The organism is Lysobacter enzymogenes, from assembly GCF_017355525.1.
In the GTDB taxonomy this organism is placed as follows: Bacteria; Pseudomonadota; Gammaproteobacteria; order Xanthomonadales; family Xanthomonadaceae; genus Lysobacter; species Lysobacter enzymogenes_C.
Window position 1 is genome coordinate 2804158 of sequence record NZ_CP067395.1, and the last position, 56341, is coordinate 2860498.

Here is a 56341-nt window from a genome sequence, read left to right on the forward strand (position 1 = left end):
ATTCGCCTGGAACGCCTACTGCGACTGGTTCGTCGAACTGGCCAAGCCGGCCTTGCAGGGCGAGGACCGCACCGCCGCCGACAGCACCCGCCACACCTTGCTGTACGTGCTCGAACGCCTGCTGGCGCTGCTGCATCCGCTGATTCCGTTCGTGACCGACGAGCTGTGGCAGCAGATCGCGCCGAAGCTCGGCGTGGCCGAAACCACGGTGATGCTGCGGCCGTATCCGCGCGCCGGCGAAGCGCAGGGCGATTTCGCCCAGGCCGAGGGCGACGTGGAATGGCTCAAGGCGATGGTCTCGGCGCTGCGCAAGGTGCGCAGCGAGCTCAACGTCAAGCCGGCCGATCAGGTCTCGTTGCTGCTGGCCAAGGGCGACGGCAGCGACCGCGAGCGCGCCGCGCGCTTCGACGCGCAGCTGCGGTTCCTGGTCAAGCTCGACCGGATCGAGTTCATCGACGACGCGGCCTCGGCGCCGCCGGCCGCGCCGGCGGTGGTCGGCGAGCTGACCCTGCTGGTGCCGCTGCCGGCGGACAAGCTCGACGCCGAGCGCGTGCGCCTGGACAAGGCGATCAAGAACGTCGAAGGCGAGCTGGCCAAGTCCAAGGCCAAGCTGGCCGGCGACACCTTCGTGCAGAACGCGCCGCCGGCGGTGGTCGAGCAGGAGCGCAAGCGCCTGGTCGACTGGGCCGCGATGCTCGAGGAGCTCAAGGCCCAGCGCGCCAAGCTGGACTGAGCGGCGACGGGACCGATCGCGCCGCGAACTGCGGCGCGCGCGGGCCAAGCGGCTCTTGCGGCGCAGGAAAACGGCGGCCTAGTCTGGGTCGCCGTTTTCGTTTGGGGATCCGCATGCGCCCTGCCCCGCTGTTGTGCGCCGGCCTGCTGGCGGCGTTCGCTTTCGCCGCGCCCGCCGTGGCTGCGTCCGCTTCTGCCGAGCCGGCTTCTGGCGAGCCGGCTTCCGCCGAGCTTGTCCCCGCCGGGCCGGCTTCTGCCAAGTCCGCCTCTGCTAGGTCTTCTCCCGCCGAGGCCGCTCCTGCCGCAAAGCCCGCGCCCTGCCCGCCCGCCGGCTACGACGCCGCGTCGCTGGCCGCGCTCAAGGCAAGGCGATTCGCCCTGCCCGATCCGGCTGCCCAGCGCGCGCTGGCGCAAGGCCTGCTCGCCTGCCTGTCCGACCCCGACCCGGAACTGCGCGACGGCACCGCTTTCGAAGCGCTGAGCCAGTGGCTGCGCGCCGGCGATTTCGATGCCGCGACGCTGCGCGGACTGCGCGACGCGCTGTACGCGCGGCTCGACGGCGCCGACGGCGACGGCTTCGGCAAACCGTTCGCCGCCCTGGTCTTGTCGGAGATCGCGCGCACCGACCGGATCGCGCCGTGGATGGACGCGCGCGAACGCGCGGCGATGCTCGAACGCGCCGCGGCTTATCTCGAATCGGTGCGCGATTATCGCGGCTACGAGGCGCGCGCCGGCTGGCGCCACGGCGTCGCCCACGGCGCCGACTGGCTGTTGCAGCTGAGCCTGAATCCCGCGTTGGAACCGGCGCAGCAGCAGCGCATCGTCGTCGCGATCGCGACTCAGGCCGTGCCCGCGTCGGGCCACGCCTACGTATTCGGCGAACCCGAACGGCTGGCGCGGCCGTTGCTGTCCGCGGCCGCGCGCGCCGGCTGGGCCGAGAAGCGCTGGCAGGATTTTTTCGCTGCGCTCGGCGCCAAAGTCGGCGCGCTCGATCGTAGCGACTACGCGGGTTGGCTCGGCCGCCGCCACGATCTGCGCGCGTTCTTGTTGCAGGTGCATTGGCTGGCCGGGCGCAGCGAGGATGCGCGGGTTCGCGCGTTGGGGGCCGCGGCCGAGGCGGCGTTGAAGCGGCTGGATTGAGTCGCGATGTTTGGCTTGGCGATGAAACTTCGGCGAAGCCGAACATCCAGAGACTCCAGAGTCATGCCTCGATGAAGCCCTGGATTCCCGCGTTCGCGGGAATGACGGTAGGTAGGTTGCGTTGCGCTCTCACAAGCCGTCATCCCCGCGAACGCGGGGATCCAGAGACTTCAGAGTCATGCCGCGATGAAGCCGGTTGTTCGGCCTCGCCGAAACGAGAACGCAGCCGCCGTCGCAGGAATGACCGCACGACGATCCGCCGCGACCTAAGCCTCGCCCAGCAACTCGATCGCCATCACCAACGCATCCTCGCGCCCGCCCCGCGCCGGGTAGTAACGCGGCCTGCGGCCGATCTCGTTGAAGCCTTCGCTGTGGTACAGCGCGATCGCGCCGGGGTTGGACGGGCGCACTTCCAGGAACACCCGCTCGGCGCCGCGGCCGCGGGCGATGCGCAGCAAGGCGCGCAGCAGGCGGCGGCCGTGGCCGCAGCCGTGCGCTTCGGGCGCGACGCAGACGTTGAGCACGTGCGCCTCGCCGGCGGCCACGCTCATCAGGAAATAGCCGAGGATGCGGCCGTCGTCGAGCAGCACCCAGGACGGATAGTCCGCGCGCAGGCAGTCGCGGAAGATGCCCGGGGTCCAGGGGAATTCGTAGGCGCGGATCTCGATGGCGTGGACCGCGTCGAGGTCGTCCTCGCGCATCGGCCGCAACGCGCCCGGCGCGGCGGCGGCGTCGTCCAGGTCCGGCGCCAGCGCGCTCATCCGCGCGGGCCTCGCGCGCCGGCGCGGCGCAGCGCGCGCAGGCGCGGCCACAGCGCGCGCTTGGCCGCGGGCGCGCGCAAGCCGGCCGGGTCGAACAGGGCCTGCACGTCGGCGTCGCCGGGCTCGCGCCGGGCGGCGCGCAGCAGATTGCGCAGCAGCGCGTCGCCGGCGTCGGCGGCGCGCCGTTCGGGCGCGGCGGCGGGACGCCGCGCGCTTTCGCGAGGCAGGTTGTCGCTGCGCGCGCCGTCGCCGCGTTCGCCGGATCGGGAACGCGCGCCTTCGCCGCGCACCGGCGCCTCGGCGGCCGGCGCGGCGCTCTCGTCGCCGGCCAGGGCCAGCACCGAATAGCCCATCGCCTGCAGCCACTCGCGTTGCTGCGCGTCCCACAGCCCGCTCATGCCGCCCCCGCTCCGCCGGCCGGCGGCTCGGGCGCGCGCCGCATGCGCCGCCAGATCGCCTGCGCCGGGCCCGACAAGGCGTACGGCGCGAAGATCGCCAGCAGCACCCGCGGCGGGTCGATCGCGATCGCCACCAGCACCGCCACCACCACCAGGATCGCCAGGAACGGCACCCGGTCGTTGCGCGGGCCGCTGCCCTTGAAGCTGACGTAGCGCATCCGGCTCACCATCAGCAGGCCGGCGACCACGGTCACCGCCAGCGCGGCGTAGCGCAGGTCTTCGCCGGACAGGTCGAAGCTGTGGCAGGTCCAGACGAAGCTGGCGACCAGTCCGGCCGCGGCTGGGCTGGCCAGGCCGATGAACCAGCGCTTGTCGACCTGGCCGACCTGGGAATTGAAGCGGGCCAGGCGCAGCGCCGCGCACGCGGCGTACAGGAACGCGCCGACCCAGCCGATCTTGCCGGGGATCACCCCGTCGAGCTTGGTCGCCTCCAGCGCCCAGTGGTACATCACCAGCGCCGGCGCCAGGCCGAAGCTGATGAGGTCGGCGAGCGAGTCGTACTGCACGCCGAATTCGCTCTGGGTGTTGGTCAGCCGGGCGACCCGGCCGTCGACGCCGTCGAGGATGGCGGCGACGAAGATCGCCATGCAGGCCTCGTCGAAGCGGCCCTGGGTGGCGGCGATGATCGCGTAGAAGCCGGCGAACATGCCGCCGGTGGTGAACAGGTTGGGCAGCAGGTAAATGCCGCGTCCGCGCGGGCGCGGCGAGGGTTGGGGTTCCATAACTGGGAAGTGTAGCGCTTGCCGTCGTCATGGCAGGATGCTGCAATTCCGTTTCCCCCCGCCGTACCGCGGCCTGGTCCGCGCTTTCCGACGTTCCGCTGCCCTGCTTCCGGAGCCTTACATGTCCCGCATGTCCCGAATTTCCGCCCGTCGCGCCCTGCCGGCGCTGGGCCTGGGCGCCGTCCTGGCCGTCCTGGCCGCCTTCCCGGCCGCCGCCACCGACCTGTACCAGTGGAAGGACGCCCAGGGCGTCACCCACTACTCCGACTCGCCGCCGCCGGCCCAGGCCAGCGGCGGCCAGGTCAAGAACCGGGTCATCCGCAACAAGAGCGGCACCGCCAGCCAGACCGCCGCGGTGACCACGACCGGCGAGAGCGCCCCGTGCGTGAACGCCCGCGCCAACCTCAAGCAACTGCAGGGCGCCGGCCCGGTCGGGGTCGACAACAACGGCGACGGCAAGCCCGACAACGTCCTCGACGCCCAGCAGCGCGCCGCCCAGGTGCAGTTGGCCGAAACCTCGATCCGCGCCTACTGCAACCCGACGCCGCCCGCGCCCGCCTCCGCGGCCGGGTCGAGCGGCACCAAGCCCGAGCAGCGCAGCGACCAGTAACCGCCGCGGCGGCCGCGCAGCGCAGAAACCGCCGCCCCGCGCGGCGGTTTTTTTTCGTCCGCGCGCCGGCGCCGCGGCGGCGCCGCGCCAGCCGGCCGCGCCCGCATGGCAAACTGTCGCCCTTTCCCGCTTACGAATCCCGACGATGCGCCTGTCGCAGTTCCATCTCCATACCAGCAAGGAAACGCCCGCCGAAGCCGAGATCGTCAGCCACAAGCTGATGCTCAAGGCCGGCATGATCCGCAAGCTCGCCGCGGGCCTGTACACCTGGTCGCCGCTGGGCCTGCGCGTGTTGCGCAAGGTCGAGCGCGCGGTGCGCGAGGAGATGACCGCGGCCGGCGCGATCGAAGTGCTGATGCCGGCGGTGCAGCCGAAGGAACTGTGGGAGGAAACCGGCCGCTGGGAGAAGTTCGGCGGCCAGTTGCTGAAGATGCAGGACCGCAAGGAAGCCTGGTACTGCTACGGGCCGACCCACGAGGAAGTCATCACCGACTTCGCCCGCAACGAACTGGCCAGCTACAAGCAGCTGCCGGTCAATTTCTTCCAGATCCAGACCAAGTTCCGCGACGAGATCCGCCCGCGCTTCGGGGTCATGCGCGCGCGCGAGTTCCTGATGAAGGACGCCTACTCCTTCCACCTCAGCGATGAGGACCTGGGCCGCGAGTACCAGAACATGTACGACGCCTACGGCCGCATCTTCACCCGCCTGGGGCTGAAGTTCCGCGCCGTGTTCGCCGACACCGGCGCGATCGGCGGCAGCGCCTCGCACGAGTTCCACGTGCTGGCCGATTCGGGCGAGGACGCGATCGCGTTCTCCGACGGTTCCGACTACGCCGCCAACGTCGAACTGGCCGAGGCGGTTTCGCCGGGTCCGCGCGCGGCGGCCGGCGAGGCGTTGCGCAAGGTCGAAACGCCGACCCAGAAGACCTGCGAGGACGTGGCCGCGCTGCTCGGCCTGGCCCTGGCGCGCACGGTCAAGTCGGTCGCCGTCGTCGGCAGCGACGCCGACGGCGCGCCGCAGTTCGCCCTGGCGCTGGTGCGCGGCGACCACAGCGTCAACGAGATCAAGCTGTCCAAGCTCGCCGGCCTGGCCGAATACCGGCTGGCGACCGAAGCGGAAATCCTCGAGCACCTCGGCGCGCAGCCGGGCTTCCTCGGCCCGGTCGGGCCCAAGCGCGCCATCCGGGTCATCGCCGACCGCAGCGTCGCCGCGCTGGCCGACTTCGTGGTCGGCGCCAACGACAACGGCTACCACCTCGCCGGGGTCAACTGGGGCCGCGATCTGGCCGAGCCGGGCGAGGTCGCCGACATCCGCAACGCGGTCGCCGGCGATCCCTCGCCCGACGGCCGGGGCACGCTCGGCATCGCCCGCGGCATCGAGGTCGGCCACGTGTTCCAGCTCGGCCGCAAGTACGCCGAGGCGATGAAGCTCAGCGTGCTCGACGTCAACGGCAAGGCCGCGACCCCGGCGATGGGCTGCTACGGCATCGGCGTGTCGCGCATCGTCGCCGCGGCGATCGAGCAGAACCACGACGACGCCGGCATCGCCTGGCCCGAGGCGATGGCGCCGTGGCAGGCGGTGGTGTGCGTGATCAATCCGAAGAACGACGCCGCGGTCGCCGACGCCGCGCAGGCGCTGTACCAGGACCTGCTCAAGGCCGGCGTCGACGCCGCCCTGGACGACCGCGGCCTGCGCCCGGGCGCGATGTTCGCCGACATGGAACTGATCGGCGTGCCGCACCGGGTCGTGGTGTCCGAACGCGGCCTGGCCGCGGGCACCTTCGAATACCGTCACCGCCGCAGCGAAGCGGCGGAGAATCTCGATCGCGCCGCGGTGCTGGCGCGGATCGGCGCCTGATTCGGCTCCGGCCGGGCCCGACCAGGCTTGGATCGGGCCCGGCCCGGCCTCGTTCGGCGCCCGAACCGGCGCCGCGCGACGGCTCGCAGCGATTCGAAAGCGCCGCCCCGCCTGGGGCGGCGCCTTTTCACAAGCAGGTTTCGTGCCCGGTTTAGATAACCGCCGTCGCGTTGCGCGACATTCGCGCCGATAACCGCCCGATACTCCGACACCCGCACCGGCCCGCACCGGGCGCGGGCGCGCAGCCGGCGCCGTTGCGCGCGGCCGCGCCGGCGCCCGTCGCTGTGCGCGCGAACCGCGCCGCCGCCTTTGTTTCCAACGCTTTCGCCCGCCGCGGCGCTGCCGCGGGCCGGGCCGGCTTACCCGCGCGCCGCGCGATCCGATTAGTGTCGTCCCCTGTTAAATATGCGGGGATATATCGCGGCGGCATTTACGTGATCCGGCGCTGCCCTTACTATGCTGCCGCGTGCCAGGGACTGGCCGATATTCCGACCAATACTCCCGGAGGCTCCATGACGATCGATATCTCTGCGTTGTCCGCGAAAGAACTCGAAAGCCTCATCAGCCAGGCGAAGAAGCGCAAGACCACGCTCAACAAGCGCAAGCCCGTCGCCGCGGTCCGCAAGAAAGTCGTCGCCCTGCTCAAGGCCGAGGGCTACAGCCTGGAAGAACTGTTCGGCGGCGCCGCTCCCGCCGCGCGCGCCGGCCGCCCGGCCAAGGCCGCCAAGACCGCCGCCCCGGCCGCGCGCAAGGCGCGCAAGCCGCTCGGCAAGGTCGCGCCGAAGTACAGCAACCCGGCCAATCCCGGCGAAACCTGGACCGGCCGCGGCAAGCAGCCGCGTTGGCTGGCCGCTTATACCGCCGGCGGGCGCAAGCTGGACGAGTTCCTGATCAAGTAATCTCGCAGTAAAAGCAAAATCCCCCGAAACCGCCGGCCTTGAGCCGGCGTTTTCATTTGCTTTTTGCTTTTTTGACGCCGCAGAAAACCCATCGCTACGCCATCCCTCGCGCGCAGACGAATCACCGCGCCCGATCCCCCATCCCGATTTACAAATTCCGCCGCGACGGCAGCAACAGATTCCCGAATATCAATCCGGCGATCAGCGCCAGCAGGATATTCACCACCGCCAGCAACGCATCCTGCCCGACCTGCACGTCCTGCTGCTGCAGCATGTTCAACAGCCCGCGCAGGCTGACGCTGCCGGGCACCAGCAGGATGATCCCGGGCACCCGGATGATCGCCCCGGGCCGGTTGCCCCAGCGCGCATACGCATTGCCCAGCGCGGTCATCACCAGCGCGGCCAGGAAGATTCCCGCCGGGCTGCCCCAGGCCAGGCCGACGAAACGCGAGATCAGATAACCGCCGGCGGCCGCGGCCATGACCTTGGGATAATCGTTGCGGTGGGCGCGGAACAGCACCGCGAACGCGTAGCACGCCACCGCCAGCCCGCACCATTCGACCCAGCCTTCCTGCGGCCGCCACGCCCGCACCACCGGCTCCAGCCCGACCAGATCGGCCAGGTACAGCCCGATCACCGTGCCGACCGCGAGTTTCACCACCGTGGTCACCGCGCCGGCGAAGCGCGCGGTGCCCGAGACCAGATGCTGGCTGGTCAATTCGTTGACCGCGTTGGTCAGCGCCATACCCGGCAGCAGCACGATCAGCGACGCGATGATGACCGTGTTCTGATTCAGCGGCGCGACGTAATTGGCCACCAGCACCACCACCGCGGCGGCGAACATGCCGGCGATCGCCTCCAGCGCTTCGCGCAGGCGCGGGCGCTGGCCGGACACGTCGACCAGCAGGCCGATCATCAAGCCGTTGACCGCGGCCACGGCGATGTCGAGCCACGGCAGCCGCAGCAGCGCCGCGACCGCGCCGGCGGCGAGGCCGTAGCCGATCACCTGCATCGTCCGCCAGCGGCGCGTGCGCGGACGGTCCAGCGCCTCCAGCGCGGCGTGGCCGGCGGCCAGATCCAGCCGTCCGGCCATCACTTCTTCGGCGATGCGGTCGGTTTCGCTGAGCCGGTACAGATCGTTCTCGCCGGGCGGCAGGCGGATGACCCGGGTGGTGTCGCTTTCGCCGAGCGGCCGCTGCGGGTCGCTGAAGGTCAGGATCAGCCCGGTCGGATTGGACCAGGGCTCGCACTCCAGGCGCAGCCGCGAGGCGACCGCGGTGACCGCGCCTTCCAGGCGCTGCGAGGTGGTCCCGTAGCTGTGCAGGCGTTCGGCCAGCTCGACCACGAAGGCGATGCGGGCGGCGTAACTGGTGGCGCTGAGCGGATGCGGGGTGGACATATCGGCGAAGCATGGCACGCGCGCGCGCCGCATGGCAGCGGGGCCGCGCGCTGCGGCCGGGCCGCGTTGCGATCGCGTCATCGCGGCCCCCGGCCGCCCGGCCGGCGCATGAACTGCGCGGTCCACGCGACACTCACCTCGTCGTGCCTAGCCTGTATCCTCCCGCCCGAGGCCCTATGACCGTATCGACCACGCAAGCGCCGGAACTCACCGCCGAGGGCGAAGAGCCCTCGCGGTTGCGGCTTTCCGGCTGCTGGACGCTCGAGCACGCGCTGGCCATCGGCGATGCGCTCAAGCACGCGCCGCATGCGGTGGCCGAGGTCGACGCGACCTCGGTGCAGCGCCTGGACTCGGTCGGGGTGCTGCAGCTGATGCGCTTCGCGCGCCGGCACAAGCTCGATTTCGACGGCATCTTCCGCTTCCACGACAGCCATCGCGCGCTGGTCAGCGCGATCGAGGACGTCGCCGACGAACGCCCGAAGAAGAAGCGCGAGTACGGCTTCCAGGCCGCGCTGGCGCGGCTGGGCTTCGCGGTCACCGACAACTGGAAGGAAGTGCTGGCGCTGGTCGCCTTCTTCGGCGAAACGCTGGTGAAGATGCTGCGGCTGTTCAAGAACCCCGGCCGCTTCCGCCCCACCGCCACCGTCCACCACATGGAGCAGGTCGGCCTCGACGCGGTGCCGCTGATCGCGCTGCTGTGCTATCTGGTCGGCGCGGTGGTCGCGTTCCTCGGCTCGACCATCCTCAAGGATTTCGGCGCGACCATCTTCGTGGTCGAACTGGTCAGCATCGCCTTCCTGCGCGAGTTCGGCGTGCTGCTGACCGCGATCGTGCTGGCCGGCCGCACCGCCAGCGCGTTCACCGCGCAGATCGGCGCGATGGTCAGCCGCGAGGAGGTCGACGCGATCCGCACCCTCGGCATGGACCCGGTCGACCTGCTGGTGATCCCGCGGGTGCTGGCGCTGCTGGTGATGCTGCCGCTGCTGACCTTCATCGCGATGATCGCCGGCCTGCTCGGCGGCCTCACCGTCGGCGCCTACGGCCTGGACATTCCGCCGCAGCAATACCTGGCGCGCATGCACGACACCATGCAGCTGCGCCATTTCCTGGTCGGCATGGTCAAGGCGCCGATCTTCGCCCTGCTGATCAGCCTGATCGGCTGCCTGGAAGGCCTGCAGGTCAAGGGCACGGCGCAGTCGGTCGGCGAACGCACCACCTCCAGCGTGGTCCAGTCGATCTCGCTGGTGATCGTGCTGGACGCGTTCTTCGCGATCTGGTTCATGGAGATGGGCTGGTGAGGCCGGGATTCGGGATTGGGGATTCGGGATTCGTTGAAAGGCGAAGCCCGTGCGCGAGCGCGCGGATCGCGAGGAGCCCGCTGTGACGAATCCCGAATCCCAAATCCCGAATCCCGACGTCGACGGCGGCGAAGCCGCCGACGACGTCATCATCCGCATCCGCGGACTGGTCAACCATTTCGGCGAGCAGGTCGTCCACGACGGCCTCGACCTGGACGTCAAGCGCGGCGAGATCATCGGCGTGGTCGGCGGCTCGGGCACCGGCAAGTCGGTGATGATGCGGTCGATCCTGGGCCTGCGTAAGCCCAACGCCGGCCAGATCGAAGTGCTCGGCATCGACGCGCGCAGCGCCGATCCGCAGCTGCGCCGCGAGATCGAACGCAACACCGGCGTGCTGTTCCAGGACGGCGCGCTGTTCTCCTCGCTGACCGTCGGCGAGAACGTGCAGGTGCCGCTGAAGGAGTACCACAGCGAGCTGCCCGATTCGCTGCGCTACGAACTGGCGCTGCTGAAGGTCAAGCTGTCGGGCCTGCCGGCCGACGCGATCGACAAGCTGCCGTCGCAGCTGTCCGGCGGCATGCGCAAGCGCGCCGGCCTGGCCCGCGCGCTGGCGCTGGACCCGCCTTTGCTGTTCCTCGACGAACCCACCGCCGGCCTCGACCCGATCGGCGCGGCCGCGTTCGACCGGCTGATCCGCACCCTGCAGCAGGCGCTGGGCCTGACCGTGTTCCTGATCACCCACGACCTGGACACGCTGTACGCGATCTGCGACCGCATCGCGGTGCTGGCCGACAAGAAGGTCATCGCCTGCGCGCCGATCCAGGAGGTCGAAAAGCTCGACCATCCGTGGGTGCAGGAATACTTCCACGGCCCGCGCGCGCGCGCCGCGCAGGTGGCGCGCGACAAGAACGAACACGGCCGGGACACGCGCTCCGACAGTGCGCATGCCAGCCGCGCGCACGGCGCCGGCGGGCGCGATCCGGCACAAGGCGCGGACGAGGATGCCCCGGCCCGATGAACGCCTGGCTCGCCGAACCCGGCACGCTGTGGAGCGTGTCGCTCTGGGGTTTGTTGTGCGCCGCCGCGGCTACGCTGTGGTGGCCGAAGGCGCGCGCCGCGACCCTCGCGTTGCTGGCGCTGGCGCTGGCCGCCGCGTTCGCGCGCGGGCTGCTCGCGCCGCCGGCATTGATCTCGCTGGCCCTGCTCGCCTTGGCGGCGTGGCTGGTGCGCCCGGCGCGGCCGCGCGCGGCGCGCATCGGCGGCCACGTGCTGTTCGTGCTGACCGCATTCGCGCTCGGCCTGCATCTGCTGCCGGGCTTCCGGAATCCGCAGTTGCTCGCCGATGTGCGCCTCAGCGCCGACGCGGCGCCGATGTCGCTGTACTTCAATTTCGACAAGCCGCTGGCCGGCTTCTGGCTGCTGCTGTGCTGGCCGCTGCTGCGCCTGTACGGCGACGGCCCGCGCCCGCTGGCGACGTCGCTGGGCGCGGGGCTGGCCGGCGCAGCGGCCGCGGCGGTGCTGTGCCTCGGCCTCGGCGTCGCTCTGGGCCTGATCGCCTGGGCGCCGAAGTGGCCGTGGTTCGGCGCGCTGTGGGCGCTCAACAACCTGCTGCTGGTGGCGCTGACCGAGGAAGCGATGTTCCGCGGCTATCTGCAGGAAAGCCTGCTGAGGCGCTGGCAGGCGCAGCGCTGGGGCGCGCACGCGGCGATCGCGGTCGCGGCGCTGGCGTTCGGGCTGGTCCACCTCGGCGGCGGCTGGCGGTTCGCGATCGCGGCCACGCTGGCGGGGTTGGCCTACGGCTGGGCTTACCGCAAGGGCGGCCTGGCCGCCGCGGTGCTGGCGCACTTCGGCCTGAACCTCCTGCACTTCACCCTGTTCACCTACCCCATGCTGGCATGATGCCGGCCGGGCTCACGCCGTTCGAAGGTGCCTGATGGAAACCAAGGCCAATTACGTGCTGATCGGTGCGTTCACCATCGTGGTGACGCTGTTCCTGCTGCTGTTCGCCTTGTGGGCGGCCAAGTACTCCTCGGAGAAGAGCTGGCGCGAGTACGCGGTGATCTTCAACGAGCCGGTCACCGGCCTGTCGGAAGGCAGCACCGTGCAATACAACGGCATCGGCGTGGGCACCGTGCAGCAGCTCAGCCTGGCGCCGGACGATCCGCGCCGGGTCATCGCCAAGCTGCGCCTGCAGGCCGACGCGCCGGTCAAGACCGACACCCGCGCCAAGCTGTCGCTGACCGGCATCACCGGCACCCCGATCATCCAGCTCACCGGCGGCAGCCCGAACAGCCCGCGCCTGGCCGAGTCGGGCAACGGCGACGTGCCGATCATCCAGACCGAAGCCTCGGCGCTGCAGAACATCGCCGACACCGCCAACCGGCTGGTCGCGCGCCTGGACCAGGTGCTCAGCGACGACAACGTCAAGCACGTCTCCAACACCCTGGCCAACATCGAATCGCTGACCGGCTCGATCGCCGACCAGCGCGGCGACCTGCGCGAGCTGATCGCCAACGCCAAGAAATCCAGCCAGCAGCTCAGCCAGACCCTGGCCACCACCAACCGCGCCGTCGAAAGCGTCGACCGCGAACTGGCGCAGAAGCTGCCGGGCGTCATCGACAAGCTCGACAGCACCCTGACCAAGCTCGATTCGGCCGCTTCCGGCGCCAACGGCATCCTCAACGACAACCGCGCCGCGATCAGCAGCTTCGCCAACGACGGGCTGGCCCAGCTCGGCCCGACCCTGACCGAACTGCGTTCGCTGGTGCGCGACCTGCGCCGGATCAGCGACCGCCTCGACAGCAACCCGACCCGCTACCTGCTCGGCCGCGACGCGGCCAAGGAATTCGAGCCGGAGAAGGCCGCCCGATGAGCATTCTTCCGACGAGCCGCACGCCCCGCCGCCACGCGAGCACCCCGACCATGACGACGACCCGCGCCCTCCGCCCCGCCGCCGCGCTGCGCCTGATCGGCGCCGGCCTCGCCGCCGCGCTGGCGCTGTCGGGCTGCTCGATTCTCGACGAGAAGCCGAAGAACCCGACCACCCAGTACGCGCCCGACCCGCGCGTGCCGGCCGATCCGTCCTGGCCGCAGGCGAACTGGCAGTTGTCGCTGAGCGCGCCGAACGCGGCGCGCATGATCGACAGCCTGCGCATCGCGGTGCGCCCCAGCGGCGACGAGATCCAGGTCTACAAGGGCGCGGCCTGGGCCAAGCTGCCGAGCAGCATGATCGAGGACGCGCTGCTGCGCACGCTGGAGGACTCCGGCAAGATCGCCGCGGTCGCGCGCCAGGGCAGCGGCATCGGCGCGCAGTACAAGCTGGTGCTGGACCTGCGCCGGTTCGAATCCGACTACGCCGGCAACGCCTTGCCGTCGGCGGTGATCGAGATCAACGCCAAGTTGTTCCACACCACCGACCAGACGGTCGTCGCCTCGCGCACCTTCCTGCATTCCACTCCGGCCGCGAGCGCCGAAGTGCGCGACGTGGTCGCCGCGTTCGAGCGTTCGCTGGCGGCGAGCACGGGCGAGATCGCCGGGTGGACGCTGGTGTCGGGCGATGCGCACGAGAAGATCCACCAGCGCTGAACCCGGCGAATCCGTTCGCAACGACATGGACGATCCGTACACCGTTGCGCGCGCTGCGGTTCCGCAGCCGCCGCCGCAGCGCGCGCTGTTTTCCGGCTTCGTCGCGGCGGCGATCTGTCTGCTGATGTTGCTTGTGGTGGCCGCGAACGTGGGCGGCAATTCATATCGCTTCTCGCAAGCGGGGTTCTTCGCCGTGCCTGCGCGCACGGACGAAATCGCAGGCTTACAAGCCTTGCAGGATTACGTCCAGTACTCATTGATAGCGGCATCGGCGCTGTGCCTGGCTCTGAGCCTGCCGCGGCTGCGCGCCGGCAAGCTGCGCTGGGCGCGAAACGTTACGATCTGGCTCCTGGCGGCCGGCTCTTACGCGCTGGGCGATTTCCTCTGGAAGTCGTTGAGTTCGCTGATCGTCGGCATGCCCTGAACCCGCGCCACGGCGACAGCTTTCCGACAGCGTTGTAACAAGTGATCGCCGGCACGGGCCGCAGCCGATCGCACTCCTAGACTGCGCGCCGATTCCCCGTGCGTCCCGGAGTTCGCCATGCTCGTTCCTTATTCGAAACGCCGCCGCAACGCGCGCCGCCGCGCGCTGCTCGCGCTCGCGCTGGGCCTGGAAGCGGCCGCGTGCATCGGCCTGGCCCAGGCCACCCCGGCCGGCACGATCGACTACGAAACCGTCAACGCCACGCCGCTGCGCGCGATCGGCCGCGACCTGCAGGCACCCGACGCGAGCCAGAGCGTGCTGTTCGGCGCGCGCCTGCAAAGCGCGCAGCCGGAGACCTACGATCAGATCGTGTTCGCCGTGCGCGACGCGCAGGACCGTAGCTTCGACCTCGGCCACCAGAACAACTACCGCGTCGATGCGAGCGTGCGCGAGCTGACCGGCAGCGCGCAGTTCCCGCCCGGCCAATACCGCTACTGGCTGTCGTACTACGCCGGCGGACGCTGGACCAGCCTCGCGCCGGAACGCAGCTTCACCGTCGCCGCCGCACCGTCGGGCGGCGATCCGTCGACGACGCGTCCGTTGGGCGCCGGCACGAATTGGGTCTACAAGTTCGGCGACGAGTTCAACGCCGCCGCCGTCGACTGGAACAAGTGGGCCGACAATTCCTCGGCCGAGTCCGACAACGGCCACGGCAATCCCGGCAACCAGCAACTGGAATGGAACCAGGCCGCGAACTGCTCGGTGTCCGCGGGCGCGCTGCGCATGCTGGCCAAACGCGAACGTGTGCGCTCGCCGTCGGGCCGCACTTACGACTGGACCTCGTGCCTGCTGTCCTCGCACAAGCGCTACAACTTCCGCTACGGCTTCATCGAGGCGCGCATGAAGCTGCCGGCGCTGGCCGGATTCTGGCCCGCGTTCTGGACCTTCCAGGCGCCCGGCGCGCAGCAGTGGAACGAGACCGACGTGTTCGAGTACTACTCCGACAACAAGCGCCGGCTGTACTTGAACCAGTACGTGGTCCGCAACGGCGCCGAGGAACTCGACGCGTATCCGCTCGACATCGATTTCGATCCCAGCGCCGGCTGGCACGTCTACGGCGCCGACATCGCGCCCGACGCGACCCGCTTCTACATCGACGGCAAGCTGGTGCGCACGACCCGCAACGCCAGCCAGATCGACAGCTCGATCCTGGTCGATCACTTCGTCTATTCGGTCAAGCCGCCGGCGGCGTCGACGCAGTCGGAGACGACGTACGTCGATTACATCCGCGCGTGGCAACGGCCGTAAGCGCGGATCGATGCGCAGCGGTCCGCAGCGCAGCGGCCGCAAGCGCAGCCGCTCGAAAACCGATGCGGTTGTTGGCGGCGCGATTCGAAGCGGCGCCGTTCGAAGACCGGCCGCGCCCGAGCGCAGAGCGTCGGGCCTGAAGGCCCTCCCACCGAGGGCCTCATACCGGGCCGCGCCCGCTCTGGTGGGTGGGCCTTCAGGCCCGGCGCTCTGGGCTCGGATGGGAGGGCCTTCAGGCCCGAAGCGATGCGCTCAGAACGCCGCGCCCTGCCCTGCCCTGCCCTGTCCGCGACAGCGCTCGCCGCATTGCGCGCGCTTCACTCCACTGGCACGAACCGAAGCTCCACGCCCACCTGCGCCGCGGCCCGCTCGGCCAAATCGCGGCTGCCGTCGTAACCCTCGCTGCCTGCGTAGTAACGCCCCAAGTCCCACGCATTCAGACCTGTGGCCGCCTACCGTTCGAGATCGCTCAAGTAAAAACCCGGCACTTGCGCCAAGGCCCGGCCCAACCGCATTCGAAGCTTGCTCGCCTGCGCCGGTGAAGACGGCACATCCACGATCGCCCGATACGCGGCCGGCGCCGAGCCGGGCTCCGGCGCCGGAACGATCAGCCCCGCGAATTCGCGGCCGCATTCGCCGCACGCGAACCGGATCATCGCGGTTCCCTCGCCGGCCACAGACTGCGCTTCGCCGCCACAGGCAAGGCAATCGACCGTCATCGCAGACATCGCACCCTCACCGGTTCGTGTCCGGCAGACCCGGCCGCATCCGCGGCCGTATCACCCGAAACGTCAAATTGATCCGCTCCCCGACCGGCCGCGCCGTGCGCGGCAACGCATGCCGGTAATTCGCCTGGGTCGGCCCTGACATCACCAGCAAACTGCCGTGTCCCAACTCCAACGCGGCCTTCAGGCCCGGATCGCGCCGATGCTTCAGCGCGAACCGCCGCCGCGCGCCCAGGCTCAGCGAGGCGATCGTCGGCGCCGGCCCCAGTTCGGGCTCGTCGTCGCTGTGCCAACCCATCGCGTCGCGCCCGTCGCGATAGCGATTGGCCAGCACGCTGTTGAACGCCGCGCCGAGTTCGCGCGCCAGCCGCTCGCGCACCGGCAGCAACGCCGGCGGCCACGGATGCGGGCGGAACTCGGCCCCCGAATAGCGATAGCGCGCCTGCGCGTCGCCGATCCAGCTGCTGAGCCGCGGCGAATCGTGCTCGCGCCCGAACAGGCGGATGCGGTGCACCTCCCACGCGGTCTGCGCCAGCACCGCGGCGTACAGCGCATCGGCCGCATCCGCGTCCAGCCAGTGCGGGTCGTAGGCCAGTTCGGCGTCTTGCAGCGGCAGTCGGGTCGGCGGCATCGGCCGGCACGCTAGCACGCGCGGCGCGGCCGCCGCGATCCGTAGCTTGCGCTGCGCCGCAGCCCCCTGCAGCTCCATACCCGACCGCACCGATCCGGCTGGAAACCGTTTCAAACGCGCACCGAACGCACGCACTTTGCGCCCGCCGACGCGGCCCGGGCCGCGATTCGCGCCGGCGGAAATGGCGCCTGCCGGGCAAACCCGCGACAATGGCGGGATTGCACGCAAGAGTACCGCCAGCATGAGCGAACAGCCGACCGGCACGGTCCCGTCCGACACGCCAGCCATCGAGATCGAACGCGACGTCATGGAATACGACGTCGTCACCGTCGGCGCCGGCCCGTCCGGCCTGGCGTTCGCGATCCGGCTCAAGCAGCTCAATCCGGAGCTGTCGGTCTGCGTGATCGAGAAGTCCAGCACCATCGGCGCGCACATCCTGTCCGGCGCGGTGATCGAGCCGGCGCCGCTGGACGCGCTGCTGCCGGGCTGGCGCGACAACCCGCCGCCGATCTGCGTGCCCGCGGGGCAGGACGAGTTCTGGTTCATGACCAAGACCGGCGGCTACAAGTCGCCGATCGTGCCGCCGGACATGAACAACCACGGCAACTTCATCGTCAGCCTCGGCGCGATGTGCGCGTGGATGGCGCCGCAGGCCGAAGCGCTCGGCGTGGAGATCTACGCCGGCTTCGCCGCCGCCGAGACCCTGCACGACCCCGACGGCCGCGTCGCCGGCGTGCGCATCGGCGACATGGGCATCGCCAAGGACGGAACCCACAAGCCCGGCTTCACCGCCGGCATCGACATCCGCGCCAAGGTCACCGTGTTCGCCGAAGGCGCGCGCGGCCATCTGACCAAGCGCCTGATCAAGCGCTTCGAGCTCGACGCCGACAGCGATCCGCAAGGCTATTCGATCGGCATCAAGGAGCTGTGGCAGGTCCCCGAGGACCGCACCACCCCGGGCAAGATCGTGCACAGCGTCGGCTGGCCGGCCGATAGCCGCACCTACGGCGGCAGCTTCCTCTATCACCTGGACAAGGGCCGCATCGCCCTGGGCTACGTCAGCGGCCTGGATTACAGCGACCCGGACTACAAGCCCTGGGAAGCGTTCCAGCAGTGGAAGAACCACCCGCTGATCAAGCCGTTGCTGGAAGGCGGCAACCTCGTTTCCTCCGGCGCGCGCGCGATCGTCACCGGCGGCTGGCAGTCGCTGCCCAAGCTCGACATGCCCGGCGCGCTGCTGATCGGCGACACCGCCGGCCTGCTCAACGTGCCCAAGATCAAGGGCACCCATCAGGCGATCCGCTCGGGCATGCTCGCCGCCGAGCATCTGGCCGCGCAGCCGCAGCTCGACAGCGCCGGCTTCGACGCCAAGCTGCGCGCGTCCGAAGCGATGGCCGAGCTCAAGAAAGTGCGCAACATCAAGCCCGGCTTCAAGAAGGGCTTCTGGTTCGGCATGCTCAACGCGGCCTGGGAAACGGTCACCGCCGGCGGCTCGCCGTGGACGCTGAAGAACAAGGCCGACTGGCCGTCGCTGGACAAGCTCGGCGAAGCCGAACAGCCCAAGCGCGACTACGCCGACCGCACCCTGGCCCCGCGCGACCGTCTCGCCGGCGTGTACTTCGCCGCGACCGAACACGACGAAGACCAGCCGGTGCACCTCAAGGTCGCCGACACCAACGTCTGCGTGACCCAGTGCGCCAGCGAGTACGGCAACCCCTGCACGCGCTTCTGCCCCGCCGGCGTCTACGAGATCGTCGAGGAGGAAGGCGCCAAGCGCCTGCAGATCAACGCCGCCAACTGCGTGCACTGCAAGACCTGCGACATCAAGGACCCGTACGAGATCATCACCTGGGTCACGCCGGAGGGCGGGTCGGGGCCGAATTACCAGAACATGTAGCCGGCGTTCGCGCCCGCTGCCGCAACGGCCCGCGCTCGCCCGGCGATCGCGGGCCGTTGCGTTTGCGCGCCGGGCCGGGCGACTCGGTTGCGGGAACGAAAAAGCCGCCTCGCGGCGGCTTTTCGATACAACGGGCCTGCGCGGCGCTCAGGCCCGGCGCAGTTCGACCCCGGTCTTCTCGCGCAACTCGTCCTCGCCGACGCCCGGCGCGGACTCGACCAGCACCAGGCCGTCGGCGGTCACGTCCATGACCGCCAACTCGGTGATGATGCGGTTGACCACGCCCAGGCCGGTCAGCGGCAGCGTGCATTCGGGCAGGATCTTGTGCTCGCCGTTCTTGGCGGTGTGCTCCATCAGCACGACCACGCGCTTGACCCCGGCGACCAGATCCATCGCGCCGCCCATGCCCTTGACCATCTTGCCGGGCACCATCCAGTTGGCCAGATCGCCTTTATGGGTGACCTGCATGGCGCCGAGGATGGCCAGGTCGATGTGGCCGCCGCGGATCATCGCGAAGCTGTCGTGGCTGCCGAAGTAGCTGGCGCCGGGACGCGCGGTGACGGTCTGCTTGCCGGCGTTGATGAGGTCGGCGTCGACTTCGGCTTCGGTCGGGAACGGGCCGATGCCGAGCAGGCCGTTTTCCGATTGCAGCCACACGTCCATGCCGTCGGGGATGAAGTTGGCGACCAGGGTCGGCAAGCCGATGCCGAGATTGACGTAGGCGCCGTCGGTGAGTTCCTGCGCGGCGCGCTGCGCCATTTCGTCGCGGGTCCAGGGCATTTCGAATTCCTCAAAGAAAGGGGCGGCGGCCTCAGGCGCGCACGGTGCGCTGCTCGATGCGCTTCTCGGGCGTGGCGTTGACCACGATGCGGTCGACGTAGATGCCCGGCAGGTGCACGTGGTCCGGATCGATCTGGCCGACCTCGACCAGTTCCTCGACTTCGGCGATGCAGACCTTGCCGGCCATCGCGCAGGCCGGATTGAAGTTGCGCGCGGTCTTGCGGAACACCAGGTTGCCGGACTTGTCGGCCTTCCACGCCTTGACCAGCGACACGTCGGCCTTGAGCGCGGTTTCCATGACGTAATGGTGACCGTCGAACTCGCGCGTCTCCTTGCCTTCGGCCACGACCGTGCCGTAGCCGGTGCGGGTGAAGAACGCCGGGATGCCGGCGCCGCCGGCGCGCAGGCGCTCGGCCAGGGTGCCCTGCGGGTTGAATTCGAGTTCCAGCTCGCCGGACAGGAACTGGCGTTCGAACTCTTTGTTCTCGCCGACGTAGGACGAAATCATTTTCTTGATCTGGCGCGTTTCCAGCAGCAGGCCGAGGCCGAAACCGTCGACGCCGGCGTTGTTGGAGATCGCGGTCAGGCCCTTGGCGCCGCTGTCGCGCAGCGCGCCGATCAGCGCTTCGGGAATGCCGCACAGGCCGAACCCGCCGACCGCCAGGGTCTGGCCGTCGGCGACCACGCCCTGCAGCGCGTCGTGGGCGTTGGGATACAACTTGCTCTTGGCGGCGACCGCGTCGGCCATGGGACAGCTCCTGTGAGGGATGCGCCCAGTTTAGCGCGGCCCCCGCCGCGGCAGCAGCGGACTTTCGGGCAATACCGGCACAGCACCGCAACGGTGCCTTGATTGCGCGCCGACGCTAGACTTGCGGCATGAGCCGACTCGCCCTGGTCACCGCCATCGCCAGCGCCGGACAGGACGACGACCTGTCGCCGCTGCTCGACGCCTGCCTCGCCCGCGGCCTGCACGCCGAAATCCGCGCCTGGGACGACCCCAGCGTGGCCTGGGCCCGATACGACGCCGTATTGCTGCGCTCGCCGTGGGACTACACCGAGCGCTACGCCGAGTTCCTGGACTGGTGCGCGCGCGTCGACGCCGCCAGCCGGCTGCTCAATCCCTGGCCGGTGCTGCGCTGGAACAGCGACAAGCGCTATCTCGCCGACCTCGCCGCGCGCGGCGTGCCGGTGGTGCCCACCGCCTTCGTCGAACCGGACATGGACCCGCTGCCGGCGTTGCAGGAATTCCTCGCCGCGCACGCCGACGCCGAGGAGTTCGTGGTCAAGCCGACCGTCAGCGCCGGCTCGCGCGACACCCAGCGCTACGTGCGCGCGCAGGAGTTCGCCGCCGCCAACCATCTGGCGCGGCTGCTCGACGAGGGCCGCGGCGCGATGCTGCAGCCATATCTCGCCGCGGTCGACCGCGACGGCGAGACCGCGCTGATCCACTTCAACGGCGTCTTCAGCCACGCCATCCGCAAAGGCGCGATGCTGCAACGCGAGGACGCGCTGAACCTGCGCGCGGTGGAGCGCATCAACGCCCGCGAAGCCGGCGACGACGAGCGCACCGTCGCCCTGCACGCGCTCAACGCCACCGGCGCGCGGCTCGACCTGGAGGAACCGCTGGCGTACGCGCGGGTCGACCTGATCCGCGACGCGCAGGGACAGCCGCAGTTGCTGGAGCTGGAGCTGTGCGAGCCGTCGTTGTTCTTCGCCCACGCGCCGGGCAGCGCGGAGCGGTTCGCGCAGGTGCTGGACGAATTGCTGGCCACGTCGGCGGCCGGGTGAGTTTCGATGCCTACCTGTAGGAGCGGCGCGAGCCGCGACTGCGACAACGCGCCTGCGGCGAGAGTTTCGGCGTAGTTGCGTTGTCGCAGTCGCAGCTCGCGCCGCTCCTACAGGTAGATCGCGAAAAAAAGACCGGCCTGAGCCGGTCTTTTTTTATCGCCTCGAACGAACACTTACGAACGCCCGTACACGTCCTCGAGCCGGACGATATCGTCCTCGCCCAGATAGCTGCCCGACTGCACTTCGATCAGCTCGACCGGCTCGGTGCCGCGGTTGCGCAGGCGATGCACGCTGCCGAGCGGAATGTAGGTGCTCTCGTTCTCGCGCAGCTCGAACACCTTCTCGTCGCAGGTGACCTCGGCCACGCCCGACACCACGATCCAGTGCTCGGCGCGCTTGTGGTGCTTCTGCAGGCTCAACACGCCGCCGGGCTTGACCTCGATGCGCTTGACCTGGAAGCGCGGGCCCATGTCGATGGAGTCGTAATTGCCCCACGGGCGGTAGACCTTGCGGTGGAACAAGTGCTCCTGGCGCCCGGCCTGCTTGAGCTTGTCGACGATGGTCTTGACGTCCTGCACCCGGTCCTTGCGCGCGACCAGGGTCGCGTCGGGCGTATCGACGATGACCAGGTCCTCGACGCCGATGGTCGCGATCATGCGCCGCTCCGACGCGCGCACCAGGCTGTCGCGGGTGTCGACCGAAATCACGTCGCCCTCGTAGCGGTTGCCGTCGTCGTCGCGCTCGGCCACCGCCCACAGCGACGACCACGAGCCGATGTCGCTCCAGCCGCAGCTGACCGGCACCACCGCGGCGCGGTCGGTCTTCTCCATCACCGCGTAGTCGATGGAATTGTTCGGGCTGGCCGCGAACGCGTCCTTGCCGACGCGGATGAAGTCGAGGTCGCGGCTGGCCTGCGCGTAGGCGGCGCGCGCGGCTTCGAGGATGCCGGGCGCCAGCTTCTGCAGCTCGTCCAGATAACGCTGCGCCTTGAACAGGAACATGCCCGAGTTCCAGGCATAGGTGCCGGCGGCGACATAGCCTTCGGCGGTGGCCTGGTCGGGCTTCTCGACGAAGCGGCTGACCTTATAGCCGTCCTCGCCCAGCGCTTCGCCGCGGGCGATGTAGCCGTAGCCGGTTTCCGGGTAATCGGGGGTGATGCCGAAGGTGACCAGCCAGTCCTGCTCGGCCAGCACCGCGGCGCGCGCGACCGCGTCGCGGAACGCGTCGACGTCTTCGATCAGGTGATCGGCCGGCAGCACCAGCATGGTCGCCGCGGGCTCTTGCGCGACCAGGTGCAGCGCGGCCAGGGCGATCGCCGGCGCGGTGTTGCGCGCGCTCGGCTCCAGCAGGATCGCGCCGTTGGCCACGCCGATGCCCTGCAACTGCTCGCCGACCATGAAGCGGTGGTCTTCGGCGCAGACGGTGACCGGGGCGCCGGTGTCGGGCAGCGCGTTGGCGCGCAGCAGGGTTTCCTGGAACAACGAGTGGTCGCCGATCAGCGAAAGGAATTGCTTGGGCTGATTCTGGCGCGACAGCGGCCACAGGCGCGAACCGCTGCCACCACTGAGAACGACGGGGTGAAGCATCCTGGCTCCAGATTTCGGAACGAAAAGGGGCGACAAGGATAGCCGAACCCCCGTTCGCGCCGGCTTCACGGCCGCTAAACCGGACGAGTCCGAGCCCCGGTACTATGACCGGCGTGCCAGCTTGGTTCGCTCCGCGCCGCCATGCTGCCCCCCTCGCAGCCCACGGACGGAACGATGAACGCGCCCAACCTGCCCGCTCCCCAGCACCTGAACGGCCCCGGCGACTCGCGGATCCAGGCCAGCGCGTTCGGCGCGCACCTGCTGTCGTGGCACTGCCGCGGCCGCGAGCGCCTGTACCTGAGCCCGAACGCCGGTTTCGGCGCCGGCAAGGCGATCCGCGGCGGCGTGCCGGTGATCTTCCCGCAGTTCGCCGAACGCGGCGACGGCCCCCGCCACGGCTTCGCCCGCACCCTGACCTGGGAGGCCGAACGGCAGCCGCAACGGCTGTCGTTCCGGCTGCGCGACCGCGAGGAAACCCGCCGCCACTGGCCGCACCGGTTCGAGGCCGAACTCGACCTGGAACCCGGCGAAGACCGCCTGCGCATCGCCCTGACCGTACGCAACGCCGACCGCGCCGCGTTCGAGTTCAGCGCCGCCCTGCACACCTACCTGGCCGTGGCCGACGTCGCCGCGGCCCTGGTCCACGGGCTGGAAGACCGGCCGTACCTCGACTCGGCCGACGGCGGCGCGGCCCGCCCGGCCAGCGACGCGCCGGTGCGCTTCGACGGCGAGGTCGACCGCATCTACCCCGACACCCGCCGGCCGCTGCGCATCACCGACGGCGAGCACATGCTGCGCTGCGAAGCCGAGGGCTTCGCCGACACCGTGGTGTGGAATCCCGGTGCCGAACTGGCCGCCGGCATGGCCGACCTGGAACCCGACGGCCACCGCCGCTTCGTCTGCGTGGAAGCCGCGCAGGTGCTGCAGCCGGTGCGGCTGGAACCCGGCCAGGTCTGGACCGGGGCGCAGATCCTGGTGGTGGAAAGCTCGTCCTCGCAGTACCGCATCGGCGGCTGAACCGGGCCGGGGCGTCGCGCGGCCACCGTCGCTGTGCCCGCGCGTCGCGCCCGCAAGCCTTGCCCGGCGCGGGTTTGCGGGCGACTGCGTCGGCTGGCCGTCTCCGCTACAATCGAGGGCTGTCGGCCGTCCCCGGCCGCACACCCCCCACAAGGAAATCCCGCACGATGAAGATCCTCGTCGGCTACAAGCGCGTGGTGGACTACAACGTCCGCATCCAGGTCAAACCGGACGGTTCCGGCGTGATCACCGACGGCGTCAAGCTGTCGGCCAACCCGTTCGACGAAATCGCCCTGGAAGAAGCGCTGCGCCTGCGCGACAAGGGCATCGCGACCGAAGTCGTGGTCGCCACCATCGCCCCCGCCGACGCCCAGGCGCACCTGCGCAACGGCCTGGCGATGGGCGCCAACCGCGCCGTGCACGTGGTCAGCGACCAGCCGATCCAACCGCTGACCGCGGCGCGCGCGCTGCTCAAGCTGATCGAGAAGGAACAGCCGGACATCGTCATCCTCGGCAAGCAGGCCATCGACGACGACGCCAACCAGACCGGCCAGATGCTGGCCACGCTGTGGGGCCGCCCGCAGGCGACCTTCGCGTCCAAGCTCGAAGTAGCGGACGGCAAGGCCACGGTCACGCGCGAAGTCGACGCCGGCCTGGAAACCCTGGAAGTGGATCTGCCGGCGGTGGTCACCACCGACCTGCGCCTCAACGAGCCGCGCTTCATCAAGCTGCCCGACATCATGAAGGCCAAGAGCAAGCCGCTGGAGACCATCGCGTTCGCCGACCTCGGCGTCGACGCCGGCGACACGCTCAAGACCACCCATTACGCGCCGCCGCCGAAGCGCAGCAAGGGCGTGATGGTCAAGGACGCGGCCGAACTGGTCGCCGCACTGAAGCAGAAGGGGTTGCTGTGATGAGCAAGGTATTGATCGTCGCCGAACATCTGGAAGGCAAGCTCAACGCGTCGACCGCCAAGTGCGTGTCGGCCGCGCAGGCGCTCAAGCCCGAGTCCATCGACATCGTCGTGCTCGCCGCCGACCCGGCCGCCGTCGCCGCGCAGGCCGCGCAGATCGCCGGCGTGGCCAAGGTGCTGACCGTGGCCAACGCCGCCAACGCCAACGCCATCGCCCAGGTCCAGGCGCCGCAGGTCGCCGCGGTCGCGAAGGGCTACAGCCACGTGTTCGGCCCCTCGACCACCTTCGGCAAGGACCTGATGCCGTGCGTGGCCGCGCTGCTCGGCGTGGCCCAGGTGTCGGACGTGATGGCGGTCGAAGCCAGCCACACCTTCAAGCGCCCGATCTACGCCGGCAACGCCATCGTCACCGTCGAAGCCCCGGCCGACCACGCCGTGGTCGCGACCGTGCGCACCGCCTCGTGGCCGGAAGCGGCCGGCGGCGGCAGCGCCGCGGTCGAAGCCGCGTCCGTCGACGCCGCCCTGCCCGCCCACACCCGCTACATCGGCCTGGCCGCCGGCAAGTCCGACCGTCCCGACCTGCAGAGCGCCAAGCGCGTCGTCTCCGGCGGCCGCGGCGTCGGCTCGCAGGAGAACTTCAAGATCATCTACGACTTCGCCGACAAGCTCGGCGCCGCCGTCGGCGCCTCGCGCGCCGCGGTCGACGCCGGCTACGTCCCGAACGAACTGCAGGTCGGCCAGACCGGCAAGATCATCGCCCCCGAGCTGTACGTCGCCGTCGGCATCAGCGGCGCGATCCAGCACCTGACCGGCATCAAGGACGCCGGCACCATCGTCGCGATCAACAAGGACGGCGAGGCGCCGATCTTCGAGATCGCGGACATCGGGTTGGTGGGGGATTTGTTCAAGCTGTTGCCGGAGCTGGAAGCGGCGTTGGGCTGAGTAAGTGCTGGCAGGCCGCAGGGCGCCGTGGCGCGCCCTCGGCCTCCTCAGTCGTTCGCCGCCGCAAGCGTCTTCCTGAACCGGCCTCGCGCCGGTTTTCATCTTATAAGCGGTTGTGTACGGGTTCGCACGGAGCCCTCAAAATCCGGCAATCGAACCATCTTCCAGATCGCGCGCCTGCCGCCCCGTACAACAAGAAGCGAGAGCTCATGCAAATCAACGACCTTTCCGCCCGCATCAAGGCCAATGAGCAGGCGATCACCGGGGCGATCCAGCGAGTGGTAGCCAGTGGCTGGCTGGTGCTTGGCCCCGAAGTGAAGCAATTCGAATCGGCCTTCGCACAATACCTGGGCACCGAGCATTGCATCAGCGTGGCCAATGGCACCGACGCAATCGAGCTGGCGCTGCGCTCGTTCGGCGTCGGTCCCGGCGACCGGGTTGCCACGGTCGCCAACGCCAGCATGTACACCGCGACTGCGGCGCAGGCTATCGGCGCCCAACCGTTCTTTCTCGACGTCGATCCGGATACCCGCAACATCACGCTCATCGAAGTAGAGCGGGCGATCGCCGCTGGCGTCCGGTTCGTCGTGGCGACTCACCTCTACGGCTTGGCCGCACCGGAAATCCTCCAGATCGCCCAGCGTTGCGCCGACAGCGGCGTAAAACTGCTGGAGGATTGCGCGCAAGCCCACGGCGCGCGGGTCGACGGCCGCATGGTCGGCACCTTCGGCGACGCCGCCAGCTTCAGCTTCTATCCCACCAAGAACCTCGGCGCCCTCGGCGACGGCGGAGCGGTGACCACCCGCCATGCCGACATCGCCGAACGCATTCGTCGCCTTCGTCAGTACGGCTGGACCGACAAGTACAAGGTCGAATTCGCCGGCGCGCGCAACACCCGGCTCGATGAAATGCAGGCCGCGGTCCTGTCGGCGTTCCTGCCGGGCCTGGATGCCGGCAACGAGCGCCGGCGCGAAATCGCCGCGCGCTACAACGCCGGCATCCGCCACCCGCAGATCCAGCTGCCAGTCGCCGCAGGGCCGGAATACGTCGGCCATCTGTACGTCTTGCGCAGCGCGCAGCGAGATTCGCTGCGTCAGCACCTGCGCGCTGAGGGTATCGCGTCCGACATCCACTACCCGATCCCCGATCACCGCCAGCCCGTGTTCGGCGACCTCTATGCCGACGTCCACCTGCCCAATACCGAGCGTCTGGCGACGGAAATCCTGACCTTGCCCTGCTATCCGGAAATGACCGACGCGCAAGTCGATCAGGTCGTCGCGAGCGTCAACTCATGGCGGCCGTAACTTTCAGCACGATCATCCCGGTCTACAAGAACGAGGGATCGATCCCGCAGTTGCTGCAGGCGCTGACCGAGATGCATCGAGCGCTGGACGGGAAGATGGAAGCCGTACTCGTCGTCGACGGCAGTCCGGACCAGTCCTACGCATTGTTGCGCGCAGCGCTTGACGGACTCGAGTTTCCGGCCCAGTTGCTGGTCCATTCGCGCAATTTCGGATCGTTTCCCGCTATCCGCACCGGATTGGCCGCCGCACGCGGCCACTATTTCGGCGTCATGGCCGCCGACCTTCAGGAACCGCCCGAGCTGCTGATAGCCTTCTTCAAGGCATTGCGGGCGGACGAGTGCGACGTGGCCATCGGTACACGCACCGGACGCAAGGACCCCCTGATGTCGCGAATGGCCTCGAACATCTTCTGGGGGCTGTATCGCCGTCTGGTGGTGCGCGAGATGCCGGAGGGCGGCGTGGACGTGTTCGGTTGCAACCAGGCTTTCCGCGACCAGTTGCTGCGCCTGGAAGAATCGCGCTCGTCCCTGATCGCGCTGATCTTTTGGCTAGGCTTCCGACGCAAGCTCGTCAGCTACGAGCGGCTCGAGCGCGAACACGGAAAATCGGCATGGACGCTGCGCAAGAAGGTCGAATACATGATGGATAGCGTGTTCGCCTTCACCGACTACCCCATAAAGCTGTTGATTCGTGCAGGCGCTGCAGGATCGGCGCTGTCGCTGATGCTGGGCGCGATGGTGCTGATCGCCTCGATCAGCGGCCACATTACCGTGCCTGGCTATGCCGCGACCATGCTGGTCGTGCTGTTCTTCGGCACGCTCAATCTGCTCGGGCTCGGCTTGGTCGGAACCTATGCATGGCGCGGGTACGAAAACAGCAAGCAACGGCCTCTGGCCGTGGTCTGCATGCAACACGCCAACGATCAGGAAGCGCAATGAACAACGTCAAGATCCATGAAACCGCAGACGTGCAGTCGACCCAGATCGGTGCCGGCACCACGATATGGCAGTCCGCCGTAGTCCTGTCCGGCGCGCGCATCGGTACCGACGTCAATCTGTGCGCCCACACTTTCGTCGAAAACGACGTCGTGATCGGCGATCGCGTGACCGTCAAGTCCGGCGTCTATCTGTGGGACGGAATCCACATCGACGATGATGTATTCATCGGACCCAACGTAACTTTCACCAACGACAAATTCCCGCGTTCGAAGGTCTATCCGGATCAATTCCTGAAGACCCGTATCGAAGCCGGCGCTTCGATCGGCGGAGGCGCGGTGATCTTGCCGGGCGTGGTGATCGGCCGTTACGCGATGGTCGGCGCAGGCGCCGTGGTGACTAAATCGGTTCCGCCCTACGCCATTGTCTACGGTTCGCCCGCTCGCATCGCCGGCTACGTCGAGAATGCCGCGACTCCCGGCGGCAAGCCCGTGGAAAGCCTCCCCGACAACGGCCCTGCGACGCACTCCGTCGGCGTCAAGGGCGTGACCGTGCACCGCTTCAAATCGGTCCAGGACATGCGCGGCGCGCTGACCGTCGGCGAATTCCCCAGGGATATCCCATTCGAGCCCAAGCGTTACTTCCTGGTGTTCGACGTCCCCAGCGAAAAGACGCGTGGCGAGCATGCGCACCACCGCTGCGAACAGTTCCTGATCTGCGTGAAAGGCAGTTGCGCGGTCGTGGCCGACGACGGCGAATCGCGCTGCGAAGTGCTGCTGGATTCGCCGGACAAGGGCATCTACCTGCCGGCCATGACCTGGGGCATCCAGTACAAGTATTCCAGCGATGCCGTGCTACTGGTATTCGCGTCGCATCCGTACGAGGCCGACGACTACATCCGCAACTATTCCGAGTTCCTGGAACTGGCCAACGCCGATCCGGCCCGCCGATGAGCGAATCGCGCTTTCAGACCAGGCGCTGGCTGCGCTTCCTGATCGGAGGCGCGACGAACACCGCGTTCACCTACGCGCTTTATCTGGCCTTGAACACGATAGTGTCCTACCAGACCGCGTACCTGATCGCCTACGTGCTCGGCGTATTGTTCGCTTACTGGTTCAACGCGACGATCGTGTTCCGGGTGCCGCTGTCGTGGAAGGGATTGCTGTCGTACCCCATCGTCTACGTGGTTCAGTACGCCGCATCGGCCGCACTGCTTGCGGTGCTGGTCGAGTTCCTGCGGATCCGCGAATCGGTCGGGCCGCTGATCGTGACCGCAGCGATGATCCCCGCAACCTATGTGATGAACAAATTCGTGCTCGGCCGGAGCAGCAAGTCTTCCGGACGGACTGTCACGCAAGAGGAAAGTGAATGAAAGCTCCCCCAACCGATATGCCAAACACCTTTTCAGGCCCAAGGCCTTTATTCGGGGTCCTTGTAGGCGAATGGCCGTGGTGGGCCGCGGGAGCGGTTTTCTGCTTCTTTCTCGCCAGCGTCTTGATGTCGGGCTGGCCCGAAGGCCTGGTGCCCAACACCCAGTATCCTTATACCTACGTCGGAGACGCGCTGAGCCACTACTGGATGGTGGAACGCGTCATCGAAGGCTGGATATCGGACAACCCCCGCAGCGGCTATCCGTTCGGATCGAATTTTCTCGACTATCCCAATTCCGACGCCGGCAACCTCCTCATCCTCAAGCTGCTGGGCACGATTACCGGCAACTTCTACTCCGCCGTCAATCTCTACTATTTGTTGAGCTTTTCCGCGGTTTTCGTGTCGGCTTTCTGCGTACTGCGTTCGATCGACCTGTCCAGGCCCCTGGCTATCAGCGCTGCGGTGCTCTATGCCTTCGCCTCGTTCCACTTCCTCAGGCTCGGACACCTGTTTTACAACTGGTACTTCGTCGCGCCGCTGTTCTTCTACGCAGGCTTGCGGATTTATCTCGGCGGCCCCGTTCGGATCTTCAAAGGCCGCAGTTGGCTGGGAATCGCCGGGATGACCGTCGGTTTCATTCTGCTGGCGTCATTCGGCATCTATTACGCCTTCTTCGGAATCGTCATCCTCGCAGTGGCCGGCCTTGCCGCCTGGGTCAAGACCGGACAGTTCCGATCGATGCTGCCCGCCGTCGCCGCAGCAACGCTGGTCGCCGCGGGCGCCCTCCTCAATCTCACGCCCAGCCTCGTCAACCGCCATATCAACGGCGTGAACCCGGAAGCGGTGTCGAGATCGGCGGTGCAGAGCGAACACTACGCGCTCAAGTTCGCCCAACTGGTTTTGCCGAGAGCGGGCCATCGCGTCCCGAGCCTGGCCAAGATCGCGGACAAGTACAACTCGGCCTTCCCGCTGGTGAACGAGAATTTCATCGCGTCGATGGGGCTGCTCGCCTCGCTCGGCCTGGGTATTTCCTGCATTCTGGCGTTGGTCAAGTTCGCCGGAGGAAGGGTCGACGAACGCCTGAACTTCCTGACGTTGTTGACCGCGATACTCTTCATGTTCGGAACCATCGGGGGATTCGGAGTCATTTTCTCCGCGGTATTCTCCCCCTCGCTGCGCAGTTGGAACCGGATCAGCATATTCATCGCCTTCGGCTCGATCACCACGTTCTTCATCGCTTTGCAGTTGCTTGCGCATCGCTATTTGAAGCCGGCTCGCATCAGCGCGGCCCTGGCCGGCGCCGCGATCGTCCTAAGCGTGCTCGGTTTGTACGACCAGACGACCCCGGTCTGCCGTTCGTGCAACGTACAGAACAAGCAAGCCTTCGATTCCGACCGCAGCTTCGTCAACTCGATCGAACAGGCCCTGCCGCCCGGCAGCGCGATCTATCAACTGCCCTACATGCCGTTCCCGGAGCCGCCGCCCGTCCACAACCTTGTGGGCTACGAGCTGGCGATGGGCTTCCTGCAGTCCAAGTCGCTTCATTGGAGCTACGCGGGCATGCGCGGCCGCCACGGAGACGTGTTTTATCGGAATCTTGCCAGCAAGCCGATCGAGCAACAGCTCGCGGTGATCGAGCGGATGGGGTTCGCAGGCATCTACATCGACCGCCGCGGCTTCGAGGACAATGCGAATGCGTTGGTCGATACCTTGCTGCAGAAATTCGGCGCCGAATCGATGTTGATCCGGGACGACGATGAGATAGTTTTCTTCAAGATCAAACCCGATGGGCAAGGCGCGCGAAAGGCTACGACGGACGACAGCGCTGCGGCCTTCGCCCAGGCGGCGATCTTTTCCAAGAGCTCTTTGCCGAAGTTCGTTAGCGCAGTGAACGGAATGTCGCCCGTGGAATCCTGGGGCCGGTGGTCGGATGGCAACCTCGCTCCGACCATACGCATCGATTTGTCCCGCCCGTTGCCCGACAAATTCACGTTAGCGCTGACTCTGCGTGCGTTCCAGTCCGTCAATCAGGACTTCAGCGTAAAGATCGGATCGCAGGTCCACCGCTTACGGGCTGGGGACGAGCCCACGCAGTTGCGTCTGCCCGTCGACCTTGCGGGCGAATCGGTCCGCACCATCGAGATCATCCCGAGCAAGCCGATCTCTCCGCGCGAATTGGGCATCAACGACGACGGACGCAAGCTGGGCTTGGGCCTGATGCGCCTGCACGTCGAGAAGTACGCGCCGTAGCGCGAACTAGCGATTGCCGCTGCCTATGCTGCAGCGGCTTCGCGTCCCCGCGTTCGTTGCGAACGAGGCGACTGCTGCCGCGGGGAATTCTTCCCGGCCGGGCTTTGCCGCAAGACGCGGCTGTGGCCGCCCTTTCCAAGGGCGGCCCGCTTCTGGCACGATTCCGACGCCAGCGCGGCACACGGCCAGAAGCCAGATTCTCGCCGGTGCGCCCCGGCCGGCCGCGGAAGCTGCGAATTCACGGCAGATAAGCCAAACTAGCTCATCCCGACAGCAGGATCAGCGAATGGGCATCGTCAGTCGTTTGCAGCGAATTCTTTCGCCGCCTCAAGCCGAGGTGCCGCAGCCGGCTTTGCCGCCGCGACCCGCGGAAACCGAGCTTGCCCAGCCGCCGCCCGAGCGAATCGACGCCAACGAATCGGTCGAAACGCTGCCCGACCAGACCGCCATCGACGAGCCGACCGAGGCTCTGCCGGCGCCGCCGGAAGGGCCATGGCTGAACTTGGGTTGCGGCATGGACGTGCGCGAAGGCTGGGTCAACGTCGATCTGCACGACTTCCACCACCCCGACATCGTCGCGGACATCACCAACCTAAAACCGCTGGCCGACAATTACGCCGGATACGCGCTGGCCCAGGACATCCTCGAGCACGTCCCCCGCGACTGCTGTTCGACCGCGTTGCGCGAATGGAACCGGGTGCTCAAGCCCGACGGCTTGCTGGAAGTACGCGTGCCCGACGTGATCGCACTCGCGCGGCTGCTGCAGGAGCCCGACCGACAGACGCCCGAGGCTCAAGATACACTGCTGCAATGCATGTTCGGCACCCAACGCTATAACGGCGATTTTCATTACAACGGCTTCACCGAGCTCAGCCTGACCCATGCGCTCAACGATGCCGGCTTCGAGGTCCTGCGTATCGCCCATCACGATGGATGGCTGTTCCAGGCCATCGGCCGAAAGATCGAGCATCGCCGCCCCGATCCGTTGCTGCGCGTCGACAACGACGAGGTCTTCATCGACGAAGCCTATCGCACTATTCTGCACCGCGAAGCCGATCCGGGCGGACGGGCTCACTACCTCGAAAAGCTGGCTTCGGGCATTCCGCGCGAAGCGATCCTGGCCACGTTGCGCGCCGCCAACGAATAATCGCGGCGCCGCCCCGTTTGCGTTCGGGGCCGATCAGTAGGCGTCAGCACGACGCCTTCCGTTTGCCTTAACACGCGGCCGATTCGGCAGCGCGGCCACCATCGAATCGCTGCCGGGAATGCAGACATCGGCACGACGCACTCGGCACACCCGTACGTTACGCTGCCCCAAGTTGCGGCTAGCCTGGACGCCACCGGACGTCGTCGGAGTCAACACTCAGACGATGCGTCGCAACACCTCGCCTGCGATGATCGACCAGGAAAAATTCCGCTCGACGTAGTCTCGCGCCAACGGCACCCGAATTCGGCGCTGATCTTCGGGCGTGGCGCAGAATGCGCGCAGCTCGCGCACGAACGACTCGCTGCTGTCGTCGTAGAGCCATAGCAGTTCGTCGGCCCCGGCCACGCCGCGTCGACCGTATTGGCTGGTCAATACCGGCGCACCGGAGGCCATGTAGTCGAGCAGTTTCAAGTTGCTCCCTCCACCGGAGGTCATCGGATTCAGCGCGACCGTGGCCGACCCGAGCAAAAGATCCTTTTCCTCGTCGCTGACCGCACCGACCATGCTTACGTTTTGCGGCAGCTCGCGCTCTGAGAACGCGCCACCCGCGCTTCCTACGACCACGAAATCCACATCCGGGAACGAGGGCGCGGCCGCCAGGATCGTCTCGACTGCTTCCAGATTTGGGCCATGCCAACTGGCCAGTACCAGCGCCACGGTCCGGTCAGCGAGTCCGAGGCGCTGTTGCAGTTCACGACGCTGTTCAGGGTCGCGGTAGTGCACCGAATCCAAGTCAACGCCGTTGGCGGCGATGAAGAACTTGCCGCGATCGGCGCGGTAGCGCTGCGACAACGAGTCCAAATCCGATTCCGACACGCAAACGATCCGTTGAGAGCGCTCGCACAGTTCGCGCTCTATCGCGTCGATCGCTTGCACCAGCTTCTCGCCCTGTGCTGTTGCCGGATACATCGACGCTTTCATCCGCGTCTCGTCGTTGTGAGCCTCGTACCACAGCTCGCCGATCCGTGCGTCGCGCACGGCCGGATAAGCGTAGGGATGAGACGCCACAACGATGTCGGAACGTTCCGCGTGCTCGACGGCGACGCGCGCATAGTCCGGCGCGAGTTCCGGCGCCAGCGCGAAGGCGGCGTCCGCACACGGGACCCAATCGACCGAGGCCGAAATCTCCTGTTCGTGACGGTCCTGCTCGGCGTTTTTGGGAATCACGATCTCGCGCAGGCCGGGGGCGACGAACGCATCCGAGCCCGGCGAGTCGGACGGACCGAGCGCGACGATGGTGACGTCGTGCAATCGCGCCACCCGCCGCCATAGATGATAGATCCGGGCCTGGCCGCCGCCCTTGGGCGGGTAACTCGGGAACGTGCTCAGTATCGTGATGCGTTTGCGCCCGTCGGAGCCGCGTCCGGCCTGCGCAGCGGATTCGGGCTCGTGGATCAGCGCTTCGCACACTTTGTCCCAGCTCACCGCAGCGACCCGGCGCAAACCTTCCTGGCCCATGCGCTGGGCCAGCTCCGGCGAATCGGCCAACGCCTGCAGCGCCCGCGCCAGCGCAGCTGGCTCTGGGTCGACGCAAAAGCCGTTGACGCCGTCTTCGACAAATTCAGTGGGACCGCCGGCGTCACGGACGGTCACCACCGGTTTGGCCGCCTGCATCGCTTCGAAGGTGATCAGTCCCATGTCCTCGTCGTACGGCACGTACAGCACCGCACGCGCATCGGCGTACCAGCGGGAGAGCGCCTCGTCGTTGACGTAGCCGACGAAGCGGATGCGCGGATCGCCCTTGGCCAGTTCCTTCAGTCGCGCTTCCTCCGGGCCGGTACCGGCGATCACCAACGGCACCTCGCCGCGCACCGAGGCCATCGCCCGCACCATCATCTCGATGCGCTTGGGGCCGTCGAGGCGGCTGGCCGTGAAGAAATAATCGTATCTCCCGGACGGCGCCACGGGCAGGCCGCTGGGGTGGCTCACCGCGTGCACCGAGGCGCCCGCCGGGAAATAGTCCTCGCGCCGCGCCACGGTCTTGGAGATCGCTGCGTAGCGGGCGACTTGCGTGGTCGCCAGCCCGATCGAATCCAGGGTGTGCACAGCACGGCGTACGAACGGGCTCGGCAGCCCCAGCCACGGCGCGAACCCGTCGACCTCGGCCACCGCGCGCAGCGCCGCCAGCAATGTACCGAGGCCCTCGCGGCGACCGCGGATCGTCGGCATCCAGTCCCACAGCGCACGCAGTTGCGCGGGCGCGTCCGCAGGCAGATCGTCGGGAAGGCCGCAAAAGTGGTATGTGTCGTAGAGACCGCGCAGACGATGCTGCAGGTAGACCACATGATTGGGGTGGCGGATCATCCACGCCGGGTATTTGGTGCTGATGACTTGGTCGAAGTGCGACAGGTCCAACCGCGAGAACGCCGCATAACTGTCCACCAGCGAACGCAGGTCGGACTCCGGCGACGGCAACTTGATCAGCTCGGCGCGGTGCTGCGTGTTCTCGTTGATGTGGCGCAACAACGACCACCACAGATTCTCGGCGCCGCCGATGACGAAAGGAACGGAACTGGGTGCCACCAAGGCGATGCTCATGCTCTTGCCTTTCGGCGAAACCGCACTCATTGCAAACAGACTCCCGAAGAAACGGCCTGCGCTGCGCTCAGGCCAAAACGGCGTTCAATACCGCATCCCACGAGATGCGCATGTCCCGATAGCGCTGGCGCCCGGCACGCCCGTGCGCAACCGCCATGTCCGGATCGGCGGCGTAGCGCTCGATCGCCTCGGCCACCTGCTCGGCCTTGGGTTCGGTCACCGCACCGGTAGCCCCATCGATCACGAACTCGAGCACCCCGCCGGCATCCTCGCAAGTGATCACCGGCTTCTCGGCCAGCATGGCTTCCAGGGTGACGTATCCGTAGTCCTCGCGATAAGGACCGAAGAACACCGCACGCGCGTTGGCGTAGTAAGCGCGCATCCGCTCGTCGCTCAAGCGCCCGACCAGACGCACGCGATCGTGCACGCCCAGTTCATCGATCCGCTGACGCAGCGCGGCTTCGTGGCCGCCTTCGCCAGCGATGACCGCGTGGATCCGACCTTTGACCTTGGCCATCGCCTCCACCAACAGCATCTGCCGCTTCAGCGGCTCCAGACGCGATGGCGCGAACACATAAGGCAACGAATCGCCGGTATAGAACAACACATCGTCTTTGGGCGGGTGATAGATCGGCACCGACTCAAGACCGTTGTATTCCAGCAACCGATCGGAAACGGTGCGCGCAATGGTGTAGCGGGCCGGGATCCGCGCCAACGACTCAGCGTCGAAGCGCTGGACCGACTCGCGCACGCGCCGACTTTCCGGATCGGCCGCTTGCGCATCGTCCCACAGCTCGTAATAGCTGCGGAACTGATGCAACAACCAGGTTGTGGCATTGGGATGATGCGCGCCGTAGCACGGGAACTTGAGGTGAATCACCTTGTCGACCCGACTGGCGCAGAACTGCTGAAGGTCCTGCTCGCCCCACCACTTCATTGCCGCCTCCACGCTGGAAGCGGGCGAAAAACGAAATGGATTGGTGAGCACGTCCACACGATAGCCGCGTCGTGCGATCTGTTCGCGCAGATTTTCGGCCAGGATCTCTCCGCCGCCGCGGATGAAAGGAACCTGGACCGAGGTGATCAGAATGCCCATACGTCAGCCGCGCGAAAGACGGCGCAGGTCCGCGTCGAGCATCATGACAATCAGATCCTCCAGCGAGGTCTTGGGTCGCCAACCCAGCTTGGCGTTCGCCTTGGCCGGGTTGCCGAGCAGCACGTCGACTTCGGCCGGGCGGAAGAACTTCTCGTCGATGACCAGATGTTGATCCATCGTCAGGCCTGCGTGGCCGAACGCGATCTCGCACATGCGCCGGACAGTGGTGGTCTGGCCGGTGGCCACGACGTAGTCGTCGCCCTGTTCCTGTTGCAGCATCAGCCACATCGCCTCGACGTAGTCGCCGGCGAAGCCCCAATCGCGCTTGGCATCGATGTTGCCCAGGCGCAGTTCCTTCTGCAAGCCGAGCTTGATCCGCGCGACCGCATCGGTAACCTTGCGGGTGACGAATTCGATGCCTCGCAGCGGCGACTCGTGGTTGAACAAGATGCCGCTGGACGCATGCATGGCGAAGCTTTCACGGTAGTTCACCGTCGCCCAGTGGGCCATCAACTTGGCGACGCCGTAGGGGCTGCGCGGATAGAACGGGGTGGTTTCGTCCTGCTGCTCGGCCTGAATAAGCCCGAACATTTCGCTGGTGGAGGCCTGATAGAAACGCCCCTTGGGATTGACGATGCGCACCGCTTCCAGCACGTTCAATGCGCCCACGCCGTCGACCTGCGCAGTCAGCAGCGGCTGCTGCCAGGACGAGCCGACGAAGCTCTGCGCGCCCAGGTTGTAGACCTCGTCGGCCTTGGATGCTTCCATGGCGCGGATCAGCGACGACAAATCGGTCAGGTCGCCATCAAGCAGGATGACCTCATCGGCGATGCCCAGTTCACGCAGGCGCCATAGCGTGTCGGTGCTGCGGCGGGCGAGGATGCCGTGGACTTTGTATCCCTTCGAAAGCAAGAGCTGCGAAAGATAGGCACCGTCCTGACCGGTGATGCCCGTGATGAGTGCGTTCTTGTTGGTCACAGCGAGTTTCCTGCCTCTTGCAAAATATCGTTGAGAGTAATGTCGATGTCGATGCGCGGCCGCCAACCGGTGTCGCGAGTCAACTTGGAAGGATCGGCCCGCATGCGGCGCTGCTCGGAAGGACGAAGCTTGGCCGGATCCTGGACCACCTCGACCTGGACCTGCGCCAGTCTCGCCATCGCTTCCAGCAGTCCACGAATGCTGCGCTCCTCTCCCGAGCCGACCACGTAGATCTCCCCGGACCGGGCAGCGCGAAGCAGCTCGCCATAAGCGCGCACGATATCCCGGACATCCGTGAAGTCCCTCGTCACATCGATATCGCCGGCATGGACCTGCGGCGGCGCGAGGCCGGCGCGGATGCGGGCGATCTGATGAGCCAGTGATGGAACCACGAAATCCCGGGCCTGACCCGGGCCGATATGATTGAAAGGGCGCGCCACAACCACATCCAAGCCCTCTGAACGGTGCCATTGCAAGCACAGTTGTTCGGCGGCTACCTTGCTGGCCGCATAGGGATTGCGCGGTGCCGGCCAGATATCTTCGTTCACCGGCATCGATGCTTCCGCGACTTTGCCGTAGACGTCCCCGGAGCTCACGTACACCATCCGTCCGCCGAAACCGCGGCGGCTCAGCGAGCGCAACAGGTTCAGAGTGCCCAGCGCGTTGATCTCAAAGGTTTCCACCGGATCGGCGAACGAACGCGGGACGAAGCTTTGCGCAGCCAGATGGATCACTTGATCCGGGCGCGCCTGCTCGACCATCGCATCGACCGCTTGCGCGTCGCGCACGTCGAGGCCGCGCGGCCCGGGTAGCAATTCGACCGCGCCCAGTTCGCCTCGCTCGATCGCCTGGCGCAGGTGGTTACCGACGAAGCCGCTCGCGCCAGTCAACAACAAACGCGCGGGAGCGCCTTGCTCGCTCATGCCTTCACGCCCACGATCGTGTAATCGGTCGGCGCCGAGACCAACTCGACCAGTGCGTTGATCGTCGCCGCGCCGGGCACGCTGTCGTCGACTTTGGGCGGCGCAGTGGAGTCGCGCGCCAAGGTTTGCCGCTCGATCCTGGAAACGCCGAAGCCGCGCTCCTCGACCAACCAACGCAAGGTCAGCGGTGGGATCGGGTTGCGATGGGTCGGGTCCATGTAGAACCAGTGCGCCCCAACGGTCAGGTTCTCGGGGTTGGGGGTCTCCAGGGCCAGGATGCCGCCCGGACGCAGTACCCGCAGCGCCTCGTCGATCAACGCGATCATGACCTCGAACGGCAGATGCTCGACCAGGTGCATGGATGTAATCGCGCCAAGCGAAGCATCCGGCAGGCTACGCAGGTAGGCGACTGCATCCTGCTGGAACACCTCCAGGCCGATCGAGCGGCAATGCTCAACAAAGGTGCCATTGAGGTCCACCCCCCTGCAGATCTTGTTCTTGACTTTGAGCAGTTCGAGCCATTCGCCGCGCCCGCAACCGATGTCCAGGATCGGTGCGTCCTGGCTGCCCGCACCGCACTCGTCCATCCAGGCTACATAGGGTTCGCAGCGGCGCATGATGGTTTCGCGCGAACCGCGGAACGCGGCCTCGAACGCAGCATACAAGGGCTCCAGCGCCTTTTCCGAGCGCTCCGCCGCGCTCTTTTCGTTTTCCGCGTCCTCCACATAGCGAGACAAGCCGCGCACCGAGGAGTTGATGTCGTTCAACTCAGCGCTAAGACGCGAATCGTAGAACGCCATTCGCGATTCGACCGACTCGACCTTGGCCGCAGCCTCAAAGACGCTGCTCTCGACGTGACGGCCCAACTCCAGCATCTCGCGATCCTGGTTGTTGTCCATCATCGTCTGCCGGCGTTGGATTTCGCCGATGCGGACCAGGCCGTGCAGCCAGCGCAGCATCGGGCCGAGCACGCGCTTGCGCTCCAGCGAATGCAGCTTGTAAGGCAACAGCAGCCCATCGATGTGAACGCTGCGTGCCATGCCCTCCGGCGACCAGCGCAGGCGGCCGAGGATCTCGATCTTCGACATCTGCCCGCCACGCAGTTGCGAGAGATAAAAGTCGAAACCTTCCGGGTCCGGCGGCCGCTTGAGCACGAAGCGATAAGCGGCCTCGACGAATTCCGAATCCGGAATCGGCAGCAATTCGTGCAATGCGTATTGCGACTTGGGCTCGATCCGCGAGGCCAGCGGCTTCCACCGCGCCGGCGCTGCCGATGCGGAAGGTGCCGCGGCGAGGCCGCGTCGGCCGCTACCGCTGCCGGCCTGCGCATCAACGAAACGTATGATCTCGTCCAGGGACGTCGGCGTTGCCGCGCGCCCGCCATCGGGCGCACCAGTACGCGCGGCTTCGGCGCGAACGGCATCCATCAACGCGGCGCTGTCCAGCGATGATTGTTGACTGCTCACTTCGAACGCTCTCTGTGAAAGGGATGGATATGCGAACAACCCGCTGTGGCGCGCGTTCCTGCGCTCATCGCCCCAGCACCTCGATCTTCGCCGGCAGCCAAGCCACGCCGACGAACGGCGCGCGGTCCACGTTGGCGACGGTGAAAATCAGAGCCAGGTCCTTCCATTGGTAGTTCTTGACCAAGTGGGTCTCGGTGCTGGAAAGCGCGACCGAGACCGAATACGTGCCGGTGCCGAGGTTCATCGGGAACGCCACGTCGTACTCCACGCACTCGCCCGCGGCGAGATCAACGCACACCTGCCCGGTGTGATGAGTGTTGGTGCCGAAGATGGGCTGCCCCAACCGGTCGCGAATCATGTAGCCGAACACCAACCGCTCCACCACTTCGTTTGCGCGGACCTTCGCGCGCAGGCGCACCGGTTCGCCGACGGTGACGTACTCCACCGCCTCGCCAGCGGCGTTCTCCATGCGCAACGACACGAACTCGACCTCGCCGGAGCCCGACTCGGTCGCGATCTGGCCGTGCTCGGTGCGCTCGGTACGCACGGAGCTGTTTTCCTTTTCGGCGATCAGCGCGTTGTAGTAGTCGAACACCTGCTGCGGATCGGCATCCAGAACCAGGCGGCCGCGATCGATGAGCACCGCCCGATCGCACAGCGACTGCACTGCAGTGGGATCGTGCGAGACGAACAGCAGCGTGGTGCCGGCCTCGCGGAACTCGCGGATGCGGCGGAAGCACTTGTGGATGAAATACGCGTCGCCGACCGACAAGGCCTCGTCGATGATCAGCAGGTCGGGCCGGAACGCGGTCGCCACGCTGAACGCCACGCGCATCTGCATGCCGCTGGAGTAGGTGCGCACCGGCTCGTCGAAGTACTCGCCGATCTCGGCGAACGCCTCGATCTCGCCGATCACCCCGGCGATCTCGGATTCGCTGAAGCCCATCAGTCCAGCGGCGTGATAGACGTTCTGCCGGCCGGTCAGGTCGACATTGAACCCCATGCCCAGTTCCAGGATCGCCGCGACTCGCCCTTTGACCCATACATTGCCTTCGGTGGGCCGCGACGTGCCGGTGATCAGCTTCAGCAAGGTGCTCTTGCCGGCGCCGTTCTGGCCGATGATGCCGACCGCCTCGCCGGGCCCGACCGCAAAGCTGATGTCCCTGAGCACCCAGTGCTCGGCATGGGCGCGGAACGGCAGGCCCAGCCAGGAGCCGACGCGCATCCATTCGCTGCGCCATTCCCGATAGGCCTTGCCGAGCCGGTTGACCTTTAGTTCGCCGCTCATAGCACGTCCACCATTTCCGGCGATGCGCGCCGGAACGCGAACAGGGCGACTACGGTCAGCACCAGCGATGCCACAGCCAGCGTGCCCAGGCCGGCCCAATCGGGCTGGGTCCCGAACACCAGCACGTTCTGGTAGCTGGTGATCAGCGGATACAGCGGATTGAGCTTGAACGCGTTGCGGTAAGACTCGGGCAGGATGGTGATGCTGTAGACGATCGGCGTCATCCAGAACAAGGCCTGCAAAACCACCGGAATGATCTGGCCGATGTCGCGCATGAAGACGTTGAGCACGCCCAGCAGCAGGCCGATGGAACCGGCCAGCATCAACGTGACAGCGATCAGCACCGGCAGCCACAGCGCCTGCTCGTCGGGGAAATGGCCCAACGCGGCGAACACCAGGAAGATCGCCAACAGCAACAGCAAGTTGTTGACCAGCGTCGTGCCCGCGGCGATCAACGGCAGGCAGATGCGCGGGAATGCCATCTTGCGCATGAGGTTGCCGTTCTCGATGAAGAGGTTGCCGAACTTGGTGACGGTCTCGGTGAACAGCGCCCAGCCCAGGGTGCCGCCGAGCAGGTACAGCGCGTAGGCGTACTTGCTGTTCACGCCGGGCAGTTTGGCCGCCAGCACTTCGGACAGGATCAACGCGAAGATCAGCACCTGCGCAAGCGGATGGATGATCATCCATACCGCGCCGAGCTTGCTGCGGATGAAACGGGCCCGCAGATCGTTCTTGACCGACGACATAATGAAATAGCGATATCGCCAGATCGCCAGCAACAGATCGCGCATGAATGCCTACCTCGTATCGCTTCGCGAAGCCGGGGCCTGGGCCTCGGCGGCGCGTGTGGGAACGCCCGGATCGTCCGCCGTCGCGCCGCGCGCGATCGCATCGATCCTTTCGATCAGCCGCTGCGCAGCGGCGTTCGGACTCAACCGCTCAGCCACATCGGCAGCGGCCTTGGCGCCGAGCAGGCGCGCAAACTCGCGGTCGTCCGCCAGCCGCCGCATCTGGCGCGCGGCATCGTCGACATCGGCATCGGCCCATACCGCACCTTCGGGATGCGGATATTCGCCCTCGCCCACCGGCACCAATCGATAGCCGACCAGGCAGCTGTTGTAATCGTCCATGAAATCGACGTTGCCCGACCAGCGCGTGGCGATCACCGGCTTGCCCATCGCCATGCACTCGGCCAGCCCCAGGCCGAAGCCCTCGGCCCGGTGCAAGGAGACGTAGACGTCGCAGCAACGCTGCAACGCATGGACGTGGGCGCGATCGATCACCTCGTCGCGCACCACGATGCGCGGATCCTGAGCGCTGGCCTTGAGTAGGCGCAGCAGCTTGTCTGGGTGGCGGTGGCCGTTGCTCGACTTGACCAGCAGCTGCACATCGGTGCGCTCCGGCGGAAACGCGCGACGGAACGCCTCGATCACCGCGAACGGATTCTTGCGGTGCACCCAGGAATTGAAATCGAAGGTACACAGATAGATGAAAGCATCGGGATCCAGGCCGAAGTCGCTGCGCTGCAGGCCGCTGTCCGGCGCCGGCGTCAACGGCTGCGGCACGCAGAACACAGGCTTGTCGGTGACCCGCTCGAAGGCTTCCTTGACGAAGGTCGAGGCGACCATGATCTCGTCGACCAGTTCGATCGCAGCCATCCAGTCTTGCGGGATGTCCTGCAGCTCCCAGAACCAGCACGCGACCACGCGATGGCCGCGCAGGCGCGCGGGCCCGATATGACGCATGGCCGAGCCGAGGTAGTCGGGATTGACGAAGATCACGCTCACCGGATAAGGCGTGTCCTCGCCCAGATGCGCGTCCACGCTGCGATCGTCCATGCCGTGCGGCAGGTCGATGGAAACGTCGAACAGCGCCGTTGGATAACCGGCGCCGATCAGCGCACGTGCATACATGCGCGCGCTCTCGGCCAGGCCGAACTGACCGCGCAGGTAGCCGAACAGGTTGACGCCGGCGCCGGGCACAGGCGCTGCGGGCGCCGCCTGCGCGACGACGGGCGGCGTGCGCGCCCAGTTCTCGGTACGCTGGAAACGCGACCGCTTGCTCGCGCGCGAAGCCAGCAGAAACGAAACCCAGTTGCGCAACGACTGGGGGAACATGCGATAAACCGGCTGCAGCCAGGCCTGCCCGCGGATCCACGCCGACACGCCCAGCAACCGCTGGGCGATGCCGTTGTCGAAGGAATTGATCGAGGTCATGACCGCTGCTCGCGGCGCGCGCTCGCGTTCATGGCTTCAAGCACCCAACGCCCGCTCGAGCTCATCGCGCAAATCCGCCAAATCCTCCACGCCCACGCTCAAGCGCACCAGGTTGTCGGTAATGCCCAGCGCCGCGCGCCGGTCCGGCGGAATCGAGGCGTGGGTCATCACCGCGGGGTGGTTGACCAGGCTCTCCACGCCGCCGAGCGATTCGGCGATGGTGAACAGGTGGCAGCGCTCCATCATCCGGCGCGCGCCGTCCATCCCGCCCTTGACGTAAATGCTGACCATGCCGCCGAAGCCGTGCATCTGGCGCTTGGCCAGTTCGTGCTGCGGGTGCGACTTGAGGCCCGGATACAGGACCTTTTCCACCGACGGATGGGTTTCCAGCCACTCAGCCAGCGCCTGTGCGTTCTCGCAGTGCGCCTTCATGCGCAGGTGCAGGGTCTTCAGGCCGCGCAGGGCGAGGAAGCTGTCGAACGGGCCCTGGATGCCGCCGACCGCGTTCTGCAGGAAGGTCAGTTGTTCTTCCAGTTCCGGCGCGTCGCCGACCACGGCGATGCCGCCGACGATGTCGGAATGGCCGTTGAGGTACTTGGTCGCCGAGTGCATGACGATGTGCGCGCCCAGTTCCAGCGGGCGCTGCAGGATCGGCGAGGAGAAGGTGTTGTCGACCACCACGATCAGGCCGCGCTTGCGCGCGATTTCGGCGATGCGGGCGATGTCGACCAGCTTGAGCAGCGGGTTGGTCGGGGTCTCGATCCACACCAGCTTGGTCTCGGGGCGGATCGCCGCTTCGAACTTGGCCTCGTCGCTGAGGTCGACCCAGCTGAAGTCGAGCCCGGCGGTGCGCCGGCGCACGCGTTCGAACAGGCGGTAGGTGCCGCCGTAGACGTCGTCCATGGCGATGACGTGGCTGCCGGCGTCGAGCATTTCCAGGATCGTCGAGGTCGCCGCCAGGCCGGAGGCGAAGGCGTAGCCGCGGCGGCCGCCTTCCAGGCCGGCGATGCAGCGTTCGTAGGCGAACCGGGTCGGGTTGTGGCTGCGCGAGTACTCGAAGCCCTGGTGCTGGCCAGGGCTGCTCTGGGCGTAGGTCGAGGTCGCGTAGATCGGCGGCATGACCGCGCCGGTGCTGGGGTCCGGGGACTGGCCGGCGTGGATCGCGAGGGTGCCCAGGCCGGGCTTGCGCGCTCCGTCTTGCGGCTGCTGTTGGCTCATCGATTCGGTTCCGTGCGCTGTGTGGTCGGCTGTGTGATCGGCCGATGGACGTAACCGCGAATTCTAACATCGCCGCCGTGAGCCCCCCGGTTCACGCGGCACGACTTCAGGCGCAATGCAGGCAGAGCGGCCAACCGCCCGGCGCTGCGACGCAGCGCACGGATTTTTCGGCCGCCCAAGCTGAACGCGAATTCAGGAACAGCACACTGAACGCGCCTCTTGGCATCGATACGGCGCGAGGCGGCACACCGAAGCGAGCCGCCGCCCCGCCCGGCCGTCCGCGCGTGCGGACGGCCGCGACCGTCACTGCACCCGGCGGCGCAGGTAGTTGAGCAGGTCGATGCGGGTGATCAGGCCGAGGAACCTGTCGCCGTCGGCGACGATCGCGACGTGGCCGCGGTCGAACAGCGGCAGCAGCGATTCGATCGGCTGGCCGACCTGGATCGTGTCGAGCTTGCTGACCATCGCGGTCGACACCGGATCGCGGAAGCGCGATTCGTCGCCGTACACGTGCAGCAGCACGTCGCTCTCGTCGACGATGCCGACGAGTTTCTCGCCGTCCATCACCGGCAGCTGCGACACGTCGTAGAGCTTCATGCGCTGATACGCGGTCACCAACAGATCGCCCGGCGCGACCACCACGGTATCGCGCTGCGAGTACGGGCGCAGGATCAGATCGCGCAGATCGCCGTGCTGTTCGCGCTGGATGAAGCCGTTGTCGAGCATCCAGTAGTCGTTGTACATCTTCGACAGGTACTTGTTGCCGGTGTCGCAGACGAACACCAGCACCTTCTTCGGCTCGGTCTGTTCGCGGCAGTACTTCAGCGCCGCGGCGAGCAGGGTCCCGGTCGAGGAACCGGCGAGAATGCCCTCTTTTTCCAGCAGTTCGCGCGCGGTCAGGAAGCTTTCCTTGTCGGCGATCGCGTACGCCTTCTTGACCCGGGTGAAGTCGGAGATCGGCGGCAGGAAATCCTCGCCGATGCCTTCGACCATCCAGCTGGCCGACTTGTCCGACAGCGTGCCGCGGTTGATGTACTCCTCCAGGATCGAACCGACCGGATCGGCCAGCACCAGCTCGGTGTCCGGCGAGTGCTTGGCGAACGCGCGCGACAGGCCGGTCATGGTGCCGGAGCTGCCGCAGCCGAACACGATCGCGTCGAGCTTCCCGCCCATCTGTTCGAGGATCTCCGGGCCGGTGCCGAACTCGTGCGCGGCCGGGTTGTCGGAATTGCCGAACTGGTTGATGAAGTAGGCGCCGGGGGTTTCGCGGGCGATGCGCTCGGCCAGGTCCTGGTAGTAGTCCGGGTGGCCCTTGGCCACGTCCGAACGGGTCAGCACCACCTGCGCGCCCATCGCCTTGAGGTTGAAGATCTTCTCCCGGCTCATCTTGTCCGGCACCACCAGCAGCAGCTTGTAGCCCTTCTGCTGGGCGACCAGGGCCAGGCCGATGCCGGTGTTGCCGGCGGTGCCTTCGACCAGGGTGTCGCCGGGCTTGATCTTGCCGGCCTTCTCGGCCGCTTCGATCATCGACAGGCCGATACGGTCCTTGATCGAGCCGCCCGGGTTCTGCGATTCGAGCTTGAGGTAGAGCTCGCACACGCCGGTGTCCAGGCGCTGGGCTTTGATGATCGGGGTGTTGCCGATGAGTTCGAGTACCGAGTTGTGGATGGCCATGCGATTCCTGCGAGCCGCTACCGTGCGGCGAATCGGGCCATTCTAGCCGGGCGCCCGGCGGCGGTTCGCGCAAGGCGCCTCAGAGCGGCCGGCAAGCGCTCTTGCGGGCCGCGCGCGGACGCTCTGCAGCTCTTGTGGGCGGGGCTTCAGCCCCGGCGCCTTTCGGCCGGATCGCCACATGCTGGCACAAAAGCGCCGGGCTGAAGCCCTCCCGCAGCAGGGCGCTCGCAGCGGGCCTCTCAAAGCAGGCCTCCCGCACGGTCGGGCGCTGAATCCATCGGAAGTATCAGCCGCGGACGGCGGCGGCCGACGAGGATGGCCGCCGCCGCCCGCGCTGAGTTTGGAGCCGGCGCCGCGGGCGGGCGCCGGTCCGGTCGGCGCGGCTGGCTGCCGCGCCCGGTGTGCTGGACCGGCTGCGTGCCGGCCGGCGGGCCTCCGGCGCACGGCCGGGGGCCCGCACCCGCGACCGGCCCTGGACGGGCGGCGCGGGCGACGCGATGCCTCAGTGAGGCTGTTGCTCGTATAGCTGGACCAGACGGTCCTTCGCTGCCAGTTTTTCCCGCTTCATCTGTCCGAGCGTGGTGTCGTCGATCGGCAACACGCCGAGTTCGGCGTCCATGACCTTTTTGTCGAGGTCCTTGTGGCGCTGGTACAACTGCTTGAACTCGGGGTTGCTCTTGATGAGCGCGTCGATTTCAGGCTGCGAACGTTCTTCGAACATGAAAAGCCTCCTTCAGCACGAATGCGAACGCCCCGGCCTTTCGACCAGGGCGTTGCGGGGGAGCGTGAGATGGTCGGTCAGGCCCGGCGCGGCACCGGCTCCACGAACTCCGGCCGCGCCCTCGTGGGCGGCACCGGACTCCTGCGGAAAGTGCGTCTGCGTCATCGGCCTGGCTCTTCGCCGAGCGTTATTGGGACCGCTCGGATAACCGACCCTACTCCTGCGTTCCGGTTCCGGCAAGGGCGCGGTGCAAGCGGTTTCAGGTTCCGGCCATGTCTCCGACGAGTGGCCAGGCCGCTCGCCAAATCCATGATTTTCATTAGTTTTTTGTTCGGTCGCGCCATCTGCCGGAACCCGGCCGCGACGCGCAAACCCTCGCCCCGCCTGGCTTTGGCCGCCTGTCGGACACGCCGCTCCGCCGGGCGGGTACGGGCGGGTGCAGGCGTTTTCTGGCGCCCTTGCGGGAGGGCCTTCAGCCCCGACGCTTTCCGGCCGGAGCGAGGCGATCCGGCCGGAAAGCGTCGAGGCTGAAGCTCCTTGCGTGCTCGGCATGAAGCCCGAAGCGGCCGGAGGCATCGAACCGCGCCGCGCTGTCGCCAACCCGCAAACGCAACGAGCCGGGCGCAGGCCCGGCTCGTCGACGACAGCGAAAACGCGCGGGGTTGACCCCGCCGCGCTTATTTCTTCTTCGGTTTCGGCTTGGGCGTCGCCGGCGGCGCCTCGCCGCCGAGCAGTTCGGCTTCCTTGCGCGCCAGCTCCGCGTCGCGTTCGCGCGCAGCGCGCAGCTTGGCCGCCTGCTTGCCGGCGACGTCGTCGAGCAGGCCTTCGGCCTGCTGCCGCGCCGCGGCTTCCTGATCGGCGGCCTGACGCAGGCGCTCGGCTTCTTCGGCCTGGATCTGCGCCTGCACACGCAGGCGCTCGGCCTCGGCGCGGGCACGGTCGGCGTCGCGGCGGCTGGCTTCGACCAGCAGTTCGCTGCGCTCGCGGTCCAGGCGATCGAGCTCGCGCTGCGCCAGTTGCGTGCGCACCACGATCTCGGCGGTTTCGACCCGGCGGTCGGCCAGCCGCACCGCATCGGCGCGGTCGCGGCTGCGCGCCTGACGCGCGTCCTCGATCGCCTGACGCGCGCGATAGCGCTCGAACGTGCCGACCTGGGCGGTGTCGGGACTGGCTTCCAGCACGGTCAGGCGCTGGCCGAGCCGCGCCAGTTCCGGATCGTCCGGCGGCGCGGCGGCGGCGGCGAACGCGGCCAGCGTCAGCGCCGCGGCGAGGGCGGCGCGCAAAGCGGACTCACGCTGGCTCACTGGCCACCTCCCTGCAGACGGCGGCGCAGCTCGGACACTTCGGCCCGGCGCTGGTTGAGTTCGGCATTGGTGATCGCCTCCTTGCTGCGGGCGAAGGCGAGGTCGGCCTCGGCCGTGGCGCGCAGCGCCAGGCGCCGGGCATCCTCGTCCTTGCGCTGCGACAACGCGCCCTGGGCGGCGCTGAGCGCGCTGCGGGCGGCGTTGAGGTCCTGCGGCGCATACTGGTCCGCGTCGGCGTCGTCGGCGCGCATGACCGCCTGCTGGGCCGCGGACAGCTCGCCGGTCGGCGGAGGGGTGGAGGCGCAACCGGCCAGGGTCGAAGCGAGAACTGCGGCCAGCAGCGGCAAACGGATTTGTGCGAAGCTTGTAGGCATTCTGGGGAGCGCTGTGCGGAAGGGAAGACGCGCGGCGGACATTGTCGTCAAGCCGTCAGCCTGCTTGCAACGGCCGACGGCGTCAACAAGGGGTACGAATGCATGGACATCGGCTATTTCTTGAAGCTGATGACGGAAAAGAACGCGTCGGACATGTTTTTGACCACCGGCGCACCGGTCTACATCAAGGTCGAGGGGCGCCTGTACCCGCTCGGCAACACCGGTTTGCCGCCCGGCATGGTCAAGAAGATCGCCTATTCGCTGATGGACGAGGGCCAGGTTCCGCAGTTCGAGCGTGACCTCGAACTGAACATGGCGCTCGCCCTGCCCGACGCCGGCCGCTTCCGCATCAACGTGTTCAAGCAGCGCGGCGAAGTCGGCATGGTGATCCGCGCGATCCGCAGCGTGATCCCGAGCATCGAGGAGCTGCAGCTGCCGCAGGTGCTCAAGAGCATCATCATGGCCCCGCGCGGGCTGGTGCTGATCGTAGGCTCCACCGGCTCGGGCAAGTCGACCACGCTGGCGTCGATGATCGACCACCGCAACAGCAACACCGCCGGCCACATCCTCACCATCGAGGATCCGATCGAGTACCTGCACAAGCACAAGAAGTCGATCGTCAACCAGCGCGAGGTCGGCCTGGACACCCACGCTTTCCACAACGCGCTGAAGAACGCGATGCGCGAAGCGCCGGACGTGATCCTGATCGGCGAAATCCTCGACGCCACCACGATGGAGGCGGCGATCGCGTTCGCCGAAACCGGCCATCTGTGCCTGGCGACGCTGCACTCCAACAACGCCGACCAGACCCTGGAGCGCATCCTCAACTTCTTCCCCGAGGCCGCGCACAAGAACGTGCTGATGAACCTCGCGCTGAACCTCAAGGCGGTGGTGTCGCAGCGCCTGGTGGTCGGCACCGACGGGCGCCGCATCCCGGCCGCGGAAGTGCTGATCAACACTCCGCACATCCGCGACCTGATGCGCCGCGGCCAGGTGCACGAGATCAAGCAGGCGATGGAGGAGTCGCTGGAAGACGGCATGGAGTCGTTCGACCAGTGCCTGTTCCGCCTGTACAAGGAAGGCAGGATCGAGATGGAGGAGGCGCTCAAGGCGGCCGACTCGCGCGACGGCCTGGCGCTGAAGTTCCGCCTGTCCGAGGGCGGCAGCGGCGAGCACGATCCGTATGCGGACATGTACGACGCGTCGGCGACGCACTGACGCTTCGCAGGCTCGAACAGGAAAACGGCCGCCTTCGGGCGGCCGTTTTCGTTTGCGCGCCGGCTCGGGAGCGAACGCAGAGCGTCGGGACCGACGCCGGCGCCTTGGTTCCCGTTCGCGACGCCGCGGCTCAGGCCGGCGGACGATCCGGCTGGTTCTCCGGTTTCGCCCGCTCGAACTCCGGCAACGCCAGACACGCTTCTTCGATCCGCAACAACGTCGGATACGCCTCCAGCGGCACGCCGAAGCGGCGCGCGTTGTACAGCTGAGGAATCAGGCAGCAATCCGCCAGCCCCGGCGCGTCGCCTTCGCAGAAGGTGCCGGTGGCCGGATGGTCGTACAGCATCGTCTCGACCGCGGCGAAGCCTTCGCCGATCCAGTGCTTGACCCAGCCGTCGCGCTCGGGCTGCGGCACGTTCCAGGTGCCGTCGAGGTATTGCAGCACGCGCAGGTTGTTCAGCGGATGGATCTCGCAGGCGATGGTCTGGGCGATCGCGCGCACGCGATGGCGGTCGCGCGCGGTCGCCGGCAACAGGTTCGGGCGCGGCCAGACTTCGTCAAGGTATTCCAGGATCGCGATCGACTGGGTCAGCGTGCGCGAGCCGTGCTGCAGCACCGGCACCAGCCCCTGCGGGTTGAGCTGGCGATAGGTCGGATCGTGTTGTTCGCCGCCGTTGCGGACCAGGTGAACGGGGACGATCTCGTAGTCCAGGCCCTTGAGGTTCAGGCCGATGCGCACGCGGTAGGAGGCGCTGGATCGCCAGTACGAATAAAGACGCAGTTGATCGCTCACCGGTAGGCCTTGCTGGGAAACCGAATCAGGTTAACGGGGAAGCCGTGTCGACGGGGTTGGCGCCGGGCCGGCTTGCGACACGGGCCACGTTTGCGCGGCGCAAGTGGCGAACCATAGCCGGGCGCGCCGCGCAGCGGACCGCCGTTCGTCCCGCGCGCCGCGCCGCCAAGCGGATGCGCTGCGCCGAAACGAAAAAGGGAACGGACGCGCAAGCGCCCGTTCCCCTGTGCGCACGCGGCCGCGACGCAGCGCGGCGGCGCTCAAGGCTTTTCGATGCGCTGCTCGATCGCGCCGAACAGGCTGGCGCCGGCGGCATCGAACATCTCGATGCGCACCACGTCGCCGTACTTCATGAACGGGGTCAGCGGCTTGCCGTGCTCCAGCGTTTCCACCGTGCGCTTCTCGGCGAAGCACGACGCGCCGAGCGAAGTGTCTTCGTTGGCGACGGTGCCGGAACCGACGATGGTGCCGGCCGACAGCGGCCGGGTCTTGGCTGCGTGCGCCACCAGTTCGGCGAAGCTGAATTGCATGTCGATGCCGGCTTCCGGCGCGCCGAACCACTCGCCGTTGATGTGCGTGGTCAGCGGGCGGTGCACCTTGCTGTCGATCCAGGCCGGGCCGAGTTCGTCGGGGGTGACGAACACCGGGCTCAACGCCGAACGCGGCTTGGACTGGAGGAAGCCGAAGCCCTTGGCCAGTTCGTTCGGGATCAGGTTGCGCAGCGAGACGTCGTTGACCAGACCGATCAGCTGGATGTGGCCGGCGGCCTGTTCGGGCGTGGCCGCCATCGGCACGTCGTCGGTGATCACCACGACTTCGGCTTCCAGGTCGATGCCGTAGGCCTCGTCGGGCACGCGCACCGGATCGCGCGGGCCGTAGAAGCCGGCGCTGACCGCCTGGTACATCAGCGGGTCGACATAGAAGCTCTCCGGCACTTCGGCGCCGCGCGCGCGGCGCACGCGCGCGACGTGCGGCAGGTAGGCGCTGCCGTCGACGAATTCGTAAGCGCGCGGCAGCGGCGCGGCCAGGGCGGCGAAGTCGAGGTCGAAGGCGCCGTCGGCGCGGCCTTCGTCGAGCGCGTCGGCCAGCGCGTTGAGGCGCGGCGCCGCGTTCGACCAGTCCTCCAGCGCGCGCTGCAGGGTGTCGGCGATGCCGGTGGCGCGCACGGCGCGGGTCAGGTCGCGCGAGACGACGATCAGCGTGCCGTCGCGGCCGCCTTCCTTCAGGGATCCGAGTTTCATCCAGGCCTCGAGTTCGGTGCAGTCGGGTCGATATGGTTTCAATTGTAACGGATTGATCGGGCGCGCCGGCGGGGGCCGGGCGCTGCGATCCGGCCGCGATTGTCGCCCGAGCCGGCCCGCCGCCCCAGTCCTGGACGGCTCACCCGCACGCAGCGCCGCAGCCCATCCCTTTTGAATCAATCACTTGCGTGAATCACGAATTTTTTTCGCGATCGCGTGATGGGTTCGCTCCCACTTTGCCGGTTGTTTGGATCAAGCGCGGCGTGGTCACGCCCGGGTTCACCGGGGCAGGCCCAGCCGATGCGGCGGACCGCGGTCCGCGCGCAGGTTGAGGGCACGTCCCTCTGCGACCGCGTGAACCCAACCAGACACGCCCAGACAAGGAGTTTCATCATGAAATCGCAGTCTTCCGCCTCCCGCATCTTCCTGCGCTCGCTGCCCGCCGCGCTGCTGCTCGCCCTCGGCGCCGCCGGCGGCGCCCACGCCCAGGCCCTGGCCATCGATGTGGTCAACCCGATCCAGGACGGCAAGGTCGTGCTCGAAGCGCTCGGCCCGGCCCAGGTCGGCGGCGCCAAGCAGGGCCGCATCTCGCTGCGCATGGCGCTGCGCAACAACGACACGGTGCCGCTGAAGGTGACCCGGGTCGAAATCCTCGACCAGCTCGCCTCCAACTACCTGACCCCGGCCGAGATCGCCCCGGGCACCCAGATCGCGTTCCAGAACTGCAATTGCGATTACGACAACCCCGACCCGGACGCGCCGAAGGTGCCGTCCTCGTTCCCGATCGTCATCAACGCGCCGTACCCGAGCACGATCAAGGTCGCGGTCTACCTGCAGGGCTACCGCAACCCGGTGGTGAAGAACCTGCCGCTGGCCGCGTCGAGCAACGACAACGGCCCGCTGCGCTATCCCGGCCGCGCCAGCGACCTGCGTCCGAACGAAGCCTGGCAGACCTCCAGCAACCACGTCGGCGGCAGCCAGGCGTTCGGCCTGGACACCAGCGTGACCGGCTGGGACGGCGATTCCTGGGACTCGCGCCGCCCCGGCGGCGCCGCCAACAAGCCCGAGGGCCAGCGCGCCTACGGCCTGCCGCTGTACGCGATGGCCGACGGCATCGTCTGCGAGTCGCTCAACGATCTGCCGGAATGGAAGAACTATCCGCGCGTGTCCAAGGAGATCGAACCCGAGCCGGTCGCGCCGAGCACCGGCCAATACTCGGCCGGCGGCAACTTCCTCAAGATCAAGAGCGGCGACGAAGTGGCGCTGTACGCGCACATGCAGCCCGGCTCGATCCCGGCCGAACTGCTGGTGCCCGGCGCGACGATCAAGCAAGGCCAGTACCTCGGCAAGGTCGGCTACACCGGCCAGTCCAGCGGCCCGCACGTGCACGTACACGTCAGCCAGGAAACCTCGCCGGGTTCGTGCGAAGGCAACGCGCTGCGTCCGCGGCCGATGACCTTCGCCCAGATCCAGAGCCTGACCCGCAGCGAAGCCCACGCGATGGCCACCGCCAACAGCATGGACCCGACCGACTGGACCGCCCTGAGCAACCACTCCGCGCCGCATCCGTACAGCATGATCTACCCGAGCAGCGCGGCGTTCCCGTTCGACGCGGCGGAGAAGGACGAGAAGACCTTCATCGGCGTGTGGCGCGCCGGCAACGCGATCGAGGTGCGGGTCAACAAGCCGAGCTGGAGCAGCTTCGTCGCCAAGCGCGACGAATTGGTCGGCGACGGTTTCCGCCTGGAGAACATCGACACGTTCGTGGAGAACGGCGACCGCCACTTCGTCGGCGTGTTCAAGCGCGGCAGCGGCGCCGGCGCGCTGTACAACGGCGCCAGCTGGGAGCAGTTCACCGCGGTGTGGAAGCAGCTCAGCGACGACGGCCAGCGCTTGGTCGACCTGACCACCTACCTCAGCGGCAGCGAGCGCCACTACGTCGGCGTGTTCCGTCCCGGCAGCGACCACGCCGGCCTGTGGAGCCACACCGGCTACAGCGCCTTCGCCAACCAGCGCGAGATCGCCGAAGGCCTGGGCCTGCGCCTGATCGACATGGAGAGCTTCGACATCGGCAACGGCCAGCGCCAGTACGTCGGCGTCTACCGCGCCGGCAGCGACAACAGCGAACTGGCGCGTTCGGCCTCGTGGAGCGCGTTCACCGCCAAGTGGGACGAGTTGTCCGACGCCGGCTATCGCCTGATCGACGTGGACACTTTCGTCGAAGCCGGCGTGCGCAACTACGTCGGCGTGTACCGCGCCGGCAGCGGCGGGCATGCGCTGGAAGCGGTCAAGGGCTGGCAGGGGCTGTTCCAGTCGGCGGAGAAGTACGCGACCAAGAATCTGCGGCTGGTGGATGTGCAGGCGATCGAGTAAGCCGGTAGCGGCAACGCAAGCCTGAAGCGCGAAACGCCGCCCGCGAGGGCGGCGTTTCGTTGTGGGACGCCTGCAAGCCCGATGCCGTTCGCTGTTGAGGGAGAAACTTCAACCTCGATGTCGCGGGCTGTTGTCGGAAGGGCTTCAGCCCCGACGCTTCTGTTCCGGATCGCCGCGGTCCAAGCGAAAAACGTCGACGCTGAAGCCCCTTCCACCAGCACTGTGGACGGCCGCAGCATCGCTACGCACGTTCAACGCGTCGCCAGCCGCGGCGCTTCGCCGCGCTCCAGCGCATCGAGCCGGCGCAGCAGCTCCGCATCGCGATGCAGTTCCTTGCGCAACAACGGCGCCGCGCTGGCGAATTGCGCCCTCGCGGCCTCGCGGTCGCCGCGCGCCCACAGCGATTCGGCGTACGGCACCCGCGCCTTGGCGGTCAGGATCGGGTTCTCGCCGTTGCGGCGCGCGCTTTGCGCAACCACGTGCTCCCAGCCGGCGACCGCGCCGGCCCAATCGCCGCGGCGCTGCGCCAGCTCCGCGCGCAGGGCCGGAATCCGCGCCAGCAGCAAGGCGTTGTATTCGCCCTTGCCGAGGTCGATGGCGTCGAGCCCGGCCGCGGCTTCGTCGAGACGGTCGCGGCTGAGTTGCCATTCGATCCGGCCCAGATCGGCGGTCAGCACGCCGGGCAGATCGTCGGCGTAGCGTTCGCGCCACACCGCCAGCGCGCGCTCGACCAGCGGCCGCGCCTCGTCGCCGCGGCCCGTACGCGCAAGCAGGCGGCCAAGGTAGCTTTCGACCCGCAGCACCCGCCGTTCCTGCGGGTCCAGGTGCTCGCGGCGGATCGACAAGGCCTCGCGCCACAGCCGCTCGGCCTCGCCGACGTCGCCGCGTTCCTCGGCCAGCGTCGCGGAGTTGTTGAGCACCCGCGCGTAATCCAGGCTGCGCGCGCCGGCGACCTTGGCCATGATCGCCAGCGCGGCGCGGTAGTGGTCGCCGGCGACGCGGTAATCGCCCATGTCCTGCGCCGCGTCGGCGATGTCGACGTGGATGTTGGCGACCATGTCGCTCTGCTCGCCGTACAGGTCGCGGGCCAGGCCGAGGTTGTCGACCAGCTCGCGCCGGGTTTCGGCGACGCGGCCCTGGCCGAACAGCACTTTCGCCAGATAGAACTGCTGCACCTGCGCGGCGACGCTGTGCGCGCCCTGCGCGCGCACCAGATCCAGCGCTTCGCGGAACGCGGCTTCGGCGCGGCTGAGTTCGCCGCGGCGGCGGTACAGCTGGCCTAGATTGCCGAGCATCGCCGCGCGCTCGGACGGCGACTGCTGCATCGCGTGCTTGCGCCGCAGCGCCTGCGATCGCGCGAACGTGGCTTCGGCCAGGTCGTAGCGGCTGGCGGCCACCTGCGCCAGACCGAGCGCGTCGAAGGCTTCGGCCAGCGCGCGCGCGTCGCCCTGCGCTTGCCGCAGCGCCAGCGCGCGCTGCGCCGCGGCCACCGCCTGCGCGCCGTACTGGCGTTCGCTGAGCGAACGCGACAGTTCGACCAGCGCTTGCGCGGCGCGGTCGGGCCGCGCCACCGCCGGGTCGAGGAATTCGCGCGCGGCGCGCTCTAGCATCGCCTCGGCGCGCTGCGGCTGGCCGAGATTGCGGTAGGCGCGGCCGAGCACCGCGCGCAGGCGCGCGCGGATCGCCGGGGTTTCGTCGAGCCCGTGTTCGATCCGCGCCGCCGAGGCATCGAGCACTTGCCGCGCACTGACGTCCTGGCGCGCGCGCGCGCCGCGCATGCTCGGGTCGGCGGCGTCGAACGCCGAGACCAGGAATTCGCTGACTTGCTCGGCCACCGCCGCTTCGCGCTCGGCGCGCGCGCGTTCGGCGCTGACCCGCCAGACGAAGCCGCTGGCCAGCGCCAGCACGGTCGCGGTCGCCGCGGCTTCGCGCCAGTGCCGGCGCAGGTAACGGCCGAAGCGGTAATTCCAGGTCGGCGCGCGCGCCGACACGGTGCGCCGGCTCTGGTAGCGCAGGATGTCCCGGGCCAGCGCTTCGACCGAGGAATAGCGCTGGCGCGGATCCAGCGCGCAGGCGCGCTGGGCGATCGCGTCGAGGTCGCCGCGCAGCTTGCCGCGCCAGCCGCAGCGCGGCGACGCCAGCGCGCTCGGCGCCGGCACCGGCGCGTCGCGGTCGCCGACGCCGCGGCCGAGCGCGCGGCAGGCCAGCAACTCGGTCAGCAGCACGCCGAGCGCGAACACGTCGCTGACCACGCTGACCCGCGCGCCGCCGAGCAGTTCCGGGCTGGCGTAGGCCGGCGTGCAGAAGCCGTGGCCGCGCTCGGCCCCGTCCGGCGCATCGCCCGGGCGCCGGTCCAGCGCCTGGGCGATGCCGAAATCCA

The 56341-nt window shown here is 67.9% G+C and carries 49 protein-coding genes and 4 pseudogenes (2 of these 53 running past the window's edge); 26 read left to right on the forward strand and 27 right to left on the reverse strand.

The features are described from left to right. Both JHW38_RS11645 and JHW38_RS11650 read left to right on the forward strand, forming a co-directional pair. Nucleotides 1-733: the end of a valine--tRNA ligase gene (locus tag JHW38_RS11645; RefSeq protein WP_207526063.1), read on the forward strand. The gene continues 2033 nt to the left of window position 1, outside the view; the window shows 733 of its 2766 coding nt (coding positions 2034-2766); its start codon lies off the left edge, out of view; it ends in the stop codon at nt 731-733. A 113-nt stretch (nt 734-846) separates the two neighbouring features. Next, nucleotides 847-1872 carry a DUF2785 domain-containing protein gene (locus tag JHW38_RS11650; RefSeq protein ID WP_207526064.1) on the forward strand — a complete coding sequence of 342 codons (1026 nt, stop codon included), beginning with the start codon at nt 847-849 and terminating at the stop codon, nt 1870-1872. 266 nt (nt 1873-2138) lie between these two features. Here JHW38_RS11650 and rimI read toward each other — a convergent pair whose 3' ends face one another. Genes rimI through pssA form a run of 3 tightly spaced genes read right to left on the reverse strand, consistent with a single transcriptional unit; the run spans nt 2139 to nt 3813 of the window. Then, complete coding sequence (gene rimI, locus JHW38_RS11655; RefSeq protein ID WP_207526065.1) at nt 2139-2633, reverse strand: ribosomal protein S18-alanine N-acetyltransferase; 495 nt, start codon at nt 2631-2633, stop codon at nt 2139-2141. After that, nucleotides 2630-3031 carry a hypothetical protein gene (locus JHW38_RS11660; RefSeq protein ID WP_207526066.1) on the reverse strand — a complete coding sequence of 134 codons (402 nt, stop codon included), beginning with the start codon at nt 3029-3031 and terminating at the stop codon, nt 2630-2632. The genes rimI and JHW38_RS11660 overlap by 4 nt, the downstream gene beginning before the upstream one ends. Further along, nucleotides 3028-3813, reverse strand: a complete 786-nt coding sequence (gene pssA, locus JHW38_RS11665; protein WP_207526067.1) for a CDP-diacylglycerol--serine O-phosphatidyltransferase — start codon at nt 3811-3813, stop codon at nt 3028-3030. The genes JHW38_RS11660 and pssA overlap by 4 nt, the downstream gene beginning before the upstream one ends. Nucleotides 3814-3934: 121 nt before the next feature. Here pssA and JHW38_RS11670 point away from each other — a divergent pair, with 121 nt between their 5' ends. The 3 genes and pseudogenes from JHW38_RS11670 to JHW38_RS11680 all read left to right on the forward strand — a co-directional run. Further along, nucleotides 3935-4423: a DUF4124 domain-containing protein gene (locus tag JHW38_RS11670; RefSeq protein ID WP_242691335.1), complete on the forward strand. Its 489-nt coding sequence runs from the start codon at nt 3935-3937 to the stop codon at nt 4421-4423. 145 nt (nt 4424-4568) lie between these two features. After that, on the forward strand, nt 4569-6281 hold the full coding sequence (locus JHW38_RS11675) for a proline--tRNA ligase (RefSeq protein WP_207526068.1): 1713 nt from the start codon (nt 4569-4571) through the stop codon (nt 6279-6281). 512 nt (nt 6282-6793) lie between these two features. Then, nucleotides 6794-7174, forward strand: a pseudogene (locus tag JHW38_RS11680) (H-NS family nucleoid-associated regulatory protein); the annotation flags it as partial. Between the two features lie 154 nt (nt 7175-7328). On the opposite strand, the gene JHW38_RS11685 reads toward JHW38_RS11680, so the two are convergent. Next, a complete protein-coding gene (locus tag JHW38_RS11685; protein WP_207526070.1) occupies nt 7329-8579 on the reverse strand; it encodes a threonine/serine ThrE exporter family protein in 1251 nt (416 codons plus the stop codon). 176 nt (nt 8580-8755) lie between these two features. On the opposite strand from JHW38_RS11685, the gene JHW38_RS11690 reads away from it, so the two are divergent. The 7 genes and pseudogenes from JHW38_RS11690 to JHW38_RS11720 all read left to right on the forward strand — a co-directional run bounded on the left by JHW38_RS11690 (nt 8756) and on the right by JHW38_RS11720 (nt 15194). Further along, complete coding sequence (locus JHW38_RS11690; protein WP_207526071.1) at nt 8756-9877, forward strand: ABC transporter permease; 1122 nt, start codon at nt 8756-8758, stop codon at nt 9875-9877. A gap of 82 nt (nt 9878-9959) precedes the next feature. Then, a pseudogene (locus tag JHW38_RS11695) lies at nt 9960-10778 on the forward strand (ABC transporter ATP-binding protein); the annotation flags it as partial. A 113-nt stretch (nt 10779-10891) separates the two neighbouring features. Beyond that, nucleotides 10892-11776 (forward strand): CPBP family intramembrane glutamic endopeptidase, encoded by an 885-nt coding sequence (locus JHW38_RS11700; protein WP_207526073.1) that lies wholly within the window; start codon nt 10892-10894, stop codon nt 11774-11776. Between the two features lie 34 nt (nt 11777-11810). Continuing rightward, nucleotides 11811-12749, forward strand: a complete 939-nt coding sequence (locus JHW38_RS11705; protein WP_207526074.1) for an MlaD family protein — start codon at nt 11811-11813, stop codon at nt 12747-12749. A gap of 50 nt (nt 12750-12799) precedes the next feature. Further along, a complete protein-coding gene (locus tag JHW38_RS11710) occupies nt 12800-13462 on the forward strand; it encodes an ABC-type transport auxiliary lipoprotein family protein (RefSeq protein WP_207526075.1) in 663 nt (220 codons plus the stop codon). A 25-nt stretch (nt 13463-13487) separates the two neighbouring features. Further along, nucleotides 13488-13886 carry a hypothetical protein gene (locus tag JHW38_RS11715; protein WP_207526076.1) on the forward strand — a complete coding sequence of 133 codons (399 nt, stop codon included), beginning with the start codon at nt 13488-13490 and terminating at the stop codon, nt 13884-13886. Between the two features lie 117 nt (nt 13887-14003). After that, nucleotides 14004-15194, forward strand: coding sequence for a glycoside hydrolase family 16 protein (locus JHW38_RS11720; protein ID WP_207526077.1), 1191 nt, complete (start codon nt 14004-14006; stop codon nt 15192-15194). A 452-nt stretch (nt 15195-15646) separates the two neighbouring features. Here JHW38_RS11720 and JHW38_RS11725 read toward each other — a convergent pair whose 3' ends face one another. Both JHW38_RS11725 and JHW38_RS11730 read right to left on the reverse strand, forming a co-directional pair. Further along, complete coding sequence (locus JHW38_RS11725) at nt 15647-15913, reverse strand: hypothetical protein (RefSeq protein ID WP_207526078.1); 267 nt, start codon at nt 15911-15913, stop codon at nt 15647-15649. Between the two features lie 16 nt (nt 15914-15929). After that, nucleotides 15930-16550, reverse strand: coding sequence for an alpha-ketoglutarate-dependent dioxygenase AlkB family protein (locus JHW38_RS11730; protein ID WP_207526345.1), 621 nt, complete (start codon nt 16548-16550; stop codon nt 15930-15932). A gap of 241 nt (nt 16551-16791) precedes the next feature. On the opposite strand from JHW38_RS11730, the gene JHW38_RS11735 reads away from it, so the two are divergent. Further along, on the forward strand, nt 16792-18447 hold the full coding sequence (locus JHW38_RS11735) for an electron transfer flavoprotein-ubiquinone oxidoreductase (protein ID WP_207526079.1): 1656 nt from the start codon (nt 16792-16794) through the stop codon (nt 18445-18447). 147 nt (nt 18448-18594) lie between these two features. Here the strand turns inward: JHW38_RS11735 and JHW38_RS11740 are convergent, their stop codons facing one another. Next, nucleotides 18595-19227, reverse strand: coding sequence for a CoA transferase subunit B (locus JHW38_RS11740; RefSeq protein WP_207526080.1), 633 nt, complete (start codon nt 19225-19227; stop codon nt 18595-18597). A 31-nt stretch (nt 19228-19258) separates the two neighbouring features. Continuing rightward, nucleotides 19259-19975 (reverse strand): CoA transferase subunit A, encoded by a 717-nt coding sequence (locus JHW38_RS11745; RefSeq protein WP_207526081.1) that lies wholly within the window; start codon nt 19973-19975, stop codon nt 19259-19261. Between the two features lie 128 nt (nt 19976-20103). Here JHW38_RS11745 and JHW38_RS11750 point away from each other — a divergent pair, with 128 nt between their 5' ends. Continuing rightward, a complete protein-coding gene (locus JHW38_RS11750) occupies nt 20104-21015 on the forward strand; it encodes an ATP-grasp domain-containing protein (RefSeq protein ID WP_207526082.1) in 912 nt (303 codons plus the stop codon). A gap of 173 nt (nt 21016-21188) precedes the next feature. Here the strand turns inward: JHW38_RS11750 and JHW38_RS11755 are convergent, their stop codons facing one another. Beyond that, nucleotides 21189-22601, reverse strand: a complete 1413-nt coding sequence (locus JHW38_RS11755) for a mannose-1-phosphate guanylyltransferase/mannose-6-phosphate isomerase (RefSeq protein ID WP_207526083.1) — start codon at nt 22599-22601, stop codon at nt 21189-21191. Nucleotides 22602-22775: 174 nt separating this feature from the next. Between JHW38_RS11755 and JHW38_RS11760 the strand changes: the two genes are divergently transcribed. The 9 genes from JHW38_RS11760 (at nt 22776) to JHW38_RS11800 (ending at nt 32480) form a co-directional block, all read left to right on the forward strand. Beyond that, nucleotides 22776-23618, forward strand: a complete 843-nt coding sequence (locus tag JHW38_RS11760) for a D-hexose-6-phosphate mutarotase (RefSeq protein WP_207526084.1) — start codon at nt 22776-22778, stop codon at nt 23616-23618. A gap of 167 nt (nt 23619-23785) precedes the next feature. Then, entirely contained in the window at nt 23786-24532 is a 747-nt protein-coding gene (locus JHW38_RS11765) for an electron transfer flavoprotein subunit beta/FixA family protein (protein WP_207526085.1), read from the forward strand. Then, a complete protein-coding gene (locus tag JHW38_RS11770; RefSeq protein WP_207526086.1) occupies nt 24532-25473 on the forward strand; it encodes an electron transfer flavoprotein subunit alpha/FixB family protein in 942 nt (313 codons plus the stop codon). Before JHW38_RS11765 ends, JHW38_RS11770 begins: the two co-directional genes overlap by 1 nt. A 209-nt stretch (nt 25474-25682) precedes the next feature. Then, nucleotides 25683-26777: a DegT/DnrJ/EryC1/StrS family aminotransferase gene (locus JHW38_RS11775; protein ID WP_207526087.1), complete on the forward strand. Its 1095-nt coding sequence runs from the start codon at nt 25683-25685 to the stop codon at nt 26775-26777. Then, entirely contained in the window at nt 26765-27715 is a 951-nt protein-coding gene (locus tag JHW38_RS11780) for a glycosyltransferase family 2 protein (RefSeq protein ID WP_207526088.1), read from the forward strand. Before JHW38_RS11775 ends, JHW38_RS11780 begins: the two co-directional genes overlap by 13 nt. After that, a complete protein-coding gene (locus JHW38_RS11785) occupies nt 27712-28665 on the forward strand; it encodes a WxcM-like domain-containing protein (RefSeq protein WP_207526089.1) in 954 nt (317 codons plus the stop codon). The genes JHW38_RS11780 and JHW38_RS11785 overlap by 4 nt, the downstream gene beginning before the upstream one ends. Then, nucleotides 28662-29084, forward strand: coding sequence for a GtrA family protein (locus tag JHW38_RS11790; RefSeq protein WP_207526090.1), 423 nt, complete (start codon nt 28662-28664; stop codon nt 29082-29084). The genes JHW38_RS11785 and JHW38_RS11790 overlap by 4 nt, the downstream gene beginning before the upstream one ends. Further along, a complete protein-coding gene (locus JHW38_RS11795; RefSeq protein ID WP_207526091.1) occupies nt 29081-31333 on the forward strand; it encodes a DUF7024 domain-containing protein in 2253 nt (750 codons plus the stop codon). Before JHW38_RS11790 ends, JHW38_RS11795 begins: the two co-directional genes overlap by 4 nt. A 286-nt stretch (nt 31334-31619) precedes the next feature. Further along, nucleotides 31620-32480, forward strand: coding sequence for a DUF4214 domain-containing protein (locus JHW38_RS11800; RefSeq protein WP_207526092.1), 861 nt, complete (start codon nt 31620-31622; stop codon nt 32478-32480). Between the two features lie 216 nt (nt 32481-32696). Here JHW38_RS11800 and JHW38_RS11805 read toward each other — a convergent pair whose 3' ends face one another. From JHW38_RS11805 to JHW38_RS11865, 14 genes are all read right to left on the reverse strand, one after another. Further along, a complete protein-coding gene (locus tag JHW38_RS11805) occupies nt 32697-35078 on the reverse strand; it encodes a glycosyltransferase family 4 protein (RefSeq protein ID WP_207526093.1) in 2382 nt (793 codons plus the stop codon). Between the two features lie 67 nt (nt 35079-35145). Continuing rightward, nucleotides 35146-36174: a glycosyltransferase family 4 protein gene (locus tag JHW38_RS11810; protein ID WP_207526094.1), complete on the reverse strand. Its 1029-nt coding sequence runs from the start codon at nt 36172-36174 to the stop codon at nt 35146-35148. A gap of 3 nt (nt 36175-36177) precedes the next feature. Further along, nucleotides 36178-37152 (reverse strand): GDP-mannose 4,6-dehydratase, encoded by a 975-nt coding sequence (gene gmd / locus JHW38_RS11815; RefSeq protein ID WP_207526095.1) that lies wholly within the window; start codon nt 37150-37152, stop codon nt 36178-36180. After that, on the reverse strand, nt 37149-38075 hold the full coding sequence (locus JHW38_RS11820; protein ID WP_207526096.1) for a GDP-mannose 4,6-dehydratase: 927 nt from the start codon (nt 38073-38075) through the stop codon (nt 37149-37151). The genes gmd and JHW38_RS11820 overlap by 4 nt, the downstream gene beginning before the upstream one ends. Beyond that, entirely contained in the window at nt 38072-39541 is a 1470-nt protein-coding gene (locus JHW38_RS11825) for a methyltransferase domain-containing protein (RefSeq protein ID WP_207526097.1), read from the reverse strand. The genes JHW38_RS11820 and JHW38_RS11825 overlap by 4 nt, the downstream gene beginning before the upstream one ends. 64 nt (nt 39542-39605) lie before the next feature. Beyond that, on the reverse strand, nt 39606-40829 hold the full coding sequence (locus JHW38_RS11830) for an ABC transporter ATP-binding protein (RefSeq protein WP_207526098.1): 1224 nt from the start codon (nt 40827-40829) through the stop codon (nt 39606-39608). Continuing rightward, nucleotides 40826-41620 (reverse strand): ABC transporter permease, encoded by a 795-nt coding sequence (locus JHW38_RS11835; RefSeq protein WP_207526099.1) that lies wholly within the window; start codon nt 41618-41620, stop codon nt 40826-40828. Before JHW38_RS11835 ends, JHW38_RS11830 begins: the two co-directional genes overlap by 4 nt. Before the next feature lie 6 nt (nt 41621-41626). Further along, nucleotides 41627-43045: a glycosyltransferase family 4 protein gene (locus JHW38_RS11840; protein ID WP_207526100.1), complete on the reverse strand. Its 1419-nt coding sequence runs from the start codon at nt 43043-43045 to the stop codon at nt 41627-41629. Between the two features lie 36 nt (nt 43046-43081). Next, on the reverse strand, nt 43082-44263 hold the full coding sequence (locus JHW38_RS11845) for a cystathionine gamma-synthase (RefSeq protein ID WP_207526101.1): 1182 nt from the start codon (nt 44261-44263) through the stop codon (nt 43082-43084). A 303-nt stretch (nt 44264-44566) separates the two neighbouring features. Continuing rightward, nucleotides 44567-45937 (reverse strand): pyridoxal-phosphate dependent enzyme, encoded by a 1371-nt coding sequence (locus tag JHW38_RS11850; protein WP_207526102.1) that lies wholly within the window; start codon nt 45935-45937, stop codon nt 44567-44569. Nucleotides 45938-46439: 502 nt separating this feature from the next. After that, the gene (locus tag JHW38_RS11855) at nt 46440-46658 is read right to left on the reverse strand and encodes a YdcH family protein (protein ID WP_207526103.1); all 219 of its coding nucleotides are present in this window, start codon (nt 46656-46658) and stop codon (nt 46440-46442) included. 12 nt (nt 46659-46670) lie between these two features. Continuing rightward, a complete protein-coding gene (locus JHW38_RS25960) occupies nt 46671-47234 on the reverse strand; it encodes a DUF6053 domain-containing protein (RefSeq protein ID WP_428995302.1) in 564 nt (187 codons plus the stop codon). A gap of 101 nt (nt 47235-47335) precedes the next feature. Then, nucleotides 47336-47962, reverse strand: coding sequence for a hypothetical protein (locus tag JHW38_RS11860; RefSeq protein WP_207526104.1), 627 nt, complete (start codon nt 47960-47962; stop codon nt 47336-47338). Continuing rightward, nucleotides 47959-48336 carry a DUF4398 domain-containing protein gene (locus tag JHW38_RS11865; protein WP_207526105.1) on the reverse strand — a complete coding sequence of 126 codons (378 nt, stop codon included), beginning with the start codon at nt 48334-48336 and terminating at the stop codon, nt 47959-47961. The genes JHW38_RS11860 and JHW38_RS11865 overlap by 4 nt, the downstream gene beginning before the upstream one ends. Nucleotides 48337-48438: 102 nt before the next feature. Here JHW38_RS11865 and JHW38_RS11870 point away from each other — a divergent pair, with 102 nt between their 5' ends. After that, the gene (locus JHW38_RS11870; RefSeq protein WP_207526106.1) at nt 48439-49554 is read left to right on the forward strand and encodes a PilT/PilU family type 4a pilus ATPase; all 1116 of its coding nucleotides are present in this window, start codon (nt 48439-48441) and stop codon (nt 49552-49554) included. A 130-nt stretch (nt 49555-49684) separates the two neighbouring features. Here the strand turns inward: JHW38_RS11870 and maiA are convergent, their stop codons facing one another. Together maiA and JHW38_RS11880 are read right to left on the reverse strand one after the other, a co-directional pair. After that, nucleotides 49685-50347: a maleylacetoacetate isomerase gene (gene maiA, locus JHW38_RS11875; RefSeq protein WP_207526107.1), complete on the reverse strand. Its 663-nt coding sequence runs from the start codon at nt 50345-50347 to the stop codon at nt 49685-49687. 260 nt (nt 50348-50607) lie between these two features. Continuing rightward, complete coding sequence (locus tag JHW38_RS11880; RefSeq protein ID WP_207526108.1) at nt 50608-51588, reverse strand: fumarylacetoacetate hydrolase family protein; 981 nt, start codon at nt 51586-51588, stop codon at nt 50608-50610. Between the two features lie 1101 nt (nt 51589-52689). On the opposite strand from JHW38_RS11880, the pseudogene JHW38_RS25965 reads away from it, so the two are divergent. Continuing rightward, nucleotides 52690-53829: pseudogene (locus JHW38_RS25965) on the forward strand (peptidoglycan DD-metalloendopeptidase family protein); the annotation flags it as partial. On the opposite strand, the gene JHW38_RS25970 reads toward JHW38_RS25965, so the two are convergent. Further along, a complete protein-coding gene (locus JHW38_RS25970; RefSeq protein ID WP_428995321.1) occupies nt 53826-54182 on the reverse strand; it encodes a DUF6053 domain-containing protein in 357 nt (118 codons plus the stop codon). The pseudogene JHW38_RS25965 and the gene JHW38_RS25970 overlap by 4 nt on opposite strands. On the opposite strand from JHW38_RS25970, the gene JHW38_RS25975 reads away from it, so the two are divergent. Next, nucleotides 54079-54660, forward strand: coding sequence for a DUF6053 domain-containing protein (locus tag JHW38_RS25975; protein ID WP_428995322.1), 582 nt, complete (start codon nt 54079-54081; stop codon nt 54658-54660). The two genes, JHW38_RS25970 and JHW38_RS25975, sit on opposite strands and share 104 nt — an antisense overlap. 11 nt (nt 54661-54671) lie before the next feature. On the opposite strand, the pseudogene JHW38_RS11890 reads toward JHW38_RS25975, so the two are convergent. Then, nucleotides 54672-56341: pseudogene (locus JHW38_RS11890) on the reverse strand (protein kinase domain-containing protein); its annotated part runs 700 nt beyond the window's last position; the annotation flags it as partial.

What these genes read in the sequence shown, in the direction of transcription:
- JHW38_RS11725 (WP_207526078.1), bottom strand. Translation starts at nt 15,913, where the DNA reads ATGACGGTCGATTGCCTTGCCTGTGGCGGCGAAGCGCAGTCTGTGGCC.
- JHW38_RS11775 (WP_207526087.1), top strand. Translation starts at nt 25,683, where the DNA reads ATGCAAATCAACGACCTTTCCGCCCGCATCAAGGCCAATGAGCAGGCG.
- JHW38_RS11800 (WP_207526092.1), top strand. Translation starts at nt 31,620, where the DNA reads ATGGGCATCGTCAGTCGTTTGCAGCGAATTCTTTCGCCGCCTCAAGCC.
- JHW38_RS11870 (WP_207526106.1), top strand. Translation starts at nt 48,439, where the DNA reads ATGGACATCGGCTATTTCTTGAAGCTGATGACGGAAAAGAACGCGTCG.
- JHW38_RS11820 (WP_207526096.1), bottom strand. Translation starts at nt 38,075, where the DNA reads ATGAGCGAGCAAGGCGCTCCCGCGCGTTTGTTGTTGACTGGCGCGAGC.
- JHW38_RS11835 (WP_207526099.1), bottom strand. Translation starts at nt 41,620, where the DNA reads ATGCGCGATCTGTTGCTGGCGATCTGGCGATATCGCTATTTCATTATG.
- JHW38_RS11845 (WP_207526101.1), bottom strand. Translation starts at nt 44,263, where the DNA reads ATGAGCCAACAGCAGCCGCAAGACGGAGCGCGCAAGCCCGGCCTGGGC.
- JHW38_RS11690 (WP_207526071.1), top strand. Translation starts at nt 8,756, where the DNA reads ATGACCGTATCGACCACGCAAGCGCCGGAACTCACCGCCGAGGGCGAA.
- JHW38_RS11795 (WP_207526091.1), top strand. Translation starts at nt 29,081, where the DNA reads ATGAAAGCTCCCCCAACCGATATGCCAAACACCTTTTCAGGCCCAAGG.
- JHW38_RS11720 (WP_207526077.1), top strand. Translation starts at nt 14,004, where the DNA reads ATGCTCGTTCCTTATTCGAAACGCCGCCGCAACGCGCGCCGCCGCGCG.
- JHW38_RS11840 (WP_207526100.1), bottom strand. Translation starts at nt 43,045, where the DNA reads ATGACCTCGATCAATTCCTTCGACAACGGCATCGCCCAGCGGTTGCTG.
- JHW38_RS11880 (WP_207526108.1), bottom strand. Translation starts at nt 51,588, where the DNA reads ATGAAACTCGGATCCCTGAAGGAAGGCGGCCGCGACGGCACGCTGATC.
- JHW38_RS11740 (WP_207526080.1), bottom strand. Translation starts at nt 19,227, where the DNA reads ATGCCCTGGACCCGCGACGAAATGGCGCAGCGCGCCGCGCAGGAACTC.
- JHW38_RS11755 (WP_207526083.1), bottom strand. Translation starts at nt 22,601, where the DNA reads ATGCTTCACCCCGTCGTTCTCAGTGGTGGCAGCGGTTCGCGCCTGTGG.
- JHW38_RS11760 (WP_207526084.1), top strand. Translation starts at nt 22,776, where the DNA reads ATGAACGCGCCCAACCTGCCCGCTCCCCAGCACCTGAACGGCCCCGGC.
- JHW38_RS11675 (WP_207526068.1), top strand. Translation starts at nt 4,569, where the DNA reads ATGCGCCTGTCGCAGTTCCATCTCCATACCAGCAAGGAAACGCCCGCC.
- JHW38_RS25975 (WP_428995322.1), top strand. Translation starts at nt 54,079, where the DNA reads ATGTCGCGGGCTGTTGTCGGAAGGGCTTCAGCCCCGACGCTTCTGTTC.
- JHW38_RS11790 (WP_207526090.1), top strand. Translation starts at nt 28,662, where the DNA reads ATGAGCGAATCGCGCTTTCAGACCAGGCGCTGGCTGCGCTTCCTGATC.
- JHW38_RS11685 (WP_207526070.1), bottom strand. Translation starts at nt 8,579, where the DNA reads ATGTCCACCCCGCATCCGCTCAGCGCCACCAGTTACGCCGCCCGCATC.
- JHW38_RS11830 (WP_207526098.1), bottom strand. Translation starts at nt 40,829, where the DNA reads ATGAGCGGCGAACTAAAGGTCAACCGGCTCGGCAAGGCCTATCGGGAA.
- JHW38_RS11805 (WP_207526093.1), bottom strand. Translation starts at nt 35,078, where the DNA reads ATGAGCATCGCCTTGGTGGCACCCAGTTCCGTTCCTTTCGTCATCGGC.
- JHW38_RS11650 (WP_207526064.1), top strand. Translation starts at nt 847, where the DNA reads ATGCGCCCTGCCCCGCTGTTGTGCGCCGGCCTGCTGGCGGCGTTCGCT.
- JHW38_RS11710 (WP_207526075.1), top strand. Translation starts at nt 12,800, where the DNA reads ATGACGACGACCCGCGCCCTCCGCCCCGCCGCCGCGCTGCGCCTGATC.
- JHW38_RS11780 (WP_207526088.1), top strand. Translation starts at nt 26,765, where the DNA reads ATGGCGGCCGTAACTTTCAGCACGATCATCCCGGTCTACAAGAACGAG.
- JHW38_RS11745 (WP_207526081.1), bottom strand. Translation starts at nt 19,975, where the DNA reads ATGGCCGACGCGGTCGCCGCCAAGAGCAAGTTGTATCCCAACGCCCAC.
- JHW38_RS25960 (WP_428995302.1), bottom strand. Translation starts at nt 47,234, where the DNA reads ATGCCTCCGGCCGCTTCGGGCTTCATGCCGAGCACGCAAGGAGCTTCA.
- JHW38_RS11770 (WP_207526086.1), top strand. Translation starts at nt 24,532, where the DNA reads ATGAGCAAGGTATTGATCGTCGCCGAACATCTGGAAGGCAAGCTCAAC.
- JHW38_RS11660 (WP_207526066.1), bottom strand. Translation starts at nt 3,031, where the DNA reads ATGAGCGGGCTGTGGGACGCGCAGCAACGCGAGTGGCTGCAGGCGATG.
- JHW38_RS11735 (WP_207526079.1), top strand. Translation starts at nt 16,792, where the DNA reads ATGAGCGAACAGCCGACCGGCACGGTCCCGTCCGACACGCCAGCCATC.
- JHW38_RS11765 (WP_207526085.1), top strand. Translation starts at nt 23,786, where the DNA reads ATGAAGATCCTCGTCGGCTACAAGCGCGTGGTGGACTACAACGTCCGC.
- JHW38_RS11855 (WP_207526103.1), bottom strand. Translation starts at nt 46,658, where the DNA reads ATGTTCGAAGAACGTTCGCAGCCTGAAATCGACGCGCTCATCAAGAGC.
- JHW38_RS11785 (WP_207526089.1), top strand. Translation starts at nt 27,712, where the DNA reads ATGAACAACGTCAAGATCCATGAAACCGCAGACGTGCAGTCGACCCAG.
- rimI (WP_207526065.1), bottom strand. Translation starts at nt 2,633, where the DNA reads ATGAGCGCGCTGGCGCCGGACCTGGACGACGCCGCCGCCGCGCCGGGC.
- pssA (WP_207526067.1), bottom strand. Translation starts at nt 3,813, where the DNA reads ATGGAACCCCAACCCTCGCCGCGCCCGCGCGGACGCGGCATTTACCTG.
- JHW38_RS11705 (WP_207526074.1), top strand. Translation starts at nt 11,811, where the DNA reads ATGGAAACCAAGGCCAATTACGTGCTGATCGGTGCGTTCACCATCGTG.
- JHW38_RS11865 (WP_207526105.1), bottom strand. Translation starts at nt 48,336, where the DNA reads ATGCCTACAAGCTTCGCACAAATCCGTTTGCCGCTGCTGGCCGCAGTT.
- JHW38_RS11730 (WP_207526345.1), bottom strand. Translation starts at nt 16,550, where the DNA reads ATGCCGCCGACCCGACTGCCGCTGCAAGACGCCGAACTGGCCTACGAC.
- JHW38_RS11750 (WP_207526082.1), top strand. Translation starts at nt 20,104, where the DNA reads ATGAGCCGACTCGCCCTGGTCACCGCCATCGCCAGCGCCGGACAGGAC.
- JHW38_RS11810 (WP_207526094.1), bottom strand. Translation starts at nt 36,174, where the DNA reads ATGGGCATTCTGATCACCTCGGTCCAGGTTCCTTTCATCCGCGGCGGC.
- JHW38_RS11670 (WP_242691335.1), top strand. Translation starts at nt 3,935, where the DNA reads ATGTCCCGCATGTCCCGAATTTCCGCCCGTCGCGCCCTGCCGGCGCTG.
- JHW38_RS11850 (WP_207526102.1), bottom strand. Translation starts at nt 45,937, where the DNA reads ATGGCCATCCACAACTCGGTACTCGAACTCATCGGCAACACCCCGATC.
- JHW38_RS11715 (WP_207526076.1), top strand. Translation starts at nt 13,488, where the DNA reads ATGGACGATCCGTACACCGTTGCGCGCGCTGCGGTTCCGCAGCCGCCG.
- JHW38_RS11700 (WP_207526073.1), top strand. Translation starts at nt 10,892, where the DNA reads ATGAACGCCTGGCTCGCCGAACCCGGCACGCTGTGGAGCGTGTCGCTC.